60 protein-coding genes, 1 pseudogene and 1 other annotated feature (2 of these 62 cut by a window edge) are annotated in these 57,671 nt (G+C 32.5%); of the genes and pseudogenes, 53 read left to right on the top strand and 8 right to left on the bottom strand.

All coding sequences use genetic code 11. The annotated features are described in order from the left end of the window. From JK636_RS05190 to JK636_RS05100, 19 genes are all read left to right on the top strand, one after another. Positions 1-200: the 3' portion of a (2Fe-2S)-binding protein gene (locus JK636_RS05190; protein WP_202747763.1), read on the top strand. 13 nt of this gene lie to the left of the window's left edge; only the last 200 of its 213 coding nucleotides appear in the window; the start codon falls outside the window, past its left edge; the stop codon is at positions 198-200. 63 nt (positions 201-263) lie between these two features. Then, positions 264-854: a hypothetical protein gene (locus JK636_RS05185; RefSeq protein ID WP_202747762.1), complete on the top strand. Its 591-nt coding sequence runs from the start codon at positions 264-266 to the stop codon at positions 852-854. 130 nt (positions 855-984) lie between these two features. Next, positions 985-1,578: a Holliday junction branch migration protein RuvA gene (ruvA, locus tag JK636_RS05180; protein WP_202747761.1), complete on the top strand. Its 594-nt coding sequence runs from the start codon at positions 985-987 to the stop codon at positions 1,576-1,578. A 10-nt stretch (positions 1,579-1,588) separates the two neighbouring features. Next, complete coding sequence (gene ruvB / locus JK636_RS05175) at positions 1,589-2,629, top strand: Holliday junction branch migration DNA helicase RuvB (RefSeq protein ID WP_202747760.1); 1,041 nt, start codon at positions 1,589-1,591, stop codon at positions 2,627-2,629. A gap of 58 nt (positions 2,630-2,687) precedes the next feature. Then, positions 2,688-3,713: a tRNA preQ1(34) S-adenosylmethionine ribosyltransferase-isomerase QueA gene (gene queA, locus JK636_RS05170; RefSeq protein ID WP_202747759.1), complete on the top strand. Its 1,026-nt coding sequence runs from the start codon at positions 2,688-2,690 to the stop codon at positions 3,711-3,713. Between the two features lie 23 nt (positions 3,714-3,736). After that, positions 3,737-4,864 (top strand): tRNA guanosine(34) transglycosylase Tgt, encoded by a 1,128-nt coding sequence (gene tgt / locus JK636_RS05165; RefSeq protein ID WP_202747758.1) that lies wholly within the window; start codon positions 3,737-3,739, stop codon positions 4,862-4,864. Between the two features lie 50 nt (positions 4,865-4,914). Beyond that, positions 4,915-5,217 carry a preprotein translocase subunit YajC gene (gene yajC, locus JK636_RS05160; RefSeq protein ID WP_202747757.1) on the top strand — a complete coding sequence of 101 codons (303 nt, stop codon included), beginning with the start codon at positions 4,915-4,917 and terminating at the stop codon, positions 5,215-5,217. 90 nt (positions 5,218-5,307) lie between these two features. After that, positions 5,308-5,676: a TIGR04086 family membrane protein gene (locus JK636_RS05155; protein ID WP_207751696.1), complete on the top strand. Its 369-nt coding sequence runs from the start codon at positions 5,308-5,310 to the stop codon at positions 5,674-5,676. A 68-nt stretch (positions 5,677-5,744) separates the two neighbouring features. Beyond that, positions 5,745-5,882 carry a six-cysteine ranthipeptide SCIFF gene (gene scfA / locus JK636_RS05150; protein WP_021657213.1) on the top strand — a complete coding sequence of 46 codons (138 nt, stop codon included), beginning with the start codon at positions 5,745-5,747 and terminating at the stop codon, positions 5,880-5,882. Between the two features lie 92 nt (positions 5,883-5,974). Then, positions 5,975-7,336 (top strand): thioether cross-link-forming SCIFF peptide maturase, encoded by a 1,362-nt coding sequence (scfB, locus tag JK636_RS05145; RefSeq protein ID WP_202747756.1) that lies wholly within the window; start codon positions 5,975-5,977, stop codon positions 7,334-7,336. A gap of 80 nt (positions 7,337-7,416) precedes the next feature. Beyond that, positions 7,417-8,682, top strand: coding sequence for a protein translocase subunit SecD (gene secD / locus JK636_RS05140; RefSeq protein WP_202747755.1), 1,266 nt, complete (start codon positions 7,417-7,419; stop codon positions 8,680-8,682). Between the two features lie 5 nt (positions 8,683-8,687). Next, the gene (secF, locus tag JK636_RS05135; RefSeq protein ID WP_202747754.1) at positions 8,688-9,575 is read left to right on the top strand and encodes a protein translocase subunit SecF; all 888 of its coding nucleotides are present in this window, start codon (positions 8,688-8,690) and stop codon (positions 9,573-9,575) included. A gap of 226 nt (positions 9,576-9,801) precedes the next feature. Next, a complete protein-coding gene (locus JK636_RS05130) occupies positions 9,802-10,320 on the top strand; it encodes an adenine phosphoribosyltransferase (protein WP_202747753.1) in 519 nt (172 codons plus the stop codon). A 139-nt stretch (positions 10,321-10,459) separates the two neighbouring features. Beyond that, complete coding sequence (locus tag JK636_RS05125; RefSeq protein ID WP_202747752.1) at positions 10,460-12,643, top strand: RelA/SpoT family protein; 2,184 nt, start codon at positions 10,460-10,462, stop codon at positions 12,641-12,643. Positions 12,644-12,658: 15 nt separating this feature from the next. Next, the gene (gene dtd, locus JK636_RS05120) at positions 12,659-13,108 is read left to right on the top strand and encodes a D-aminoacyl-tRNA deacylase (protein ID WP_202747751.1); all 450 of its coding nucleotides are present in this window, start codon (positions 12,659-12,661) and stop codon (positions 13,106-13,108) included. A gap of 14 nt (positions 13,109-13,122) precedes the next feature. Then, positions 13,123-13,737: an MBL fold metallo-hydrolase gene (locus tag JK636_RS05115; protein ID WP_202747750.1), complete on the top strand. Its 615-nt coding sequence runs from the start codon at positions 13,123-13,125 to the stop codon at positions 13,735-13,737. Positions 13,738-13,767: 30 nt separating this feature from the next. Then, entirely contained in the window at positions 13,768-15,198 is a 1,431-nt protein-coding gene (locus JK636_RS05110) for a coproporphyrinogen III oxidase (protein ID WP_202748741.1), read from the top strand. Between the two features lie 70 nt (positions 15,199-15,268). Continuing rightward, complete coding sequence (aspS, locus tag JK636_RS05105) at positions 15,269-17,053, top strand: aspartate--tRNA ligase (protein ID WP_202747749.1); 1,785 nt, start codon at positions 15,269-15,271, stop codon at positions 17,051-17,053. 72 nt (positions 17,054-17,125) lie between these two features. Then, a complete protein-coding gene (locus JK636_RS05100; protein ID WP_202747748.1) occupies positions 17,126-17,386 on the top strand; it encodes a metal-sensitive transcriptional regulator in 261 nt (86 codons plus the stop codon). Between the two features lie 5 nt (positions 17,387-17,391). Here the strand turns inward: JK636_RS05100 and JK636_RS05095 are convergent, their stop codons facing one another. Beyond that, on the bottom strand, positions 17,392-17,841 hold the full coding sequence (locus JK636_RS05095) for a threonine/serine exporter family protein (RefSeq protein WP_202747747.1): 450 nt from the start codon (positions 17,839-17,841) through the stop codon (positions 17,392-17,394). Beyond that, positions 17,838-18,611, bottom strand: a complete 774-nt coding sequence (locus JK636_RS05090; RefSeq protein ID WP_202747746.1) for a threonine/serine exporter family protein — start codon at positions 18,609-18,611, stop codon at positions 17,838-17,840. The genes JK636_RS05095 and JK636_RS05090 overlap by 4 nt, the downstream gene beginning before the upstream one ends. A gap of 326 nt (positions 18,612-18,937) precedes the next feature. Here JK636_RS05090 and JK636_RS05085 point away from each other — a divergent pair, with 326 nt between their 5' ends. From JK636_RS05085 to orr, 9 genes are all read left to right on the top strand, one after another. Next, the gene (locus JK636_RS05085; RefSeq protein WP_202747745.1) at positions 18,938-20,170 is read left to right on the top strand and encodes a serine hydroxymethyltransferase; all 1,233 of its coding nucleotides are present in this window, start codon (positions 18,938-18,940) and stop codon (positions 20,168-20,170) included. A 22-nt stretch (positions 20,171-20,192) separates the two neighbouring features. Beyond that, complete coding sequence (locus JK636_RS05080; RefSeq protein WP_202747744.1) at positions 20,193-21,569, top strand: sigma-54 interaction domain-containing protein; 1,377 nt, start codon at positions 20,193-20,195, stop codon at positions 21,567-21,569. A 319-nt stretch (positions 21,570-21,888) separates the two neighbouring features. Continuing rightward, positions 21,889-22,950, top strand: a complete 1,062-nt coding sequence (ord, locus tag JK636_RS05075) for a 2,4-diaminopentanoate dehydrogenase (protein ID WP_202747743.1) — start codon at positions 21,889-21,891, stop codon at positions 22,948-22,950. After that, positions 22,947-23,249: a 2-amino-4-oxopentanoate thiolase subunit OrtA gene (gene ortA, locus JK636_RS05070; protein ID WP_202747742.1), complete on the top strand. Its 303-nt coding sequence runs from the start codon at positions 22,947-22,949 to the stop codon at positions 23,247-23,249. Before ord ends, ortA begins: the two co-directional genes overlap by 4 nt. Next, positions 23,242-24,654 (top strand): 2-amino-4-oxopentanoate thiolase subunit OrtB, encoded by a 1,413-nt coding sequence (gene ortB, locus JK636_RS05065; RefSeq protein ID WP_243428122.1) that lies wholly within the window; start codon positions 23,242-23,244, stop codon positions 24,652-24,654. The genes ortA and ortB overlap by 8 nt, the downstream gene beginning before the upstream one ends. Before the next feature lie 23 nt (positions 24,655-24,677). Beyond that, on the top strand, positions 24,678-25,052 hold the full coding sequence (locus JK636_RS05060) for an ornithine aminomutase subunit alpha (protein ID WP_202747741.1): 375 nt from the start codon (positions 24,678-24,680) through the stop codon (positions 25,050-25,052). Further along, entirely contained in the window at positions 25,039-27,210 is a 2,172-nt protein-coding gene (oraE, locus tag JK636_RS05055) for a D-ornithine 4,5-aminomutase subunit OraE (protein WP_202747740.1), read from the top strand. The genes JK636_RS05060 and oraE overlap by 14 nt, the downstream gene beginning before the upstream one ends. A gap of 149 nt (positions 27,211-27,359) precedes the next feature. Beyond that, entirely contained in the window at positions 27,360-28,694 is a 1,335-nt protein-coding gene (locus tag JK636_RS05050; protein ID WP_202747739.1) for a GlmL-related ornithine degradation protein, read from the top strand. A 30-nt stretch (positions 28,695-28,724) separates the two neighbouring features. Beyond that, a complete protein-coding gene (gene orr / locus JK636_RS05045; protein ID WP_202747738.1) occupies positions 28,725-29,795 on the top strand; it encodes an ornithine racemase Orr in 1,071 nt (356 codons plus the stop codon). A 23-nt stretch (positions 29,796-29,818) separates the two neighbouring features. Here the strand turns inward: orr and JK636_RS05040 are convergent, their stop codons facing one another. Then, a complete protein-coding gene (locus JK636_RS05040) occupies positions 29,819-30,304 on the bottom strand; it encodes a hydrogenase maturation protease (protein ID WP_202747737.1) in 486 nt (161 codons plus the stop codon). A gap of 165 nt (positions 30,305-30,469) precedes the next feature. On the opposite strand from JK636_RS05040, the gene JK636_RS05035 reads away from it, so the two are divergent. From JK636_RS05035 to JK636_RS04950, 18 genes and pseudogenes are all read left to right on the top strand, one after another. Continuing rightward, positions 30,470-30,886 carry an RrF2 family transcriptional regulator gene (locus tag JK636_RS05035; RefSeq protein ID WP_202747736.1) on the top strand — a complete coding sequence of 139 codons (417 nt, stop codon included), beginning with the start codon at positions 30,470-30,472 and terminating at the stop codon, positions 30,884-30,886. Between the two features lie 24 nt (positions 30,887-30,910). Next, on the top strand, positions 30,911-32,095 hold the full coding sequence (nifS, locus tag JK636_RS05030; RefSeq protein WP_202747735.1) for a cysteine desulfurase NifS: 1,185 nt from the start codon (positions 30,911-30,913) through the stop codon (positions 32,093-32,095). A 1-nt stretch (position 32,096) separates the two neighbouring features. Further along, complete coding sequence (nifU, locus tag JK636_RS05025; RefSeq protein ID WP_202747734.1) at positions 32,097-32,522, top strand: Fe-S cluster assembly scaffold protein NifU; 426 nt, start codon at positions 32,097-32,099, stop codon at positions 32,520-32,522. A gap of 98 nt (positions 32,523-32,620) precedes the next feature. Continuing rightward, positions 32,621-33,130, top strand: a complete 510-nt coding sequence (locus tag JK636_RS05020; protein WP_202747733.1) for a PRC-barrel domain-containing protein — start codon at positions 32,621-32,623, stop codon at positions 33,128-33,130. After that, positions 33,114-34,127: an AI-2E family transporter gene (locus JK636_RS05015; RefSeq protein ID WP_202747732.1), complete on the top strand. Its 1,014-nt coding sequence runs from the start codon at positions 33,114-33,116 to the stop codon at positions 34,125-34,127. The genes JK636_RS05020 and JK636_RS05015 overlap by 17 nt, the downstream gene beginning before the upstream one ends. A gap of 59 nt (positions 34,128-34,186) precedes the next feature. Further along, positions 34,187-34,368: a binding site (T-box leader), on the top strand. Between the two features lie 61 nt (positions 34,369-34,429). After that, entirely contained in the window at positions 34,430-37,069 is a 2,640-nt protein-coding gene (gene alaS, locus JK636_RS05010) for an alanine--tRNA ligase (protein WP_202747731.1), read from the top strand. An 87-nt stretch (positions 37,070-37,156) separates the two neighbouring features. Then, positions 37,157-37,414, top strand: a complete 258-nt coding sequence (locus JK636_RS05005) for an IreB family regulatory phosphoprotein (protein WP_202747730.1) — start codon at positions 37,157-37,159, stop codon at positions 37,412-37,414. A gap of 57 nt (positions 37,415-37,471) precedes the next feature. After that, positions 37,472-37,885 (top strand): Holliday junction resolvase RuvX, encoded by a 414-nt coding sequence (gene ruvX / locus JK636_RS05000; protein WP_202747729.1) that lies wholly within the window; start codon positions 37,472-37,474, stop codon positions 37,883-37,885. A 60-nt stretch (positions 37,886-37,945) separates the two neighbouring features. Beyond that, positions 37,946-38,212, top strand: coding sequence for a DUF1292 domain-containing protein (locus tag JK636_RS04995; RefSeq protein ID WP_202747728.1), 267 nt, complete (start codon positions 37,946-37,948; stop codon positions 38,210-38,212). A gap of 15 nt (positions 38,213-38,227) precedes the next feature. Then, positions 38,228-38,680 (top strand): Fur family transcriptional regulator, encoded by a 453-nt coding sequence (locus JK636_RS04990; protein WP_202747727.1) that lies wholly within the window; start codon positions 38,228-38,230, stop codon positions 38,678-38,680. A 32-nt stretch (positions 38,681-38,712) separates the two neighbouring features. Then, a complete protein-coding gene (locus tag JK636_RS04985; RefSeq protein ID WP_202747726.1) occupies positions 38,713-40,380 on the top strand; it encodes a ribonuclease J in 1,668 nt (555 codons plus the stop codon). Positions 40,381-40,551: 171 nt separating this feature from the next. Then, positions 40,552-42,375: a translational GTPase TypA gene (gene typA / locus JK636_RS04980; RefSeq protein WP_202747725.1), complete on the top strand. Its 1,824-nt coding sequence runs from the start codon at positions 40,552-40,554 to the stop codon at positions 42,373-42,375. Positions 42,376-42,406: 31 nt separating this feature from the next. After that, positions 42,407-43,450, top strand: a complete 1,044-nt coding sequence (mltG, locus tag JK636_RS04975) for an endolytic transglycosylase MltG (RefSeq protein ID WP_202747724.1) — start codon at positions 42,407-42,409, stop codon at positions 43,448-43,450. A 14-nt stretch (positions 43,451-43,464) separates the two neighbouring features. Beyond that, positions 43,465-44,118 carry an O-methyltransferase gene (locus tag JK636_RS04970; protein WP_202747723.1) on the top strand — a complete coding sequence of 218 codons (654 nt, stop codon included), beginning with the start codon at positions 43,465-43,467 and terminating at the stop codon, positions 44,116-44,118. Between the two features lie 78 nt (positions 44,119-44,196). Beyond that, complete coding sequence (locus tag JK636_RS04965) at positions 44,197-45,423, top strand: peptidase U32 family protein (protein ID WP_202747722.1); 1,227 nt, start codon at positions 44,197-44,199, stop codon at positions 45,421-45,423. After that, entirely contained in the window at positions 45,423-46,043 is a 621-nt protein-coding gene (udk, locus tag JK636_RS04960) for a uridine kinase (RefSeq protein ID WP_202747721.1), read from the top strand. Before JK636_RS04965 ends, udk begins: the two co-directional genes overlap by 1 nt. Before the next feature lie 59 nt (positions 46,044-46,102). After that, positions 46,103-47,749, top strand: coding sequence for a penicillin-binding transpeptidase domain-containing protein (locus tag JK636_RS04955; protein WP_202747720.1), 1,647 nt, complete (start codon positions 46,103-46,105; stop codon positions 47,747-47,749). A gap of 113 nt (positions 47,750-47,862) precedes the next feature. After that, positions 47,863-48,258, top strand: a pseudogene (locus tag JK636_RS04950) (sigma-70 family RNA polymerase sigma factor); the annotation flags it as partial. A 296-nt stretch (positions 48,259-48,554) separates the two neighbouring features. Here the strand turns inward: JK636_RS04950 and JK636_RS04945 are convergent. From JK636_RS04945 to JK636_RS04930, 4 genes are all read right to left on the bottom strand, one after another. Further along, on the bottom strand, positions 48,555-48,974 hold the full coding sequence (locus JK636_RS04945) for a hypothetical protein (RefSeq protein WP_202747719.1): 420 nt from the start codon (positions 48,972-48,974) through the stop codon (positions 48,555-48,557). A gap of 532 nt (positions 48,975-49,506) precedes the next feature. Next, on the bottom strand, positions 49,507-50,661 hold the full coding sequence (locus tag JK636_RS04940; RefSeq protein WP_202747718.1) for an IS91 family transposase: 1,155 nt from the start codon (positions 50,659-50,661) through the stop codon (positions 49,507-49,509). A 5-nt stretch (positions 50,662-50,666) separates the two neighbouring features. Beyond that, on the bottom strand, positions 50,667-51,512 hold the full coding sequence (xerA, locus tag JK636_RS04935; RefSeq protein ID WP_202747717.1) for a site-specific tyrosine recombinase/integron integrase: 846 nt from the start codon (positions 51,510-51,512) through the stop codon (positions 50,667-50,669). A gap of 735 nt (positions 51,513-52,247) precedes the next feature. Continuing rightward, on the bottom strand, positions 52,248-52,700 hold the full coding sequence (locus JK636_RS04930) for a hypothetical protein (RefSeq protein WP_338025729.1): 453 nt from the start codon (positions 52,698-52,700) through the stop codon (positions 52,248-52,250). A 101-nt stretch (positions 52,701-52,801) separates the two neighbouring features. Between JK636_RS04930 and JK636_RS04925 the strand changes: the two genes are divergently transcribed. After that, positions 52,802-53,008 carry a hypothetical protein gene (locus JK636_RS04925; protein WP_243428190.1) on the top strand — a complete coding sequence of 69 codons (207 nt, stop codon included), beginning with the start codon at positions 52,802-52,804 and terminating at the stop codon, positions 53,006-53,008. A gap of 24 nt (positions 53,009-53,032) precedes the next feature. Here the strand turns inward: JK636_RS04925 and JK636_RS04920 are convergent, their stop codons facing one another. Beyond that, positions 53,033-53,353 (bottom strand): hypothetical protein, encoded by a 321-nt coding sequence (locus JK636_RS04920; protein ID WP_202747715.1) that lies wholly within the window; start codon positions 53,351-53,353, stop codon positions 53,033-53,035. Positions 53,354-53,543: 190 nt separating this feature from the next. On the opposite strand from JK636_RS04920, the gene JK636_RS04915 reads away from it, so the two are divergent. The 6 genes in view from JK636_RS04915 to JK636_RS23995 are tightly spaced (at most 45 nt apart) and all read left to right on the top strand, a layout consistent with a single transcriptional unit that may run on beyond the window. Further along, the gene (locus tag JK636_RS04915; RefSeq protein WP_202747714.1) at positions 53,544-54,371 is read left to right on the top strand and encodes an ABC transporter permease; all 828 of its coding nucleotides are present in this window, start codon (positions 53,544-53,546) and stop codon (positions 54,369-54,371) included. A 1-nt stretch (position 54,372) separates the two neighbouring features. Beyond that, the gene (locus JK636_RS04910; RefSeq protein WP_202747713.1) at positions 54,373-55,155 is read left to right on the top strand and encodes an ABC transporter permease; all 783 of its coding nucleotides are present in this window, start codon (positions 54,373-54,375) and stop codon (positions 55,153-55,155) included. A gap of 45 nt (positions 55,156-55,200) precedes the next feature. Continuing rightward, positions 55,201-56,265 carry an ABC transporter ATP-binding protein gene (locus tag JK636_RS04905; protein WP_202747712.1) on the top strand — a complete coding sequence of 355 codons (1,065 nt, stop codon included), beginning with the start codon at positions 55,201-55,203 and terminating at the stop codon, positions 56,263-56,265. A 2-nt stretch (positions 56,266-56,267) separates the two neighbouring features. Then, positions 56,268-57,326 carry an ABC transporter substrate-binding protein gene (locus JK636_RS04900; protein WP_202747711.1) on the top strand — a complete coding sequence of 353 codons (1,059 nt, stop codon included), beginning with the start codon at positions 56,268-56,270 and terminating at the stop codon, positions 57,324-57,326. A 22-nt stretch (positions 57,327-57,348) separates the two neighbouring features. Continuing rightward, positions 57,349-57,510 (top strand): hypothetical protein, encoded by a 162-nt coding sequence (locus JK636_RS23555; RefSeq protein WP_243428121.1) that lies wholly within the window; start codon positions 57,349-57,351, stop codon positions 57,508-57,510. A 6-nt stretch (positions 57,511-57,516) separates the two neighbouring features. Then, positions 57,517-57,671 carry the 5' end (the start) of an adenine deaminase C-terminal domain-containing protein gene (locus JK636_RS23995; protein ID WP_338025752.1) on the top strand. It continues 1,384 nt past the right edge of the window, so only the first 155 of its 1,539 coding nucleotides appear in the window; the start codon lies at positions 57,517-57,519; its stop codon lies off the right edge, out of view.

Below are 57,671 nucleotides of genomic sequence, written 5' to 3'. Positions count from 1 at the left end.
TAAATGAAGAGATAATAGATAAATTAACCAAAGTTTGTTTATGCAAAGCTATTTCAAGAGCAACTATGAAAAGGGCTATTAAAAATGGCGCTAAAACAGTAAAAGAGGTGCAGGCAGCGACTGGTGCAGGCTCAGGAGCCTGCTGCGGAAGAAGATGTACCCCTAAAATAGAAAAGCTTATTGAAGACTTTGCTGAATAAAATTTGTATATGTTTGTATAATTAATCAATATTTGGACATAATACCACGTAGGGAGTGATATTATGTTACAAAGAAAGAATATATTAATTGCATCAGGAATTATAGCATTTTTATCTATAGCTTTTATAGTAAGCTTTACCTGGGGTGTTAAAAGATTTACTAATGCTCAGGAAAAGTATATTAAGGATAGTAATTTATCAGAAAATAGTAGTGATAAATATACATCCTCAAATGTTAACTCTGAAGATGCAATAAAGTCAAATACAAAGGTTACGCTTAAAATAGAGTATACTAAAAGTGGAAGTATAGTTACTAAAGATGTAAATGCATCAGAATATATAGGTAAAACTAAAAGTGATTTAGAAAAAGATGGTTATACGGTTGAGGCAATGACTTCATCTTCTGTAACTCTATATAAAAAGATTGAAAGCTACGCCCCAAATAAATATGTGTTAGGAGTTCAGGGTGAATGCTTTGTAATTTACAGAACAGATGCTAATGGCAATCTATACATAGAAGATGAAAATAGAGATATATCAAATGTAAAAGTACCAACACAAGGAGAGTATAATCTTTTAGTAAAAGGGTCAAAGTATTTCGAATTTAATACAAGAGAAGAAGCAGAAGAAAAGCTTGGGGAATATAGTTCATAGTCCCAAGCTTTTTTATTGAATTAAATCTGATAAAATGATAAAGTAATATATGAATCAAAAGACAAACATAATAATTGCAAATTGTATTTGATACTATTGAACTACTTATAGGCTGAAGGGTGTGAGTAATTTGTACGAATATATAAATGGAATTTTTGCTGGGGTTAATAAAGATTATATTATAATTGAGAATAATGATATAGGTTATAAGGTTTATACTTCAGGAAATACTCTCGCAAACATGCCGGGAGTTAACGAAAAAGTAAAATTATTTTTACAGCAAATTGTGAGAGAAGATTTTATAGGAATTTATGGATTTTTGACAAGAGAAGAACTTAATATGTTTAATTTACTTTTAGGTATAACTGGCGTGGGTGCAAAAGCCTCACTATCATTGTTATCAATAAGTAATGTAAATAATTTAAAATATGCTATTTTAACGGGTGATGAAAAAACCTTAACGAGAGCTCCAGGAATAGGGAAAAAAACAGCTCAAAGAATTATATTGGAACTTAGAGATAAATTTAAAAATGATGAGTTTATTAAAGATGCAGGTGTCAATATATCCACTTCATCATTTAATAAAAATTTATCAGAAGCTCTAGAAGCTTTAATTGCATTAGGGTATTCAGAAAAAGAAGCTGAAAAGGCACTTGAAAAAGTTAATAAGCAGGAGCCAATTGAGACTATTATTAAAGATAGCTTAAAGTTTTTAATGAGCTAAAGGAGTACATATGGAAGATAGGATGTTAACTGCTTTAAATAAGGAAGAAGATAATGATATAGAATATAGCTTGAGACCGAAGAATTTGAGGGAGTATATTGGGCAGAATAAAGTTAAGGAAAAGCTTCATATATTTATAGAAGCTGCTAAAAAACGAAATGAAGCACTGGATCATGTACTGCTTTATGGGCCCCCAGGCCTTGGCAAAACCACTCTTGCAAATATAATTGCAAAGGAAATGAAAGGAAGTCTAAAAATCACTTCAGGTCCTGCAATAGAGAGAGCAGGTGATTTGGCTGCAATTCTAACTGGTCTTAGTGATTTTGATGTTTTGTTTATTGATGAAATACATAGATTAAATAGGAATGTAGAAGAAATACTCTATCCAGCTATGGAGGATTACGCATTAGATATTGTAATAGGAAAAGGTGCATCAGCTAAATCTATTAGAATAGATCTTCCTAAATTTACTTTAATAGGTGCTACAACGAGAGTTGGACTGTTAACTGCACCTCTTAGAGACAGATTTGGAGTGCTTTGTTCTATGGAGTTTTATGAGGACAAGGAGCTTAAAGAAATAATAACTAGATCTGCACAAATATTATCCGTACCAATATCAGAGGATGCATCTTTTGAAGTAGCTAGACGATCAAGAGGAACTCCGAGAATAGCAAACAGGCTATTGAAGCGAGTTAGAGATTATTCTGACGTTAAAGGAAATGGTACAATAGATTTTGATATTGCAAAAGCTGCCTTAGAGCTATTAGATGTTGATAGTGAAGGTTTTGATAGGATAGATAATAGAATTTTAGAAGCTATAGTAGATAATTTTAATGGAGGACCAGTAGGCCTTGAGACTCTGTCGTATTTTATAGGAGAAGAACTAGATACTATAGAAGATGTTTATGAGCCATATCTACTGCAGAAGGGGTTTATTATTAGAACTCCAAGGGGTAGAATGGCAACTGATAAAGCATATAAGCACTTAAAACGCAGTAAAGACACAAAGGATATAAATCAATTTTCATTTTTCAATAATAATAAAGTTTAAAGAATAGCAACAATTTTTGTATATATGCTTAATAACTACTAAAGAAGAGGGTGAAGATATGGAAGTTAAAGACTTTTACTTTGATTTGCCTGAGGAATTAATTGCTCAGCATCCGCTTAAAAATCGTGATGAATCAAAATTAATGGTTGTTGATAAAAATACTGGTAAAATAGAAAGTAAAATATTTAAAGATATTATAGACTATTTACATCCAGGAGATTGCTTGGTTTTGAACAATACTAGGGTTATGCCGGCAAGGCTTATAGGTAGTAAAGAGGGATCAGGTGGTAAGATGGAGTTTCTCCTTCTTAAGAGAATTGACAAGGATAGATGGGAAACACTTGTAAAGCCCGGAAAAAGAGCTCAAATTGGTTCGAGATTTACTTTTGGTAATGGAGAACTGAAAGCTGAAGTTATATCTTTAGGCGAGGAAGGAAATAGAGTTGTCAAGTTTGAATATGATGGAATTTTTGAAGAGGTATTAGATAGACTTGGACAAATGCCTTTGCCTCCTTATATAAAAGAAACCTTAGAAGATAAAGAGAGATATCAGACCGTTTATTCAAAAGAAGTCGGCTCTGCAGCTGCTCCTACTGCAGGTCTGCATTTTACAGAAGAACTTTTAAAAAATATTAAAGAAAAAGGTGTTAATATAGCTTTTGTTACTTTGCATGTTGGGCTTGGTACATTTAGACCTGTAAAAGCAGAAACGGTTGAGGAACATACAATGCATTCGGAGTATTATGTAATGTCAAAAGAAACAGCTGATACAATAAATAGTGCGAAAGCTAATGGAAAAAGAGTTATAGCGGTGGGTACTACCTCAAATAGGACTCTTGAGACTATAGCAGATGAAAGTGGAAGAGTAAAAGAACAATCGGGTTGGACAGATATATTTATATTTCCTGGCTATAAATTCAAAATTGTTGATGCTCTTATAACTAATTTTCATCTTCCTGAATCAACTTTAATTATGCTTGTAAGTGCTTTTTCTAGTAGAGATATTATAATGAATGCTTATAATACTGCAGTAAAAGATAATTATCGTTTTTTTAGTTTTGGAGATGCTATGTTTATAAAATAGTTTTAAATAAAGGATGTGGCAATTTGTATAAGTTACTTAAGAAAAGTGGAAAAGTAAGAAGAGGACAATTCAAAACTCCTCATGGAGTTATAGAGACACCGGTTTTTATGAATGTCGGTACACTGGCAGCTATAAAAGGTGCAGTATCTTCTGTCGATTTAAAAGAAATAGGATGTCAGGTAGAATTATCAAATACATATCATTTACATCTTAGGCCTGGAGACAAAGTGATAAGGGAACTAGGCGGGCTTCATAAGTTTATGAATTGGGATAGACCTATACTTACTGATTCAGGTGGATTTCAGGTGTTTTCATTATCAGGTATTAGAAAGATTAAAGAAGAAGGAGTATACTTTAATTCACATATAGATGGAAGAAAGATATTTATGGGACCAGAGGAAAGCATGCAGATTCAAAGCAATCTAGCATCTACTATTGCTATGGCCTTTGATGAGTGTATCCCTAATCCTTCACCAAAAGAATATGTAGTTCAGTCTGTTGAGCGAACAACAAGATGGCTTAAAAGATGTAAAGATGAGATGGATAGGCTGAATTCGCTAGAAGGTACTATAAATCCTAAGCAAATGTTGTTCGGAATAAATCAAGGCGGGGTTTATGAAGATATAAGAATTGAGCATGCAAAGACTATATCAAAGATGAACCTTGACGGATATGCCATAGGAGGTTTAGCTGTTGGGGAAACTCATGAGGAAATGTACAGAATTATAGATGCGGTTGTTCCATATCTTCCTGAGGATAAGCCTATTTATCTTATGGGTGTGGGAACTCCTGCAAACATACTTGAGGCTGTTTCAAGAGGAGTAGACTTTTTTGACTGTGTTTTACCAGCCAGAAATGGAAGACACGGACATGTGTTTACTAAGAATGGTAAGATTAATATAATGAATGCACAATTTGAGTTGGATTCTAAGCCTATAGATGAGGGATGTCAATGTCCTACCTGTCAAAACTATACAAGAGCTTATATTAGACATCTTTTTAAGGCTAAGGAAATGCTTGCAATGAGGTTGTGCGTACTTCATAATTTGTATTTTTATAATAAGCTTATGAAAGACATAAGAACAGCAATAGATGGAGATTACTTCGAAGAATTTAAGAACGAAAAATTACACGATTGGAATGAAAAATAATATACTAAGTGGTATAATTATTATACTTTAAACAGAAAGGAGGAATAAGCATGAATTTAGTAGGTTTATTACCATTTGTATTAATGATAGCTCTTTTTTATCTTTTTATATTTTTACCAGAAAGTAAAAGAAAAAAGAAATACTCTTCTATGCTTAATAGCTTAAAAGTTAATGATGAAATTATGACTAGAGGAGGAATAATGGGAAAAATCATAAATATTCAGGATACATATGTAGTATTTGAAACAGGTCCAGATAGAGCGAGGATTAAGTTGGATAAAAACGGTATATCCAATATACTTAACAGCAGTGCAAATGATATAAAAGAAGCTAAAGAAATAAAAGATAAATAATAAAATTATCATAAAACATCTATTTTCTACATAAATAAGTAGTAGAAAGTAGATGTTTTTATTTAAATAATTTTATGGGGGTGCCAAGCATTGGAGGGAATCGGAAAAAAATATGTATACATAGGAAAAGGGGTACTAAGAGGATGTGTCTTAACAATAATAATAGCCTTTATCTTAGCTCTTATACAAACTTTTAGCAGCATAGGAGAAAGCGCGCTTTCAGTATGTATATTAATAACATCAATGATAAGCATAATATATGGATGCGTTTATGCTACAAAAAAGATTAATAGCAAAGGCTGGCTCGTAGGGCTTTTAGTATCAGTACTTTATATGATTATAGTGTACATAGCAGCGGTTATAGGCGGAAAAGATGTACTAGCTATAAAAGATCTTTGGAGAGTACTCTTAGCACTAATTACAGGAACGCTGTCAGGAATGTTAGGAATTAATCTATAAAATACTTTATTTTAGGGGTAACATATGCTATAATTTTGTTGGAATGTTTTAGGAATGGAGGAATAAGGATGAAACATATTACAACAATAAACAAAACAAATATTAAAGATAGCTTGAAGAAACCAGGATGTAAGGAATGCGCTAATTCTTGCCAATCAGCATGCAAAACTTCCTGCACAGTAGCTAATCTAGCTTGTGAAAATTAATATAAAACATAAGCAGTAACATTAAGTTACTGCTTTAACTTTATAATGAGAACATTACATTTATTTTACAATGATGGGGAGGAAACGTTAAATTGGCATTAGTACACAAATTTAGACAAGGTGATAGTTACTATGTTATTGATGTAAATACAGGAGTAATACATGAAATAGATGAACTAGTTTTTGACATTTTGGATGATGACAGCTTAAAAGCTAAGGGAGAACTTATTGAAAGTCTTAAACACAAATATTCTGTAGAGGATATAAATGAGGCTTATGATGAAATTGTAGAGTTAATTAATCAAGAAATGCTATACAGCAAAGATTTGTATGAAGATATAGCTTTAAATGATAATTCAAAATCCTTTATAAAAGCTTTATGCTTAAATGTTGCTCATGACTGTAATTTGAAGTGCAAATACTGCTTTGCTGATGAAGGAGAATATAAGGGCTGCAGAAAGCTCATAACATTAGAGGTTGGTAAAAAAGCTATTGATTTTGTTATAGAAAAGTCAGGACCTAGAAAAAATATAGAAATAGATCTTTTTGGAGGAGAACCTTTAATTGTATTTGACACAATTAAAGAGATAATTGCTTATGCCAGACAGCAAGAAAAAATATACAATAAGGTAATAAGATTTACTATGACTACAAATGCTACCCTGCTAAACGATGAAATTATGGAATTTATTGATAAGGAAATGGGTAACATAGTATTAAGTATTGATGGAAGAAAAGAAGTAAATGATAAGGTTCGTGTAAGAGCAGATGGAAGTGGAAGCTATGACAAAATTCTTCCTAAGATAAAACAGATGGTAGATAAAAGGGATAAATCCAAACAGTATTATGTAAGAGGTACATTTACAAGAGAAAATACAGATTTTTATGAAGATGTAAAGCATTTTGCTGACTTAGGTTTTAAGGAAGTTTCTGTTGAGCCGGTAGTTCTGCCGCAAGAACATGAACTATCACTAAGAAAAGAAGACCTACCAACAATATTTGAACAGTATGACAAGCTATATGAATTTCTTTTGAAGAAAAATGCGGAGGATAATGAGTTTAGATTTTATCATTTTAATATAGATTTAAAGGGAGGACCTTGCGTATATAAAAGAATTTCAGGCTGCGGTGCTGGACATGAATATGTAGCAATAACACCAAATGGAGATGTATATCCATGTCATCAATTTGTTGGTAACGAAGCTTTTAAAATGGGAACAATATTTGAAAACTCACTTGATATGAATATTTCTGATAACTTTAAGAAAGCTCATATATATAACAAACCAAAATGCAAGGATTGCTGGGCAAGATTCTACTGCAGTGGTGGATGCCAAGCTAATAATTATAATTTCAATGGCGATATACACGTACCATATGATTTAGGGTGTGACATGCAAAAGAAGAGAATTGAATGTGCAATTGCATTAAAATCAAAAATAATGGAAAAATAAGAACATAATTACCTAAAGTTGACTATTTTTTGTAAAGGTTATATAATTAACACTATGAAAATATACGAAGGGGGATAATGATGAAAACTAAAGGAAAAAGTAAAAGTGCGATTTTTTTCGTAGCTGCTTTATTAGTAATTTTCTTTCTAGCTTATAGCGGAGCCAAAGGTATTGTAATTGGCGATTATAGGTTTAAGCCATTTTCTGAAACTATCAATAGAGGATTAGATCTTCAGGGCGGAATTTCTGTGCTTATGGAAAGTGATCAAACTGTTAAAAAAGAAGATTTAGATAGAACTATTGAACTGCTATCATTAAGAGTTAATAAATTAGGTGTAAGTGAAACTTCTATTTCACAAGAGGGAAGTAAAAGAATAAGAATTGATATACCAGGGAAATTTGACACTAAAGAAGTTATTGATACAGTAGGTAAGACAGGAAACTTAAAATTCGTAGGTCCGGATAAAAGTGAAATTTTAACTGGTAAAGACGATGTTAAAGATGCTACAGCTTATATAGATCAGCAGGGAAAACCAACTGTTGGATTGGAGCTTAATGCTTCAGGTACTAAAAAATTTGCTGATGCAACTCAAAAGTTTATTGGTCAGCCAATAGCAATATATATGGACGAGGATATAATAAGCAATCCTACAGTTCAGGCAGTAATAACTGATGGTAAAGCTGTTATCACAGGAAGCAAAGATTTGCAGGAAGCAAAGAAGACTGCAGGAATTATAAAATCAGGAGCTCTTCCGGTAACTTTAAAGACTGCATCAGTTAACGTTGTAGGGCCAACTCTAGGAGCAAATGCCCTTCCTCAAAGTATTTTAGCAGGAGAAGTAGGTATAGGAATAGTATTTATATTCATGCTTTTATACTACAGAGTGCCAGGATTAATTGCAAATATAGCATTAGTGCTCTATATAGTGCTTCTTCTTGGATTATTCTCAGCAATAGGCGCAACTTTAACTTTATCAGGTATTGCTGGATTCCTTCTTACTGTTGGTATGGCGGTAGATGCAAACGTACTTATAATTGAAAGAACAAAAGAAGAATTAAAATCTGGTAAGACTCCAAAGTCTGCAATTGAAGCTGGTTTTCATAGAGCCATGTCCTCAATATTGGATTCAAATATAACTACAATCATTTCTGGTGTGGTTTTATACGGACTAGGTTCAGGCTCTGTTAAAGGATTTGCTTTAACTCTTATTATCGGTGTACTTTTAAGTATGTTCACCGCTATTACCGTAACAAGATATTTAACGAGACTCGCAGTAAATATGGGCTTGTTAAATAAGAAATGGACTATAGGAACATTTGGAGTTCACGATATTAGAAGGGGGTAAAGCAAATGCTTAAAATTATAGAAAAAACTTGGCTTTGGTTTGGCTTGTCAATAGCTGTAATACTAGCTGGAGTTGTAGGCCTTGCAGTTAATGGTCTTGATTATGGAATTGATTTTAAAGGCGGAACCATTGTAAGAATTGATATGAAAAAAGATTTCAATAAATCTGATGTTGATGCAATAATTAAAAAATATGATACTGATGCGTTAACTAATAAATCAGTACCTCAAGGCAAGACAGCTCCAGAGCTTGAAATAAAGAGTAATACTTTAACTGGTGAAAATATTGCCAATTTATTTAAAGAAATAAAAGATAAATATGAACTTAAAGACAGTGATTTAATAAATCAAGATACGGTAGGTGCTTCTATAGGAAATGAATTGAAACAAAAGGCGATGCTTGCTTTAGCTCTTGCCACAATTGCAATGCTTATATATATAGGAATTAGATTTGAATTTAACTTTGGTGCAGCCGCAATTATAGCTTTGCTGCATGACGTTCTTATAACCTTAGGAGTTTATGCTTTATTTAAAGTTCCGGTAGATTCAGCATTTATAGCAGCAATGCTTACTGTAATTGGATATTCTATCAATGATACAATAGTTGTTTTTGATAGAATTAGAGAAAATCAAAAATACATGAGAAGAAACAATATAACTGAGCTTGCAAATGCAAGTATAACGCAAACTATGACAAGATCAGTTAATACTGTTTTAACTGTTATGATTACAATTACTGCAGTTTATATATTTGTTCCTTCAGTTAGAAATTTTGCATTCCCACTTATAATTGGAATTGCTTCAGGGTGTTATTCTTCAATATTCATAGCAAGTCCAATATGGGTTATGCTAAAAAAGAGAACTAAAAGAGTAAGAGCTGGAAGTGCTGCTTAAATTTTTTAAAGCTCCGGATTATTATTTCCGGAGCTTTATTTTTTAAAAAGATTAAAATTAAACTTGAATATTTGTAAAGAATTAATGTATAATGTTAAGGTGCTGTTGGAATAATAATTCTTATTGGATGGCATTATTTCAGCTTAGTAGAAGTAAAATAGTAAGTATATTTTTATTAATTGTTCGTATATTTAAATGTACATAGATTTTTAAGGGGGAAATATAAGTGAATTTGAAGGACAAAATTAGAGTAATTGAAAATTTTCCAAAGGAAGGAATAAGTTTTAAGGACGTTACAACACTTCTTCAGGATAAAGAAGCTTTAAAATATACAGTTGATGCTATAGCTAACAGCTTAAAAGATAAAAACATAGATATAGTTATAGGTCCAGAAGCTAGAGGCTTTTTATTTGGTGCTCCTGTAGCTTATGCTTTGGGCGCTGGCTTTGTACCAGTTAGAAAAAAAGGTAAACTTCCTTATGATACAATTGGTGTAAGTTATGACCTTGAGTATGGAAGCGATGAATTAGAAATTCATAAAGATGCTATTAAACCAGGCCAAAGAGTTGCTATTGTTGATGATTTATTAGCTACTGGCGGAACTATAGGTTCTGTAGCTAAGTTAGTTGAACAAGTAGGTGGAGAATTAGTTTCAATTGATTTTGTAATTGAACTTACTGGACTTAATGGTAGAGATAAATTAAAGGGTTACAACATAAAATCTTTAGTTCAATATGAATTCTAATGATTTGAGTATCAAGTATTTTATCATATGTTTTTGATAATAATTTTAAATTGCAAAATTCTACACAATATTATATAATAAGAATATTAAGAACGGCTGGTTTAATTAACCAGCCTTTGATTTTAGGAGTGTAGCCAAAATGCTAAGTAGGTTAATGGATAAAATAGATAAGAATTGTAATAATGTGAATAAAGAATTTATCACAAAAGCTTATAATTTAGCCTTTGACGCCCATAAAGATCAAAGACGTGAATCAGGTGAGCCCTATATAATACATCCTTTAGAAGTTGCAAGCATTTTGGCAGAAATGGGTTTGGACACAAATACAATAGCAGCTGGTCTGCTGCATGATGTTATTGAAGATACGCCTTATAATTATGAAGACTTAGCAAGGGAATTTAATTTAGAAGTTGCTGATTTAGTGGATGGAGTTACTAAATTAGATAAGATAAAATTCAAGACTAAGGAAGAACAGCAGGCTGATAATGTCAGAAAAATGCTTTTGGCAATGGCAAAGGATGTACGAGTTATTTTAATAAAGCTTGCAGACAGGCTTCATAATATGAGGACACTTAAGTACAGGCCTGTTGAAAAGCAAAAGCAAACTGCCAAAGAAACCTTTGACATTTATGCTCCATTAGCTCATAGGCTGGGAATATCAAAGATAAAATGGGAATTGGAAGATTTGGCTTTTAGGTATACTAATCCGAATGAATACTATGACTTAGTACAAAAAATTTCTGAAAAAAGAGTTGAAAGAGAAGCCTATATAGCTGAAACAACCAATGATTTAAAGGATAATTTACTAAAAGCTTCTATAGTGTCTGATATTGAAGGAAGACCTAAACATTTCTACAGTATATATAGAAAAATGGTTAGTAAAAATAAAACTTTGGATCAGATCTTTGATCTTACTGCCTTTAGAATTTTAGTAGGCAGTGTTAAAGATTGTTATGCTGCATTAGGTATTGTTCATACTATGTATAAGCCGATACCTGGAAGATTTAAAGATTATATTGCTATGCCAAAGCCAAATATGTACCAGTCACTACATTCTACTGTTATAGGAAAGCAAGGCAAACCCTTTGAAATACAGATTAGAACTTTTGAAATGCATAAAACTGCTGAGTATGGAATAGCGGCTCATTGGAAGTATAAAGAATCTGTTAGCAGTTCAAATACTGGATTGGACTCAAAGCTATCTTGGCTTAGAGATATGCTTGAGTGGCAGAGAGATACTTCAGATGCGGAAGAATTTATGGAGAGTTTTAAAATCGATTTGTTCTCAGATGAGGTTTTTGTTTTTTCTCCTAAAGGTGCTGTAATTAATTTGCCCAGTGAATCTACACCTATAGACTTTGCATACAGAATACATACAGATGTAGGAAACAGGTGTATTGGAGCTAAGGTGAACGGACGTATGGTACCTCTTGATTACAAATTAAAAACAGGAGAAATAGTAGAGGTATTAACTTCTACTATAGCTAAAGGACCAAGTATAGATTGGCTTAATATAACAAAAAGTAATCAGGCTAAAAGCAAAATAAGAGCATGGTTTAAGAGAGCAAAAAGAGATGAAAATATTGTAAAAGGCAGAGACATTCTCGAAAAAGAAACTAAAAGACAAGGTTGTAATTTTGGAGAGATTGCAAAAGGTGATGGAGTAGACCTATTAATAAAAAGATATAATTTAAATAATCTGGAAGATATTTTTGTAGCTGTTGCTGTGGGAGATATTATGGCTTCTACAGTTGTTTCAAAACTAAAAGATGCTTATTTAAAAAACAATAAGCAGGAATTGCAGAATAATAAAATTGTAGATGAACAGATAAATAAGAGTACTTCTAAAAGCTCAAATACAGGTAAATTGTCCAGTCACAGTGTTGTTGTAAAAGGAATAAGCAATATTTTAGTAAGATTTGCAAAGTGCTGTAATCCAGTACCTGGAGATGATATTATTGGATATGTAACAAAAGGCAGAGGTGTTTCAATCCATAGAAAAGACTGTAAAAATGTATCTTTATTATTTAATGATGATGATCATAAAATTGTAGAGGTAAATTGGGGTCAGGCTAAGGGTGCAGATTATATAACTGAAATACAGATTAAGGCTGATGATAGAGAAGGACTTCTTTCCGAAGTAATGGAATTAGTTATTGAAACAAAAACTTATTTGTGTGCTGTAAATGCGAAAGCTATCAGCAATAATATGGCGGTTATTAACATAAAACTAAAAATATCAGATATTGACCATTTAAAAGATTTAATGAAAAAAATAAAAAAGTTACCTGGAGTAATTGAAATTTATAGAACCAAATCATAATGGGAGTGGTATTAAGTGAGAGCTGTAGTGCAGAGGGTAAAATCTTCGAAAGTAATAGTTGAAAATAATATTACAGGCAGTATACAGCAAGGGCTTAATGTGCTGCTTGGGATTGAGAAAAATGACACAATTGAAGATATTGACTATTTGAAAGATAAAATTCTTAATTTAAGAATTTTTGAGGATGAAAACGGTAAAATGAATAAATCTCTTTTAGAAGTAAATGGGGAACTTCTCGTGGTTTCCCAATTTACTTTGTATGGTGATTGCAGAAAAGGACGCAGACCTAATTTTATGGAGGCTCTTTCTGGAAAAGAAGCAGAGGTTTTGTATAATGAATTTGTTAATAAGTGCCTCCAAATTTTAGGCAAAGTTGAAACAGGAATTTTTGGCGCTGATATGAAGGTATTTATCGAAAATGACGGACCTGTTACACTTTTATTAGATAGTAAAAAAATCTTCTAGTAGGAGGGATTATTATGATTATTAAAAGAATTCCAGCTGGAGTTTATGCTGCCAATTGTTATATATTAATTGATGAAAGTACAAAAGAATGTGCAGTAATTGATCCGGGCGGAGATGCTGAAGATTTAATCAGTTTTATTGATAGTATGGATGCTAAAGTGAAATTCATTTTATTGACGCATGGTCATGCAGATCATACTGGTGCTGTTGGTGAATTAATAGAAAAATATAGAGTTTCAGCTTATATTCATAGCATGGATAAAAAATTTATAGAAGATGGAGAATTCATGTTTGGACCTTTAAAATATAAAGGTGCAGTTGTAGAGCTTAATTCAGATATGGATAAAGACAAAGTTTTTAAGTTAGGGGATCGTCAAATTAGTTGTATAGAAACACCGGGACATACACTTGGCGGTGTATGTTTTTTGATAGAAAACAATTTGTTTACTGGTGATACTTTATTCTTGCGTTCTATAGGAAGAACGGACTTAAGAGGAGGAAATTTCGATACATTGATAGACAGTATAAAAAATAAGCTTCTGCTATTAGACGATAACATAATTGTGTATCCAGGACATGGACCTCAAACGAGTATAAGATACGAAAGAGAGAATAACCCTTTTATATAAATAATAAAGGTATTAGTTAATAAGGGTGTGATTATAATAAAAGTTTATTTAAACAAACAAGAATATAGATATGATGTATTTCAAATTATTAATCTATTTTACAATTTAGAAGAAATTATTTTTACAGATAATAATGCAGATATGGATATTCTTATCAATGACAATAATATTGTAATAAAGTATATGGATAAGAGCTACGAATTCATTAAGGAAGAAAACTTTAAATTAAAGGAAGCTGTAAAGCTTGCAGTTTATAATTTTCTAAGCAGCTTAACTGGCATTGAATTTCCATGGGGAACTTTAATCGGAATAAGACCTAGCAAGATAGCTTTAAATCTTATCAATAAGGGAAAGACTGATAGTGAAATAATAGATTACTATAGTAGACAGTTTAAAGCAAATACTTCTAAAGCACAGTTATGTATTGATATTGCTAAGTTAGAAAAAGAATTTGTTAATCTTGATACTAATACAGTAAGTATATACATAGGTATGCCATTTTGTCCTACAAGATGTCTTTACTGTTCCTTTGCATCAAATCCTATAGGAAGCTGCGCTGACATAGTTGAACCATACTTAGCTGCTCTTTCAAAGGAGATAGAGAGTGCTGCCAAGTTTATTGAAGATAAAGGGCTAAATATAGAATGTGTATACTTCGGTGGAGGAACGCCCACTGCCGTAAACGACCAGCAATTTGAGACAATAATGAATATAATTTATAAAAATTTAATTTCGGGAAGAAATATTAAAGAGTTTACAGTAGAGTGCGGTAGACCAGACAGTATCACTGAAAATAAACTTCGTACCATGAAAAAAAATAAGGTTCATAGAATAAGTATCAATCCACAAACTATGAATGATGAAACCTTAAAAAAGATAGGAAGACATCATACTTCTGCAGATGTAGTTAATAAGTTCAATATGGCTCGTAGTTTAGGCTTTGATAATATAAATATGGATATTATCGTTGGATTAGAAGGTGAAAAGTTGAGTCATATAGACAACACTTGTAATGCATTATACGAATTAAATCCAGACAGCATTACAGTTCACGGGCTTTCTATAAAAAGAGCTTCTAAGCTTCATGAAAACATATTGCGGAATAGAGCTTTAGAACAGATAAATCAATCAGAAATAAATAAAATGTATGATAGAACTGCTGAGTTAGCTCACAGTCTGAAAATGAAGCCTTATTATATGTACAGACAGAAAAATATGTTTGGAAATATGGAGAATGTGGGATATGCAAAATCTTCAAAAGAAGGTATATATAACATTGAAATGATTGAAGAGCAGCAAACTATTATAGCTCTTGGTGCAGATGCTGTATCAAAAGTCGTATTTCCAAAGGAAAATAGAATAGAAAGAGATGGAAATGTTAAGGATGTAAGAGAATACATAAATAGAATAGATGAAATGATAAGCAAAAAAAATAACTTATTAAGTGAGTTGTATAAATAAACAAGTTATTTAATATCAACATACATAAAAAATTATATATGCTAAAAAAGCAACACAAGGAGGAGTTAAAATGGGTGAAGCACTTTTAGGTCTTAAAAGAACCATAATGTGTGGCGAACTTAGAGAGTCAAATATTGATAATAATGTTACAGTAATGGGATGGGTGCAGAGAAAGAGAAACCTTGGAGGATTAATTTTTGTTGATTTAAGAGACAGAACTGGAATTTTGCAGGTAGTCTTTGGAGAAGAAATCGATAAAGAAGCATTTTTAAAGGCAGACACAATAAGATCAGAGTATTGTATAGCAGTAACTGGTAAGATTGTAAGAAGAGAATCACCAAATAATAATATTCCAACTGGTTTAGTTGAATTGAAAGGTAACAATGTTAAAATATTATCTGAATCTGAAACTACACCAATTTACATAAAGGAAAATTTAGATGCTTCAGAAAATATAAGAATGAAATATAGGTACTTAGATTTAAGAAGACCAGATATGCAGAAAATATTTATGATAAGGCATAAAACTGCAAAAGTAATAAGGGATTATTTTGATGAAAATAGTTTCTTAGAATTAGAGACACCTATACTTACAAAAAGTACACCTGAAGGAGCTAGAGATTATCTTGTTCCAAGCAGAAATTATCCAGGAATGTTTTACGCGCTTCCACAATCCCCACAATTATTTAAGCAGCTTTTAATGGTATCAGGTTTTGATAGATATTTCCAAATAGTAAAGTGTTTTAGAGATGAGGATTTAAGAGCAAACAGACAACCGGAGTTTACACAAGTGGATATTGAAATGAGCTTTGTTGAGCAGGATGATGTTATTTCAATAAACGAAGGATTGATAAAAAAAGTATTTAAGGATGTTTTAGACGTAGATGTAGAAACTCCTATTAAGAGAATGCCTTATAAAGAAGCTATGGAAAAATACGGGTCAGATAAACCTGATTTAAGATTTGGTATGGAAATTACAAATATTACTGATGTTGTTTTAAACAGTGAATTTAAAGTGTTTAAAGATGCAGTTGAAAATGGTGGAAGCATTAGAGCAATAAAAGTTGATAATTGTGCAAATATGGGAAGAAAAGACTTAGATAGGCTTGGCGAATTTGTAAAAACATATAAAGCTAAAGGTTTAGCATGGATTGCTTATAAAGAAGACGGTATAAAGTCACCTATATCTAAATTTTTGAAAGAAGAAGAAATGCAGCAGATCATATCTAGGATGGATGCTAAGGTTGGAGATTTAATTTTAATTCTTTCAGATTCAAATAAAGTTGTTTTGCAGGCTTTAGGAGCATTAAGACTTGAACTTGCAAAGAAACTTGAGATTTTAAAGGATAATAACGAGTTTAATTTTGTATGGGTTACTGAGTTCCCATTAGTATCATATAATGAGGAAGAAAATAGATATCAAGCAGAACACCATCCATTTACAGCACCTATGGATGAAGACATAGAATATTTAGATACTGATCCTTCAAGAGTTAGAGCAAAAGCTTATGATATAGTACTAAATGGTGAAGAACTAGGAGGAGGAAGTATAAGAATACATGACTCTTCATTACAGGAAAAGATGTTTAATGTACTCGGCTTTACAAAAGAAAAGGCTTGGGAGAGATTTGGATTTTTACTTGAAGCCTTTAAGTTTGGACCACCACCTCACGGCGGTTTAGCTTTTGGATTTGATAGATTAATAATGTTCTTAACTGGAACTGACAATATAAAAGATGTAATAGCATTTCCTAAAAATCAAAATGCTTTTGACCCTATGACAGAAGCACCAAATATAGTTGATATTAATCAGCTAAAAGAACTTGGTTTGAAAGTTGATGTAAAAGATATTTAATTATATTTAAAAATCTGTGCTCGATAAGGGCACAGATATATTTTTATTTTATCCTATAAAGGAGTATAAAAAATGAATTCTAAGAAAGATATTCAAAACCGATTGAAAAGGATCGAAGGACAAGTAAAAGGTGTGCAAAAAATGATTGAGTCAGATTCAAATTGCAAAGAAGTTCTAATTCAAATTGCTGCAATAAGATCTGCCTTAAATAAGGTTGGAGGAATTGTTCTAGAAAACTACGCAAAAAATTGTATTACTGATGAAGAAAGTAACTGCTTCCCTAAAGATAAAGTTGATGAAATAATGGATGCTTTACTCATGTTTATAAAATAAAATCTCTAGCGGCTGCTAGAGATTCTTTTTTTACTATTAAATACTAGTATTAATTTAGTAATGGAAGAGGCTAATAATATTCCGGCGGCAATGGCACCAGCACTAGATAAAGCATCAAGACCAGTACTTAAAAACTTATTTATATTCCCTTGAATGGATTCAAGCATAGTGTAGTACATTGCTCCCCCTGGGACAAGCGGTATAATTGAACAAATTGAAAATATTGTAACTGGCGCTTTTAGGATGCGTGCAAAAACTTCTGAGTATAAACCTGCAGCTACCGAAGCTGTAAATAAAGCTATTAAATTGGAACTCGAAATTTCAAGAGAAAAAAGATAAAGAAACCAAGTTATAAAACCTCCAATAGAAGCAAAGATAAGATTTTTACCTTTTATGTTAAATATTACACCAAAACCTAAGGTGGCAAATAAAGCGTAAATAGATTTTATTATCATCTTATTATACCTCCAAAATAGTTTACCCAAAGTTTTAATATGATACCTGATCCAACAGCTATAGCAACAGCAATTAAAAATGCTTCTAAAGCTCTTGATATTCCAGATACAAGATCACCTGCAATGGTATCTCGAATTGCGTTAGTTATAGCTAAACCAGGTACTAAAAGCATTATAGAACCTATAATAATTTTATCTACGTTGTTTGCAAGATTTAACTCTACTGCAATTAAGGCAATCAAGGCCGCTATAGCCCCACCTAAAACATTAATAAAAAACTCGTTGATATTAATTCTGCTAAGTTTTATGGATATATATTTTATAATCATTCCGATAAAGAAGGATATAATAAAATCATAAATGTTACCTCCAAAAAGTAGAGTGAAAAAACCTGCAGAAATTGAAGAAAAAAATAATGTGGTTTTTAAGCCATACCTGGAAAGATTATTGATTTTATTAAGCTCATCCTTTACAATATCAATTGATAAATTTTTTTGTTTTATACTTCGCGATAAGTCATTAACATAAGAAATTTTTTCTAAGTTGACAGTTCTGGATTTAATTCTTTTTATTAAGGAAATTGTATTGCCTGTAGTATCTACTGCTGAAATCATAATTCCAGTTGGAGTAACGTAACTTTCAGCATCCTTAAGTCCATATGCATCACAAATTCTTATTATTGTTTCTTCTACTCTATAGGTCTCACCACCATTTTCAAGAATTATCTTACCTGCATAGGCAGCTAGATGTATTACTTTATTGTTATGCATAATTATCACATCCTAATAAGATTTTATAATAAACAATGCAAAGTTCTAATAAATTAACAATGTCCCAAAAATCCTTGAAGATTGGATATTTTATGACCTCGTTAATGTAAGAACTTTATAGCATTATATAAGTTCAAATATAACAATATTTTATTATAGCATATAAATATAGGTAGTGAACATATCTGAATATTTTGTAAATAAGCACTTCTAAATGCAATATTGCTTGATAAATGTGGTAAGGAGACTTATAATCTTATATAGTTACATATTTATATAGAAATCTAGTTTTATATTCATAATATTTATAAAGGGGTGTTACACTAATGGAGTTTAATGACATTAAAAATACTGATTCTGAAATTTTTTCAATAATGCAAAGAGAGAATCAAAGGCAAGAAAATAATATCGAGCTTATAGCATCAGAGAACTTTGTAAGCAAGTCAGTTATGGAAGCTATGGGTTCACAGCTTACAAATAAGTATGCCGAAGGATATCCGGGAAAAAGATATTATGGCGGATGTGAGATTGTTGACGAGATTGAAAATTTAGCAAGGGAAAGAATGAAAAAGCTGTTTAATGCAGAACATGCTAATGTTCAGCCGCATGCAGGATCGCAAGCGAATATGGCAGTTTATTTTGCTTTTTTAAAACCTGGTGATACAATTTTAGGAATGAATTTAAGCCATGGAGGTCATCTTACACATGGGAGCCCTGTTAATTTTTCAGGTAAACTCTTTAACTTTGTTTCTTATGGAGTAAATAAAAACACAGAACAAATAGACTATGAAGAGGTTAGGAAGCTAGCCAACTTACATAAACCTAAAATGATAGTTGCAGGTGCAAGTGCATACCCAAGAATAATTGACTTTAAGAAGTTTAGAGAAATTGCCGATGAAGTTAATGCGCTGCTTATGGTAGATATGGCTCATATTGCTGGATTGGTAGCTGCTGGTGTACATCCTTCACCTGTGCCTTATGCTGATTTTGTGACAACTACTACACATAAGACTTTAAGAGGTCCAAGAGGAGGAGCAATACTCTGTAAGGAAAAGTATGCCAAAGAAATTGATAAGTCCATATTTCCTGGTATGCAGGGCGGACCTTTAATGCATGTAATTGCTGCAAAAGCAGTGTGTTTTAAAGAGGCTGAAGAGGAAGGATTTAATAAATATATAGAACAGGTTGTTAAAAATGCTGCAGTACTTGGTGATGAGTTAGTTCGCTACGGTTTTAGGCTTGTTTCAGGAGGAACAGATAACCATTTACTCTTAGTGGATTTAACCAATAAAGGCATAACAGGCAAAGATGCTGAAAAATTATTAGATGAGTCAAGAATAACCGTTAATAAGAATACTATTCCATTTGAGACTCTAAGTCCTTTTGTAACAAGTGGTATTAGAATCGGAACAGCTGCAGTTACTACCAGGGGATTTAAAGAGCAAGAGATGAAGGAAATTGCTTATTTAATAAACAAAGTAATTGAAAGCAGAGGCTCTGAGAAGAATGAAGTTACTCAGAAGGTTCATGAAATTTGCAGTAAATTTCCTATATATTAACTTTTAAATTAGGAGTAAATATATGAGCAAAGTTGAGAACATCTTATTAAGTTTACTGGAAAACTTAGATGTTGGAGTACAAATAGTAGATAATAGAGGAAGAACTATTTACTATAATGATGCTATGAGTAAAGTTGAAGGCTTAAGATCTGAAGAAGTAATAGGGAAAAAAGTAGTTGAATACTTAAAAGGCGTAGAAGAGGAATCTTCTACGCTTATGAATGCTTTAAAGAATAAAGAAAAATATGTTGATGTTATTCAGCATTACAGCAGTCATTATGGAAAGGAAGTAACTACTATTAATACAACTATACCCGTTTTATATAACAGTGATATAGTCGCGGCTATAGAAATTTCTAAGGATATGACACAGCTTAAGGAGTTAAGCGAAAAAATATGCAGATTAGAGAAAAAAAATATAAACAGTAAAAACAGCTATACTTTCAAAGATATAATTGGAAAAAGTTTAGCTCTTAAAGATTCTGTGAACAAGGCAATGAGAGCAAGTTTATCAAATTCTTCAGTTCTTGTTTATGGCGAAACTGGCTGCGGAAAAGAATTATTTGCACAAAGTATACATTATAATGGAATAAGGAAGGACATGCCGTTTGTAGCTGTAAACTGTGCAGCTATACCAAGCAGCCTTTTAGAGGCAATGTTATTTGGCACAGTTACGGGCAGTTTCACAGGAGCAGAAAATAAGAGAGGACTTTTTGAAGAGGCTAATGGTGGAACCATACTGCTTGATGAAATAAATTCTATGGATACAACTCTTCAGTCCAAGCTGCTTCGGGTTCTTCAGGAATGTTATATTAGACCTTTAGGAAGCAATAAAACTATAGACACAAATGTTAGAATTATTGCAACATTAAATGAAGAACCAGAAAAACTAATTAAGGAAGGAAAGCTTAGAAAGGATTTTTATTACCGAATTAGTGTGATTAGAATAGATGTGCCACCCTTGAGGAAAAGAAAAGAAGATATTGATGTTCTGGTAAAGCATTTTATCAACCATTATAATAAAATGCTGGGTAAGTATGTAAGTGATATAGATGAGGAAGTTCGCAGCATGTTTATGAATTATGAATGGCCAGGCAATATTAGAGAACTTAAAAATACTATTGAATATGCTATGAATATGATAGACAATAATTTATACATATCAAAGGAATATGTTGAGAATAGAATTTTTAAAATTGAATCTGCTGCATTGGAAGTAACGAATGATGCTTTTGATCTTCGTGGATTATCTTTAGAGGAATACAAAGATAATATTGAAAAGAAAATTATTTTAAATGCTTTAAAAAGATATAATTGCAATATATCAAAGGCCGCTGCATATTTAAAAATATCTAGACAGAATTTGCAGTATAAGATAAAAAAATATGAACTGCTTTAAAATCGGCATATTGGTGCAAAAAAGTTTGCACTAATAATTTGATAGTCATATAAGCGATGCTTGATATAAGAGCTATAATTTGGTTTGTGCAAAAAAGTTTGCACCTTATTTTTATAACTAAAACAGTTATCAAAATATTATGACATCTGTTAAATTATGTATAAATATTAAACCTAGGCGAAAGTTATTCATTTTGCCTAGGTTTTTTACTTATATTGGTTAAAATATAAAATTAAATACTTGTTGGGAAATATTACTATTGGCATGATTGTTGCTAAAGTATAAGTGTAAATATATTTAAAATTAGGGGGAGTTACAAATGGATAAAGTAAAAGTAATTATGTGCGGCCTTGGAGCTATGGGGAGCGGAATGGCTAAAATGATACTTGATAAGAAAGGAATTGAAATTGTGGCTGCAGTTGACAGCAGCGAAAACAAGATAGGAAAAGATTTGGGAGAAGTTTTAGGTATAAATAGTAATTTGAAGATTATTGTATCTGGTAATTTTGAAGAAACAATAAATAAAACAAAAGCTGATATTGTAATACTTGCAATTGATTCATTTGTTAAAAATGTTTATCCATATATAAAACATATAGTGCAAAACAAAATTAACTGCATAACCATAGCTGAAGAAATGGCTTATCCGTATACAGCTGATAAAGATTTAGCAGAAGAGATGAATAAGCTTGCAAAAGAGAATAATGTAACAATTTTAGGTACAGGAGTAAATCCAGGCTTTGTTTTAGATACTCTTATAATTACATTATCAGCAGCATGCAGAAAAGTGCAATCAATAACAGCTTCAAGAGTAAATGATCTTTCTCCATTTGGGACAACAGTAATGAAAACACAGGGAGTTGGAACAACAGTTGAAGACTTTGAAAAAGGAATTAAAGATGGAACTATAGTTGGTCACATTGGTTTTAAACAGTCAATACCAATGATCGCGAAAGCTTTAGGTATTGAGATAGATGAAATTATTGAAACTAGAGAACCTATTGTATCAAACACATACAGAGAGACTCCTTATGTAAAAGTTGAACCTGGTATGGTAGCAGGTTGTGCTCATATAGGCTATGGAATGAGAAATGGAAAGCCAGTAATAACCCTCGAGCATCCTCAGCAAATTCATCCTGAAAGCGAAGGAGTAGACACAGGGGATTATATATTTATAAAAGGAGATCCTGACATGCATCTATCAATTAAGCCTGAAACACCTGGAGGTATTGGTACAATGGCTGTTGCAGTAAATATGATACCTCAAGTAATTGCAAGCTCAGCAGGATTAAAAACAATGGTAGATTTACCTATTCCACATGCTATAGAAAACGGTTTTAATGATGCAGTAAAGTATTATAAGGAAGGCGATAATGAATGATTGAAAAGAATAGCTACGTAGAAATTGTTCAGGAAATTTTATCTTCAAAGGATAGAGCTTCTAATATACCTGATGATACTAAGGAGACTTCTTTAAAGCTATGGGCTAAAGGATGGCTCATAGAAGACTCTGAAATTGGAGAACTAGCAAAAATAAAAACAATTACGGGAAGAGTATTAGAAGGAGTATTAACTGAAGTAAACCCTTCATATGAGCATGGTTTTGGAGATTTTATTCCTGAAGTTAGCAATATAGGTCTTCAGGCAAAATCAATACTTTGGGGGGATAACATTGAATAAATATGAAGCTCTTCTAAGCAGGAAAAATGAAATAATGCTTAAATCAGTAGGAATAGATTATAAAAAATATGAAACGGGAAAACTCTCTTTTGATTATGAAGCAATGATGAGAGATACAGGATATTCTATTGCTGATGTTATGAAAATACAAAAAGAAACTAATGTTGGAAATACACCTCTCATTGAATTGAAAAATCTAACAGCACTTGCTCGAAAGGTATCAAAGACCGGAAAAGCAGCGCGTATTTTTATAAAAGATGAGAGCTGTAATCCATCCGGAAGTTTTAAAGATAGAAGAGCATCAGTATCTATATACGATGCTAAAGTAAGAGGTTATAAAGGGGTTGCATCTGCAACTTCTGGAAATTATGGTGCTGCTGTTGCCTCACAGGCAGCTATGAGGGGATTAAAATGCATTATTGTTCAGGAATGTTATGATTCTAAAAAAATAGGCCAGCCAGAAATTTTAGAGAAAACAAGAAAATGTGAATGCCTTGGAGCTGAAGTGTTAAGGCTTTCAGTAGGCCCTGAGTTATTCTACACCTATTTAAAAATTTTAGATGAAACTGGATACTATAATGCATCGCTTTATTCAGTCTATGGAGTTGCTGGTGTAGAAACCTTAGGATATGAAATTGCCACAGACTGCAGAGAAAGGTTTTCAAAAGACCCAGATGTAGTGGTTGTTACTCATGCAGGAGGCGGAAATGTAACTGGAACAGCTAGGGGACTTTTAAAAGCTGGAGCATTAGATACGAAAATAGTTGGGGCGTCAGTTGATTTGACTGGACTTCATATGGCTTCAGATAGTGATTTTAACAAAAAATCCTTCACTACCGGTCACACTGGCTTTGGTATACCATTTATGACCTGGCCTGACAGGTCGGACGTTCCAAGAAGTGCAGCAAGACCATTAAGATATCTTGACAGATATGTAACGGTTCCGCAAGGACAAGTCTTTTATGTAACTGAACTTCTTGCACAATTAGAAGGTCTGGAAAGAGGCCCGGCAGGAAATACTTCATTGTCAGCGGCATTCGTTATTGCCCAGGAAATGGAAAATAATCAAATAATTGTTGTTCAGGAAACTGAATATACTGGCGCAGGTAAGCATATACTTCCGCAATTAAGCTTTGCAAGAAAGAATGGAATTGAAATAAGTATTGGAAATCCACAGGATGAACTTCCGGGAAAAAACATAGTATTGCCTAGTCATCCATCAAAGCTATATGCAAAAGAACTTGATTTAAACCATTATAGAAAATCATATATAGCAAACTCTGTTAAAAATAGAGATGTTAGGGGTATAAGCGAGTTAGACTTTAAATTTTTATGTGATGAAACTAAGTTAAGCCAAAAGGAAGTTCTTGAGATTATATCAGATATGGATATTTATGTTGAGTAGGTTCTGGATGAAGGGAGAAATTTATGAAAAGACAAGATGATTTTCAAATGAGAAGAGAACATTTAAAGAATTTGAGTGATGAAGAACTATACGATAGATTTTGGAGTCTGACCGAAGAAATAGTAAAACCTTTAGTTGATTTAGCATATACCCACACTTCACCTTCAGTTGAAAGATCAGTACTTCTTAGAATGGGATTTTCAAGTATTGAAGCAGGAAATATAGTTAAAGAGGGAATTAAGTGGGGCCTTATGGGTAAAGGAATGGGAAATGTTGTACTAACTTACTCAAAGATAAAGAATATTTCTTATCTACAATCAGGAAATGAACTGAGCATGGGAAAAGGCTGGAATGAAGTTCATGAATTTTTAAGAGGTGATAGCAATGCTGGAAACTAATAAGAAGATTGATATTGAAGAAATATTAAAGGATTTAGAAAATTATAAGCCTAAAAGAAGAGGATGGCATTGGAGAGAAGAATTTAATGGTAAAGTTGGGGAATTTGATTACAAGGAAATATCAAAGCCCTTAAAAAATAGTGTTCCACTTCCAGCAGCTAGAAGCTTTAATAAGATTGATCCTCAACCTAAACCCGTAATCACCACAGAAATAGCTTCAGGAAGATTTGAAGACGATATAAGAAGAATGAGAATGGCTGCATGGCATGGTGCTGATCACATAATGGTAATACGTACAGCCGGCCAAAGTCATTTTGACGGTCTTATAGAAGGAACGCCTGAAGGCATTGGAGGAATAGCAGTTACAAGAAAACAAGTAAGAGCAACAAGAAAAGCCCTTGATATGATTGAAGAGGAAGTTGGGAGAGAAATTAATTTTCACTCCTATGTGTCTGGTGTGGCAGGCCCTGATATTGCTGTTATGTTTGCTGAGGAAGGTGTAAACGGAGCTCATCAGGATCCTCAATATAATGTTCTTTATAGAAATATTAATATGGTGCGCTCATTTGTAGATGCTGCAGTTGCAAAGAGAATAATGGCCTCAGCAGACATGCTTCAAATTGATGGAGCGCATAATGCCAATGCAACAGCAATGAAAGGTTATAAGGTTATGCCTGAGCTTATGGTTCAGCATGCTATAAACAGTAAATTTTCAGAGCTTGTTGGTATGAAAAAAGAGAATATAGCTTTATCAACTGTGCCGCCAACCTCATCTCCAGCACCATGCATCAAAATAGATTTGCCTTATGCTGTGGCACTTAGAGAATTATTTAAGGATTATAAAATGAGAGCACAGATGAATACAAAGTATATTGAATCCTGTACTAGAGAAGCTACCGTAGGACATACTTTAAATCTTATGATTTCAAAGCTTACTTCAGCAGATATACAAAGTACTATTACGCCAGATGAAGGAAGAAATGTTCCTTGGCACTATAATAACATGCATGCTGTTAATACAGCAAAACAGGCATTAATAGGCATGGATGGACTTATGGATATGATAGAGCTAAAGAAAGAAGGGTATCTGCCTGAAAAAGTGAGAGAACTCAAAGAAAAGGCTATACTATTCCTAGAAGAAATTATAGAGATAGGAGGATATTTTAAAGCAGTACAGGAGGGCTTCTTTGTTGACTCTGGTGAATATCCGGAAAGAAACGGAGATGGTATTGCAAGAAAAATTAATGGAGGAATAGCAGCAGAATCTATTTACGAAAGAGAAGAAGACTATTTTGCTCCAGTATGTGCTCATTTTGGATACAATAATGTGCCTAAAGAATATAAACATCCTTGTGATGCAATTGATGGATGTACACTTTGTGATACAAGAAAGATACAGTTTATAGATGAGCTTGATGAAAATGATAACGTTTATAACAGACTTGAGACTGTTAAAGATGATGGTAAGATTGTTCCGGAAGTTGAATGGAAAAAAGATGGATATGTATCAGTAACCCTTTTTATACCCGAAAATGAATCAATTAGTGAAGCAGCAGCCATAGAAATGGGTAAAAACATGAACTTAAGAGATGTGGAAGTAATCCATAAACAGGTTATGCAGCATGCTGAAGGAACGCTTGTTGAAATTAAGGGCAGAGTAAACTTCTCGATAGATAAAAGCAAGCTTGTTATAGCTGAGCCAAAACCAGTAATGAGCGATGATATGATAAAAGACTTTATTAAAAAGCATCCAGTTAAAATTGTAGCAGGTACTGTTGGGGAAGATGAACATTCTGTAGGACTGAGGGAAATAATCGACATAAAACACGGAGGTATAGAAAAGTATGGAATAGAATGTGAATACTTAGGTACTTCTTGCCCAATCGAAAAGCTTATTGATGCTGCAATAGAAACAAAAGCACAAGTGATAATGGCGAGTACTATAATTACACATAATGATATTCATATTAAAAATATGAGAAAACTTCATGACCTTTGTGTTGAGAAAGGTGTAAGAGATAGACTCATACTTATATGCGGAGGTACTCAGGTTACAGATGAAATAGCTAAAGTAAACGGTATGGATGCAGGTTTTGGAAGAGGGACTCACGGCAATAATGTAGCCACCTTTATAGTTGAAACTCTTTCAAAGGCTTAGTTATATATAAAGGGGCTGGCTCAAAACAGCTTAAACCTATCGCGTGGTATTTGAATTCTAGGAAGCTTTCACGTATTCAAATACCACGCTAAGTTTAGCTATTTTGAGATATCCCTTTTTATAAACAAATTAATTTAAGGAGATTTCTTATGAAAGTAGACTATATTATATCTGAAATTGGTAGTACAACTACAGTAGTAACAGCTTTTAAGTTAAAAGAAAAAGAAATTGATATTGTAGCACAAGGCAAAAATTACACTACTGTCAATGAAGGTGACGTAACTATTGGGCTTAATAAGGCAATAGAGGATATAGAAATACAGCTTGGTGAAAAAATTACCTGGGATAGAATGTTATCAACAAGCAGTGCCGCCGGAGGTCTTAAAATAACTGTACATGGATTGGTAGAAGATATGACAGTAAAGGCTGCTAAAGAGGCGGCATTAGGAGCAGGCGGAAATATCAAACTTATTACTGCTGGAAAACTTAGAAATACAGATATAAAAAGAATAAAAGAAATAAATCCTAATTTAATAATAATTGCAGGCGGCACCGATTATGGAGAAAGGGAAACAGCTTTATATAATGCAGAACTTTTAAGTAAAGAGAATTTAAATAAGCCTTTCATATATTGCGGAAATATAACGAACCAATATGAAATAAAGGAACTTTTTCAAGGTCAGGAACTCTATATAGTAGATAATGTTTACCCCAGAATAGATGAATTAAATGTAGAACCTACAAGAAAAGTTATTCAAATGGCCTTTGAAAATAATATTACAAAGGCTTCGGGAATGAACAAGATTAAAAGCATGGTTAACGGCAGTATAATGCCTACTCCCGGAGCTGTTATGGAAAGTGCTAAATTGTTATATGAAATTATGGGCGATGTTGTAGTTTTTGACGTTGGAGGAGCAACCACAGATGTTCATTCGGTTACAGAGGGAAGTATAGATATACTTGATATATTAGTAAGTCCTGAACCAATTGCTAAAAGAACAGTTGAGGGAGATCTTGGTGTTTACGTAAACAGCGAAAACGTAATAAGTCTTTTAGAACCAAGAGATTTAGAGAATAAATCAAAAGAAAGTATTAGAGAGAATATAAGACCAATACCAAAAACAAATGAAGAAATTGAATGCAGCAGGATACTTACAAAAAAGGCTGTTGAAGTTGCATTAAACAGACATGTAGGTTATTTGAAAAGAACCTATGGATCATCTAAAAATTTTATAGCCTATGGAAAGGATCTGTCTAAAGTTAAATACATTATAGGTACAGGAGGAGCTTTAACAAGGCTTCCAAAAGGCGAAACAATATTGCATGAAATAAGATATTCAAAAGAAGATTTAACTATGCTTCCAAGATCAGAAGCTAGAGTGCTTCTTGATAATAACTATATTATGGCCTGTGCCGGGGTGTTAAGCAAAGAAAATAAAGAAGCTGCGGCACTGCTTCTTAAACAAAGCCTGGGTATCGTTTAGATTATATGGGCTTATTGGATGGTGGGTAAAATGAAAAAAATCTTTCCATGTGTAGAAATAAATATAAAAAAAATAACTCATAATACAAGAGTTATAAATGAGATATGTAAAAGTAAAAATATTCATGTTGTCGGAGTCAGTAAAGTATATTGTGCAAAGCTGCCCATAGCTCAGGCAATGCTAAATGGCGGAATAGAAATTATGGGTGATTCGAGAATAGAAAATCTAAAGAAAATGGAACATTTAAAATGCAGAAAGATGCTTCTTAGGATCCCAATGGAAAGTCATGCTTCAGAAGTTGTTAGATATGCTGATATAAGCTTGAATTCTGAAATAAACACAATAAAAGTACTTTCAAGGGCTGCAAAAAGAGTAAACAAAATTCATAATGTTATTTTAATGATAGACTTAGGCGATTTAAGAGAAGGTGTTCTTGAAAGTGAAACTTTAGAAAATGTAAAAGAAATAATTAAGCTGCCCAATATAAAATTATGTGGAATTGGAACAAATCTAACCTGCTATGGAGGGGTAATACCTGATAGTGACAATCTGGGAAGATTAGTCAAGCTAAAGGAAGCGATTGAAAATAGTAATAATTTATCACTTCCTATAGTTTCAGGAGGAAATTCAAGCAGTTTATATGCAGTGTTAAATGATACTATTCCAAGTGGTATTAATCAACTAAGAATCGGTGAAGCAATAGTACTTGGGAGAGAAACTGCTTATGGAAATAAAATTCCAAACTGTTATTCGGATAGTTTTATATTAAAGGGTGAAATAATAGAAATAAAGGATAAACCTTCTGTGCCAAAAGGAAAAATTGGTATGGATGCTTTCGGCAAGACACCTAGCTTTATAGACAAAGGTATTATTAAAAGAGCAATAATAGCACTTGGAAGGCAAGATATAGCTCCTGAAGGATTAAATCCAGTAGATAATTGCATTGAAATACTTGGTGGAAGCAGTGATCATCTAATTCTTGATATAAGTAGATGCAGCAATAAATATAAAATAGGAGATGTTGTTGATTTCAATATGGACTATGGATGTCTTTTAAGAACCATGACCTCTCCTTATGTAAAGAAATATTATTTGGATTAAAGCAACTGCATTTGGCAGTTGCTTTATATATTAAAAGTTGTATCTAAATCTTTATTAATACAGTAATTACTAAGGTGCTTAATTATTCTTTTTATGTTATGACAAATATCATCAAAGTGCTCCTCAAGAGATAGGCTTAAACTAAGACTGAAATCTATTCTTTCTACTTCTATACCAATAAGAAATGCACAGATATTTTCTCTGTTATACTTAATAAATCGCAAGAGGCTTAAATCATGCTGAGTAATAAGATTATTTGTAAAAGAATTATATTTTGAAATAGGAACTGTAGTTATAGAACCCGGCTTCCTGCCGCTCAAGGCAGCATCTAGTATAAATAAAATATCATTATCCTTTATTTTGCTAATGCAATAATCAATATCTGTTTCGCCTAAAATTATTTCAATTTCTTTAAAATCTGTGTCGCTTAGCAAATACTCCGCTACTTTTATAGCTATTCCTTCGTCTCCCATCAGTCTGTTTCCTACCGCTATTAATTTTATGCTCAAAAATTTGCACCTCCAAAATGTCTTGTTGTTAAATTATATGTTTGTAATTGCATAGTTTATAATAAAGTTGAAGATTTTTACTTTTGTAATTGTTGACAGTATTACTCGGATTTGCTATTATGATTTTGAATATATGTAAACACTCGAACCTAAAGGAGTGATTTAATGAAATTGTCTACAAAAGGTAGGTATGGAGTAAAAGCAATGGTAGATTTGGCCATTCATTATGGTGGAGATCCTATATCTATCAAGAGTATATCAGAAAGACAAAATATATCGGAATATTACTTGGAACAATTATTTTCACCTCTTAGAAGAGCTGAATTAATTAGAAGTGTAAGAGGTGCTCAGGGAGGATATGTATTAAGCAGGTCTCCTAAGGATATTACAATAGCAGAAATAATGGAAGTTTTAGAGGGTCCAATCGAGATATCTAACTGTTTAGATGAAAAAAGCTGTAATAATGTTGACTGTTGTGCAACAAGGCTTTTATGGGCAAAAATAAAAAACAGCATCGACAGCGTTACTAAATCAACTACACTGCAAGATATACTTGATGATTATAAAAACATGAAAAGCTGAGACTAAAGAAGGAGTGAAGCATTAATGAGTAAACCTATTTATATGGATTATGCTGCAACAACATTTGTTAAGCCTGCTGTTCTAGAAGAAATGATCCCATATTTTACTGAATATTTCGGAAATCCATCCTCAATTTATTCTTTATCAAGAGAAACTAAAAAAGCTATAGATAAGGCTAGAGACAGGGTTGCTAAAGGGATAAATGCAGATAGTAATGAAATATTTTTTACTGGTGGTGGTTCAGAAGCAGATAACTGGGCATTAAAAGGAGTGGCTTTTGCAAACTACAACAAGGGTAATCATATTATTACAACACAAATAGAGCACCACGCTATACTGCATGCTTGCGAGTATTTAGAGAAACATGGTTTTCAAGTTACTTATCTTCCTGTAGATGAGTACGGACTCGTTAGTTTAGATGAATTGGAAAAAGCAATAACGGATAATACTATTTTAGTATCTATTATGTTTGCTAACAATGAAATAGGAACAATTCAGTCTATTAGTGAAATAGGCAAGCTTTGCAAAAGCAAGAAAGTTTTATTTCATACAGATGCAGTTCAGGCACTTGGCAATGTTCCTATAGATGTTAAGGAAATGAATATTGATTTACTTTCAATGGCTGCTCATAAGATATATGGACCAAAAGGCACAGGAGCGCTATACATCCGAAAAGGTGTTAAAATTGATAATTTGGTGCATGGCGGTGCACAAGAGAGAGCTAGAAGAGCTGGAACAGAAAATGTAGCAGGAATAGTTGGATTTGGAAAAGCTGTTGAACTTGCAGTATCAAATATGGAAGAACATACTAATCATCTTAAGACTCTTAGAGACAAACTAATAAACGGACTTCTAAAGATTCCATATTCAAGATTAAATGGTCCATCTGGAACAAACAGGTTAGCTGGCAATTCTAATATTTGTTTCAGATTTATTGAAGGTGAAGCTATACTTCTTCTTTTAGACAGTATGGGGATATGTGCATCAAGCGGAAGCGCATGCACTTCAGGTTCCTTGGATCCTTCTCATGTATTATTAGCAATAGGACTTCCTCATGAAATTGCTCATGGATCCCTAAGATTAAGTTTAGGTGATAATACTACTGAAGAAGAAGTTGATTATGTAATTGAATCTGTTGGGAAGGTTGTTCAAAGACTTAGAGATATGTCTCCTCTATGGGATGACTTTTTAAAGGAAGGGGAAAAATAGAATGTACAGCGAAAAAGTTATGGATCATTTTATGAATCCAAGAAATGTGGGAGAAATTATTAACGCCGATGGAGTTGGTGAAGTTGGTAATGCAAAATGCGGCGATATAATGAAAGTTTATCTTAAGATAGAAAATAATATTGTAGCAGATGCTAAATTTAAAACTTTTGGTTGTGGTTCTGCTATAGCTTCATCCAGCATGGCTACAGAACTTATTAAAGGTAAAACAGTAGAAGAAGCGTGGGACCTTACAAATAAAGCGGTTGCTGAAGCTTTAGATGGTCTTCCTCCTGTAAAAATGCATTGTTCTGTACTAGCAGAGGAAGCTATACATAAGGCAATAAATAACTATAGAATAACTCAAGGTTTAGAAGCCTGGGATTACAAGGAACATGATGATATCCACGATCAAGTTCATGGAGAGTAAAATAAAAATATAGCCCATTAGGGTTATATTTTTATTTTTTGGGAAAAATATTAGATGTATTCAAAATTGGAAAGTATTTTTAATATAAGAGGTTTAAAATGTTTAGAACAAAAGATTTTATTCTCATGGATGTATGCAATAATAATGGCAAGAAGATAGGATTTATTAAGGATATATTAATAGATTTCCATAGAGGAGAGGTAAAAGGTTTTGCTATTTCATCTTATAAAGTATTTCAAGGAACAATATGTGTATTAAAAGAAAATATCGTTTCCTTTAATAAAACAATGGTAATTAGCAAGTACAATAGTAACAAATACTTCAAATTCTCCGACATGAGAAATATGGATATTATTAATAAGTCAGGAGATATAGTAGGAATGATGGAAGATATATTGTTTCATGAATTTACTTTTAAGATTTATGGAGTCATTGTTTCTACAGGCTTTGTTAAAAATCTTATTTCAGGTAAAAAAGTATTTCTTATAAAGAACATGATACTGGGAGAGGAAAGTATACTATATTATAAAGATAGTAATAAGATAGATTTAATAAGTATACCGCATAAATTATTTACGGAAGTAGGGCAACATGAAAAAAGTATATAAATATTCAATTCTATTTTTTATAATACTTGCAGTTATAATTGTATCAACTAGAATTCCTGTAGTAAAAGAAGTTTATTCTTTAATACTAATCTCTTTTATTATTTCTTATTCCTTAAGGCCGATACATAAAGCTATGGTTGAAAGAGGTATAAATAACAGTGCTTCAGCGATTATTATTATATTGCTTTTAGCTTTAATTGCTGTGGGAGGAATTGTTGTTATTATACCATCAATATTTAGAGAAAGTCTGAATGTGAATACAACTCTTATTAAAATACAAGCATTTATTGAAAATTTTTATGAAAGGCTTAAACCAGTTAGCAGCAATAAAACTATTTACGCCATTTTGGATATAGTTTATTCAAACATAAATAAAGTTCTTATAGATATATTTAATAAGATGTTCAAAGGTGTCATGAACATAGGCGGAAACTTGCTTTCTATTGCAGTAGTGCCTATCGTTGTATATTATTTTCTATCAGATGGAGATACAATTGGAAATCGCGTGCTGGTCCTTTTTCCTACAAAAGCAAGAGGAATGATAAAAAAAATATGGCGTGATATAGATAAAATACTCGGAAGATATATACTTAGTCAATTTTTATTATGCGCAATTATTGGTATATTTACTTTTATAATACTCCTCGTTCTTAAGGTTGATTATCCTATTATATTATCTTTATTAAATGCTCTATTTAATATAATACCTTACTTTGGCCCATTGTTTGGTGCAATTCCAGCTATTCTAGTTGCTTTTTTAAGTTCTACAAAAACTGCAATTTGGACTGCAGTATGGTTATATTTAATACAACAAATTGAAGGCAATATAATATCGCCTAAGATAACAGGAGACAGCGTGAGTATGCATCCAGTTATAGTAATTATACTCTTAATTATTGGGGGGAAAATTGGAGGTTTTATAGGTATGGTTTTAGCAATACCGGTTGGTGTTATAATTAAAGTTGTGTACGAAGATTTAAATTACTATATGTTTTAAAGGCATTGACAGGTATTGACAAGATATAATCTTTTAAATTATAATCTTTATAAATAAATATTAGGGTTATGAAGGGAAGGAGTAAATTTATTCATACATTAAGAGAGGAAGTGGCAGGTGAAAACTTCTTGATGAATATATTGAAGCAGTCCCTGAGCCGTAATTTCAAAGTGACATAGCTAATATATATTTTTTTAGTTATGTAATTAGGGTGGTACCGCGGAAAACTTTCGTCCCTTTCATGGGAATTGAAAGTTTTTATTTTTTTATACAAAGTATTAATTTATTAGGAGGAATAAAATATGAATAAGATGGGTTTAAATGAGATAAGAGAAGCTTATTTAAAATATTTTGAGGGTAAAGATCATTTAAGACTTAAAAGCTTTCCACTTGTACCTCAGAGTGATAAAAGCTTACTGCTCATAAATGCTGGAATGGCTCCGCTAAAGCCATATTTTACAGGTCTTCAAGTTCCACCAAGCAATAGAATAACTTCATGTCAAAAGTGTATTAGAACTGGAGATATTGAAAATGTTGGAAAAACATCAAGGCATGGTACTTTCTTTGAGATGCTTGGAAACTTTTCTTTTGGAGATTATTTTAAAAATGAAATTATACCATGGGCATGGGAATTTGTAACTGTAATTTTAGGAGTACCTAAGGATAAGCTTTATGCAACTATATATACTGAAGACGATGAAGCTTATGAAATTTGGAGAAATAAAACTGATATAGAACCAGATAGGATCTTTAGACTAGGAAAGGAAGATAACTTCTGGGAAATAGGAACCGGACCTTGCGGACCTTCGTCGGAAATTCATTTTGACAGGGGAAGTGGCAAGGTTACTACTACTGAAGAATTTATAGCTGCTCAGGAAGAAGATAGAATAGTAGAATTTTGGAATTTAGTATTTACTCAATTTGATAAGGATGAACAAGGAATTTATAATAGACTTCCAAATCCTAATATTGATACTGGAATGGGACTAGAAAGAATTGCAACTATAATGCAGGGAGTAAACAGCATATTTGAAGTTGATACTATGAAAAATATACTTGATGAAGTATGCAGAATTTCAAATACAAAATATGGATCAGATTCTAAAAAGGATATTTCACTTAGAATAATAACTGATCATATAAGAAGCACAACCTTTATGATTAGTGACGGAGTACTTCCTTCAAATGAAGGCAGGGGATATGTACTTAGAAGAGTGCTAAGAAGAGCAGCTCGACATGGAAGGCTTTTAGGAATAACTAATACATTTTTATACAATTTATGTGATGTAGTTATAGAAAACTCTAAAAATGCATATCCAGAGCTTGAGGAGAAAAAAGAGTATATTAAAAAGGTAATCAAACTAGAGGAAGAACGTTTTGAAGAGACTATAGACAGCGGTATAGAAATTCTTATGGAATTCATAAATGAGCTTCAAAATAAAGGAATAAAGACTCTTTCAGGAACAAATGCTTTTAAGCTTTATGATACTTATGGATTTCCTTTAGAACTTACCTTAGAAATATTAGAAGAAAAAGGGATGTCCGTTGATATAGAGGAGTTTAATAGTGAAATGCAAAGTCAACGTGAAAGAGCAAGAGCTGCAAGAGAAGAATCAAATTATATGGGAAATGAAGACGGCGTACTTAATAAGATACCAGCAGAAATAAATACAACTTTCTTAGGATATGACAGCCTAAAGTGCGAATCAACTGTTGAACTTATAATTAAAGATAACAAATTTGTTGATTCTTTAGGTGAGGGAGAAACTGGAATTATATTAACTAAGGAAACTCCATTCTATGCTGAGATGGGAGGACAGGTCGGAGATAAAGGAATTATAGCTTCTGATAGTTTTAAAGGTGAAGTTTTTGACTGCAAGAAAAATATTTCAGGTAAAATACTTCATTTTATAATGGTTACAGAAGGTCAAATAAAGCAGAAAGATATGGTAACATTGGGTGTTAGTGAAGACAGAAGAAATAATATAAGAAAAAATCATACAGCAACTCACATGTTACATTCAGCTTTAAAGCTAGTGCTTGGAGAACATGTTAATCAAGCAGGATCATATGTTGATGAAGCTAGGCTCAGATTTGACTTTACTCATTTTACTTCAATAAGCACAGATGAGCTTAAGAAGATAGAAAAAATAGTTAATGAAAATGTTATGAGAGTGTTTAATGTAAAAACTGATGTTATGACTATAGATGAAGCAAAGCAAAGCGGTGCAGTTGCTCTATTTGATGACAAGTACAAAGACGAGGTAAGGGTTGTATCCGTTGGCGATTTCAGCAAGGAGCTATGCGGAGGAACTCATGTAAAGAATTCCGGAGAGATTGGTGTTTTCAAAATTGTATCTGAATCAGGAGTTGCTGCAGGTGTAAGAAGAATAGAAGCTGTAACTGGTTTTAATGCAATGAATCTTATAGAAGAAAAGGATAATGCATTAAAAGATGCGGCATTAACATTAAAATGTTCGGAAAAAGATATAGTTAATAGACTTCATACTCAAATTGCTGAATTAAAAGAAAAAGAAAAGGAAATAATAGACTTAAAAAGAAAACTTTCAGGATCTCTTGAAGATGATATTTTAAATAGTGTTGTTGATATTAAAGGTGTGGCTTTAGTTTCAGCTGCGCTTAACGATATTGACGGAGATTCTTTAAGGGATCTAGCTGATAAAGTTAGAAGCAAACTTGCAGACGGTGTTGTAGTTTTAGGAAGCAAAACCGGCGATAAAGTGCAATTTGTAGCTATGGCTACCAAGACTGCTGTAAGCAGAGGAGTTCACTGTGGAAAGATTGTTAAAGAAGTAGCAGCAATAGCTGGAGGCGGTGGCGGCGGAAGACCGGACATGGCTCAAGCAGGCGGAAAACTTCCTGAAAAATTAAACGAAGCTATTGATAAAGTAAAGGTTATTTTGGATAGTTTGGTTAAATAGTGTACTTTTCAAATAAAATGTTTTATAATGTAATCAGTGCTAACCTATTATCATTCTTAAATGATAAAAAAAGGGGTGAAAAAAATAATGGGGTATAATAATGAAAATACCATCCAATTTGATTTTGCTAAAGATAAGAAAGATTTAACAAAAGAGATTTTAAACGAGGTATATAACGCCTTGATTAAGAAAGGATATAATCCCGTAAATCAATTAGTGGGTTATTTGATTTCTGGTGATCCTACCTATATTACTAACTACAATGGAGCAAGAGCATTAGTTAGAAAGTTGGAAAGAGATGAGATTCTTGAGGAAGTTTTAAAGGCTTATCTAGGAATAAAATAAAAATGCCCATCTAGGGCATTTTTATTTTAACTTTACACATAATAGAGGAGATTACAAATGAGAATTTTGGGATTAGATATAGGTAGTAAAACAATTGGTATAGCTTTAAGTGATCCATTAGGCTATACTGCACAAGGTATAAAAACCATAATAAGAAAGAGTAAAAAAGCTGATCTCGAAGAGCTTAAGAACCTATGTCTTCAATATCAGGTGGACACTATAGTTGCTGGACTACCCAAAAATATGAACGGAACCATAGGACCTCAAGGTGAAAAAGTTATGATTCTTTGTGAACTAATAAAAGATGAAACAAATTTACCTTTAATACTGTGGGATGAAAGGCTTACGACTGTAGCTGCAAACAGGGCAATGCTTGAGGCCGATTTATCAAGAGCTAAAAGGAAAAAGATAGTAGATAAAATGGCTGCTACTTATATACTGCAGGGTTATCTTGATAGCTTGTCTAAATAATATTGACTTGTGTTTACATATAATGTAAAATAACAAATAAATACAAAGGAGATATGCAATATGGAAAATGATGTTAGTACAATAGTTTTAACTGATGAAAATGGTGAAGAAAAGGAATTTGATGTTATAACAAAATTAGATATTGAAGACAAAGAATATGTTATTGTTATACCATCTGATGAGGAAGAAGTAGATGCTATTGCTTTAAGAATAGATAAAGATGATAATGGTGAAGATGTTTTAGTAACTATAGATGATGAAGACGAATTCGCTATGGTTTCTGAAGCTTATGAACTTATATTCTCAGAGGAAGATTCAAACCAATAGAAGTGAGGTTTTATGATGTCAAAGCTAACTCCGAGTGAAATCGAAAAGTTAAAGAAAAATTTAAAAGAAAAAGGATATAAATTAACCCCTCAAAGAAGGGCTATAGTTGATATAATTATTAGAAATGAAGGGGATCACCTAACTACTGAGGAGTTATATGATTTAGTTAAGGTAGAATGCCCTGAGATTGGTCTTGCTACGGTTTATAGGACTGTTCAACTATTAGAAGAGCTTGGAGTGGTTAGTAAACTAGACTTAAACGATGGTTGTTATAGATATGAGCTAGTTCACGAAAATGAAAATCATCAACATCATCACTTGGTATGCAGCGAATGTGGAAAAGTTATAGAAGTACAGGGAGATTTATTAGAAGTTCTCGAACAAGAAATTGAATCAAAATATAATTTTAAAATTAAAAATCACAGTGTAAAATTCTACGGAATATGTTCAGAATGTAAAAAAAATTAAATTAAATAAAGCCTTTTAAAAGGAGGGTAGCAATGAAAAAAGAAAAAGACAAAATACGTATTATTCCACTAGGCGGGCTAAATGAAATAGGAAAAAATCTTACAGCTATAGAATATAAAAATGATATAATCGTTATAGATTGCGGATTAAGGTTTCCTGATGAAGAAATGTTTGGTATTGACTTAGTCATTCCAGATATAAGCTACTTAGTAAAAAATTCAGATAAGGTTAGAGGAATATTTTTAACCCATGGGCATGAGGATCATATAGGGGCACTGCCATATGTACTTAAACAGCTAAATGTACCTGTATATGGAACAAAGCTTACACTTGGAATTGTTGAAACTAAATTAAAAGAGCATAATCTTTTAAGTTCGGTTGAGCTAATTCGAATAAATCCTAAAGATGTAGTAAAACTAGATACTATTTCCGTAGAATTTATAAAAACAAATCACAGCATTGCTGATTCGGTAGCAATAGCTATTCACACACCATTAGGTATTGTTTTACATACTGGTGACTTTAAAATTGATTACACACCTATAGATGGCGTTGTAGCAGACTTACCAAGGTTTGCAGAACTAGGCAGAAAAGGTGTAATTGCTATGATGGCTGACAGCACAAATGTGGAAAGACCTGGATATACTATGTCAGAAAGCACTGTAGGTGAAACTTTTGAAAGTATTTTTATGCAGACAAAAGGCAGGATTATTGTAGCAACCTTTGCTTCTAACATTCATAGAATACAGCAAATAATTACTGCAGCAAATAAATATGGCAGAAAAGTTGCTGTCTCAGGAAGAAGCATGGAAAACATAGTTGCTGTAGCAGCTGAACTTGGATACATAGAAGCTGAAAAAGATATATTTATAGGTATAGATAATATAAATAAGTATAACAATAATCAAATAGTCATTATAACAACTGGCAGTCAGGGCGAACCGATGTCTGCATTGTCTAGAATGGCTGCTTCTGAGCATAAAAAAGTTAATATTGTACCTGGCGACACAGTTATTATATCTGCTACACCAATACCTGGAAATGAGAAATTTGTTTCAAGGGTTATCAATCAATTGTTTAAAAAAGGGGCAGAAGTTATATATGAGGCTTTAGCTGATGTCCATGTTTCAGGTCATGCTTGCCAGGAAGAGCTGAAATTAATGCATACTTTAGTCAAACCTAAATTTTTCATCCCAGTTCATGGAGAATATAGACATCTAAAGCAGCATGCAGAGCTGGCAATGAAATTAGGACTTCCTGAAAATAATGTACTTATTGGTGATAATGGTGATATTATAGAAATAACAAGGGATTCTATTAAAAAGAATGGAACAGTAATATCGGGACAAGTATTTGTTGATGGATTAGGCGTAGGTGATGTTGGAAATATAGTACTACGTGATAGAAAGCATTTATCTCAAGATGGAATACTAACTGTTGTAGTAACAATTGAAAAAGAAACAGGAAGTGTTATTGCTGGACCTGATATAATATCTCGTGGATTTGTATATGTAAGAGAGTCAGAGGATTTGATGGAAGAAGCAAGAATCATTGTAAGGGATGCTCTAAGAGTATGTGAAGAGAAACACATTACAGAATGGGCTACTATAAAATCAAATATAAAGGATGCCTTAAGGTTGTTCCTTTATGAAAAGACTAAGAGAAAGCCTATGATTTTGCCTATAATAATGGAAATTTAAAATAGATTTTTTTTGTTAAGTTGACTTTTTATGAGCATAATATTAGAATAAGTATGATATAAAATAAAATTGGATACTTTAATGTATCCAATTTTTATTTGAGATATTAAAATTATAGTTTAAAATTTGGTAATATACTTGATTTTATTCGAAAAATACGGAGGAATATACATGGAAATGTTTACTAGAAATGACATAAGAAATATCGCAATAATTGCACACGTTGACCACGGTAAAACTACCTTAGTCGATGCTATGCTTAGACAAAGCAATGTGTTTAGAGCAAATGAAAAAGTTCAGGAAAGAGTTATGGACTCTAATGATTTAGAGAAGGAAAGAGGAATAACAATACTATCAAAAAATACTTCTGTGCTTCATAATGGAGTAAAGATAAATATAGTTGATACTCCTGGACATGCAGATTTTGGTGGAGAAGTAGAACGAGTTCTTAAGATGGTTGATAGTGTTCTTTTAGTTGTAGATGCATTTGAAGGTGCAATGCCTCAAACTAAATTTGTATTAAAAAAGGCATTAGAGCTTAAATTAAAGCCTATTGTTGTAATTAATAAAATAGATAGACCTGATTCCAGACCTCACGAAGTTATTGACGAAGTTTTCGATTTATTTGTGGAGTTAGGAGCAGACGATGATCAATTAGATTTCCCTATTGTTTATTGTTCAGCAAGAGATGGTATAGCTAAGAAAGAAATAGCGGATGAAAGCACATCTATGGAACCATTATTTGAAGCAATCATTAAAAAAGTTAAGGCTCCTGTAGGATATATTGATAAACCTCTTCAAATGCTTGTAACAACTCTAGACTCAAGTGAGTATGTAGGAAAAATAGCAATAGGTAAAATTGAAAGAGGAACTTTAAAAAGGAATCAACCAGTTGCTTTGATAAGACGTAATGGTACAATCAGCAACGTAAGAGTATCAAGCTTATATGTTATTCAAGGTTTAAAGAGAGAAGAAGTAGAAGAAGCAAAACTTGGAGATATAGTTGTAGTTGCTGGAATTCCAGATATTAATATAGGGGAAACAATAGCAGACTCATCAGCACCTGAAGCATTACCATTTGTTGAAATAGATGAACCTACATTGACTATGAACTTTATGGTAAATGATTCTCCTTTTGCAGGCAGGGAAGGGGAGTACGTTACCTCAAGACATCTAAGAGATAGGCTTTATAAGGAAATTGAAACTAATGTAAGCTTAAAAGTTGAAGAAACTGAGGCTGCTGATAGCTTTAAGGTTAGCGGAAGAGGTGAGCTTCACTTATCCATACTTATTGAAACTATGAGAAGAGAAGGGTATGAGTTTCAAGTATCAAAGCCTACAGTTATTTTTAGAGAAGAAAATGGTGTTACTTTAGAACCAGTTGAGAGACTTACTATTGATGTTCCAGAAGAATTTATGGGAGTAGTAATGGAGAAGCTAGGACCTAGAAAAGCAGAAATGATTAATATGACATCTGCTATTAATGGATATACTAGATTAGAATTTTTAATACCTTCCAGAGGTATTATAGGTTTCAGAAGTGAATTCATGACTGATACTAAGGGAAATGGTATATTAAATCATGTATTAGATGGATATGACAAATTCAAAGGAGAAATTCCAGAAAGAAGCAGAGGTTCCATAGTAGTATTTGAAACAGGAGAAGCAGTTACTTATGGACTATACAATGCACAGGAGAGAGGCTCATTATTTATTGGACCTGGTACTGAGGCTTACGAAGGAATGATAGCTGGAGAATGTTCAAGAGCGGATGATATTGAAGTTAATGTTTGTAAGAAAAAGCATCTTTCAAATACAAGATCCTCTGGTTCCGATGATGCTTTAAAGCTTACACCAATAAAGAATATGTCACTTGAGCAATGCTTAGAATTTATAGCATCTGATGAATTAGTAGAAGTTACTCCAAAGACTATAAGAATGAGAAAGAAAATATTAAGTACTGATCTTAGAAAGAAAGCAAATAATAGAAGATAATTTCATATTTTTTATATTATGGGGTGGGGCCGTGAAAAAGAAGTTAATATTACTAACTATTACATTAGTTATATTTTGTATAATAGGATTTAAAATTTATAGTGATGCAGTAAGCGTAATAAAGCATCCATTAATTTCTAGTGAGGCAAATATAGAAGTTAAGGTTAATAATGGAGATTCTCTGAATAATATAATTAATAATCTTAATAGCGACAACAAAATCGGAAATACGTTTTTAGTAAAATGGTATATAAAAAAGCATAATTTAAATACTAATATCAAACCTGGAATTTACAAAATTTCTAAAGATGTATCTATAGAAGATTTTGTCAGCAACTTAAATAATGGGAAGTACAATGAAAATTCTGTTAAAGTTACAATTCCAGAAGGCTATGATATTAATAAAATTGCAGCTTTATTACAGGAAAAAGAAATAATAAGTAAAGAAGATTTTTTAAGTGCTATAAATGTATATAACTTGCCAAGTTATATAAAGAAGGATTCAAAAAGGAAGTATAATTTGGAAGGTTATTTATTTCCTGATACCTATGAACTTACTAAGGGTATGAAGGCAAAAGATATAATTGATGTAATGGTTAAAAACTTTGAAACGGTCGTTAATACTATTAAGACTAAGAATAATATTACCTTGACAGATGATAAACTGGATGAAAAAATTATAATGGCTTCCATAGTGGAACATGAGGCTGAGGCATCAAGTGAACGTCCAATTGTAGCATCAGTGTTTTATAATAGAATAAATATAAATATGAAGCTTCAATCTTGTGCTACAGTTGAATATGTGCTTGGTGTGCACAAAACTGTATATAGTGACAAAGATATAAGTGTACAATCTTTATATAATACCTATAATGTATCCGGACTTCCTATTGGTCCTATATGTAATCCTGGAAAAGAATCAATATTAGCAGCATTAGCGCCGGCAAAATCTAATTATTTGTATTTTGTTTCTAGGTTTGATGGTACTAAAGCACATTTCTTTTCAGATAATTATAATCAATTTTTGAAGGATAAAAAGGTTTCGGAATCAAACTATGCTAAAATGAGTAAGTAAACGGAGGCAGCTTAATGAGTGGAGTTACTTATGATTATATGGAACAGTATATTAGAGGACTAATTTCACCAAATGAAGGTATACTAAAAGAGTTAGAAGAATATGCAGCTGCTAACTCTGTTCCTATCATACAGAAGGAAGTAGGAAAATTTTTAGAATTAATGATAAATATAAAAAAGCCTGGTAATATACTAGAATTGGGTACTGCTATAGGATATTCAGCTATACTTATGCATCTTTCATCAAATTGCAAATGCAATATAACTACTATTGAAAGAGATAAGAATATGATAGAAATAGCGAAAGACAATATAAATAAGTATGGATTTAGTGAAAAAATAAATATACTTGAAGGAGATTGTTTAGAAGTTTTAGAAAAGCTTGAAGGACAATTTGATTTTATATTTATGGATGCCGGAAAAGGACACTATAATCACTTTTTACCATACTGTTTAAAACTATTAAGTAAAGATGGCATTATCGTTGCAGATAATGTCCTTTTTAAAGGTATGGTTGCATCAAGAGATTTATTGATTAGAAGAAAAATAACAATTGTTAAGAGAATGAAAACATATTTAGAAATGATCTCGACAAATGATGAACTTATAACATCAGTTATCCCTATGGGTGACGGAATTGCTGTAACAACGAGGAGGCTAAAGTCCTAAATGGACTTTAGCGGGTAACTTATGAGTGAAGTGAATGTTTTAAGTTACCCAGTGCTTCGAATGAAAGGAGAAATAATAATGAATAAACCTGAACTTTTAGCTCCAGCAGGTAACTTGGAAAAACTTAAAACAGCTATTAATTTTGGGGCTGATGCAGTTTATTTAGGTGGAAGCAAGCTTAATCTAAGAGCTTTTGCAGATAACTTTGGAAATGATGAGCTAAAGGAAGGTATAGAATTTGCTCATAATCGAGGAAAAAAGGTTTATGTAACATTAAATGTTTTTCCTCATAATGAAGATTTAGAGGGTTTGGAAGAATATTTAACGGAATTATATAATTTAAAGGTAGATGCAGTGATAGTTTCAGATCCTGGAATAATAATGACTGCTAGAGAAGTAGTACCTAATTTAGAATTACATTTAAGTACTCAGGCAAACAATGTAAACTATAAATCTGCAATATTCTGGCATAAGCAGGGAATAAAGAGAATTGTTCTAGCAAGAGAGCTTTCTTTAGAACAGATTAAAGAAATAAGAAGCAAATTGCCAGAAAGCTGTGAATTAGAAGCTTTTGTTCACGGTTCAATGTGCATGTCCTACTCTGGGAGATGTCTTCTATCCAACTATATGACAGGAAGAGATGCAAACAGAGGAGAATGTGCTCAGCCTTGCAGATATAAGTATTATCTGATGGAAGAAAAAAGACCTGGAGAATATTTTCAAGTTATAGAGGATGATAAAGGAACATATATAATGAATTCCAAGGATTTATGTATGATAGAGCATATACCTGAACTTGTTCATTCAGGCATAACTTCATTTAAAATTGAAGGAAGAATGAAAAGCTCTTTTTATGTAGCTTCTGTAGTAAAAGCTTATCGTCAAGCAATTGATGCGTATTTTGAGAACATGGATGGATATAAGTTTAATGAAAAGTGGATAGAAAACTTAGGAATGTCCAGTCATAGAGAATTTCACACAGGATTTTATTTTGGCGAGAAAAATAAACAGGTTTATGGCAGCTCTTCTTATATAAGAACTCATGATATTGTTGGTGTAGTAAAAAGTTATGATAAAGAAAATGGAATTGCAACTGTAGAGCAAAGAAATAAGATATTTGAAAATGATACAGTTGAAATATTAAGGCCAATAGGAGATAATTTCCAAGTTGCTATAGAAGATCTAACAAATATGGATGGGGATAAAATTGAATCAACCCCAATAGCGCAAATGATATATAAATTTAAAACAGATATAGTTTTACAAGAAGATGATTTGATCATTAAAGCTAAGGAGGATAAGTAATGGAGCGTCCAATCTTAATAGGTATAACTGGTGGTACAGGGTCTGGCAAAAGTACAATAGCAAGAGAAATCTATAAAAAATTTGGTGAACAATGTATAGCCATGATTGAACAGGATTCCTATTACAAAGATCAAAGCAATCTTTCCTACGAGGATAGAATCAAGACCAATTATGATCATCCTGATGCTTTTGACACTCATCTTTTAGTTCAGCATTTAAATGATTTATTATCAGGACAAGCAGTTGAAAAACCAATTTATGATTTTGAGATTCATAATAGAAAAAAGGAAACCAATAGAGTTGAGCCTAGGGATATTATTATTTTAGAAGGAATACTTATTCTTCAGGAACCAGAGATTAGAAATTTACTGGATATTAAAATATATGTTGATACGGATGCTGATGTAAGAATAATAAGAAGGCTTATAAGAGATATAAATGAAAGAGGAAGAACAGTAGATTCAGTTATTAATCAGTATCTCAATGTAGTTAGGCCTATGCATATGCAGTTTATAGAAACCACGAAAAGATATGCTGATATAATTATTCCAGAAGGCGGTCATAACAAAGTAGCCATCGATATTATAGTTGCAAATATAAAACAATTTTTACAAAAATAGCATTGTTAGAATAAAACACCTCACTTTGGTCTACAATTTAGACAGGGTGAGGTGTTTTTATGGACAAAAGAAGTAAAAATAAAAGAATTATAATTATGCTTATTATATTTTTTATATTGTTTGGTGCTGCATGGTGGAGAATCAAAGTGCGCATGATAGACGAGTCAGGAAAACTTAGTGTATGGATGAACTCTCAATATACTGATAAAGTTAAAGCATCAGAACTAAACTATATGCTCTTTGATAAAAATGGAAAACAGCTTTTAGATTATAAAAATAATTATTATGCTGTTATTGATCCAATAGCATTTAGAAGAAATGATATGAATGCAAAGTCAGATGATCTATTTGCATTAATTTTTATATTAAAAAATTATGATGATAAATATGACCTATCTACAATAGGAATTCAAAATTCATCTGAGAGAAAGATACTTAAAATAGATGAATCCACATACAAAAAGTTAAAAAATATTAAGAATATAAAGGGGTTTTACGTTTATTCATCTTCAACTGTTAATAGAAATGAAGCCTGGAAAATTGAGAATATGCTCACTTCTATGAGAAAGACAGACGATAGTGCAAACAAAAATGATAATTCTATTGAAATGCAAATCTATAATAAAACAAAGCAAAATGAGTATCCTACATTAACATTTAATAAGGATATAGAAGGAAGTGTTACTTCAACTGAATTTATAGAGCCTAAAAATAATTATAATGTAAGGCTTACTTTAGATAGAAACTTACAGGATAAGGTCAAGGAAGTCCTGACAAGTGATAAATATAAAAACTACAAGCAAATAGGAGCTGTTGTAATGGACAGCAGTTCTGGAAAAATTCTATCTATGACTCAAAAGGATGATTCACTTCCAAACGTAAATCTAGGGTCAGCAACAGTATCAGGCTTTGACCCTGGTTCGATTTTCAAAGTAATAGTGGAAGAAGCTGGATTAGAAAAGAAAATATTATCCTTAAATGAAATATATTCATGCAAACAAGATATATATACGGGTGCTTATGATAAGTGTAAGAATAAGGACCACGGAAAATTAACCGCTGAAGGTGCCTTAGTAGCATCCTGCAATAATATATTTGCCCAAATAGGCGATAAGGTTGGAGTAGATAATTTTATAAGTCTTGCAAAATCCCAAGGCTTGTTTAATACAGTTTTAAACTTTGACAGTGAAGTTAAGGGCACATATGTTGAACCACAAAAAACGGAAGGTGCAGGGCAGCTGGCTATAGGTCAAAGCATGGGAATAACACCTATTCAGGCTATATCCATTGCTAATACTGTAGCTAATGGGGGAAAATATGTAAAGCCATACTTGATTGATGCTTATGTTGATAACAGCAACAATGTTATAGAACAATTAACAACAGAGCAGCATCAGGTTGTCTCTAAATCATCAGCAAATATACTTAAAAATCAAATGATTAAAGTAGTAAGGAATGGAACAGGTAAAACGGCTCAAATCGACAATATAGAAGTTGGTGGAAAGACCGGTACATCTACAAGAATTAATGGGAGTGTCACAACTTCAGACGGATGGTTTGTAGGATTCTTCAAACTTAAGAGCAAATATTATTCTATGGTAGTATATGTTCAGGATATAGATGTTAATGGTGAAGAAGCTGCCACAACTGCTGCTCCTATATTTAAAGATATTGTTAAATCAATGAACTCTTATATAACTAAATAAAAAATTATATGTACATGCACTTTTTTACTTTTCGAGCCATATTATATTAATAAGCACTATTAGGAGGAACAACAGTGTACTTCGTAAATTGTTTATTAGATTTGGTTGGTAGTATGACTTTTTTGGTGGCTTATGTAACTAACGGAAATTCATTTCCTCAACCTCTGGACGAAAAAGAAGAAGAGGCTTATTTAGAGCAATTAAAAAAAGGTGATTTATTAGCCAAAAGTATTTTAGTAGAAAGAAACTTAAGACTTGTTGCACATATTGTTAAAAAATATTCTTATCCTGGCAAGGAAGTTGATGATTTAATATCTATAGGTACTGTAGGTTTAATAAAAGCTATTGATTCTTTTGATACTTCTAAGGGCACTAGACTTGCAACCTATGCAGCTAGATGTATAGAAAACGAAATACTTATGCTTATAAGAAATAATAAGAAGACAAAAGGGGAAGTGTACTTACAAGAACCTATTGGAGTAGATAAGGAAGGCAATGAATTGCGCTTAGGATGTTGTATGTAATTTATTACGCTGTTAAGTAATGGATAGTGCACATTTGTAATTTGTTGTGATGGAATGATTATTTGTTTAGCTGACAGAAAAATAGAAATTTAACTTTTAGACTCTGTTTAAGAATAATGTTGAAATTAAAGGCAACCCATCAAGGTTGCCTATATTGCGTCATATAAGAAAATTGTTCATCAATTATTATATCAGTATCAAAAGCCATTATTTTTTTCTTCAATAAAAAAGAGTAGGTCTCATGATATTTATGAAATCCACTCTCTATAAATTAATTATCTTTAATATCCACCGTAAAAATGCATTCTACGTCTTCTTCTGCGTCTTCTTCTATGAAGATCCCTTAGGAAAAGTATTGAAATTAGATCCCTTGGAAAACGTCTTCTGCGAGGACGCTGCCTTGATTTTTCTTCACCTTCATCCTCGTTTTCATACTCATCAAAATTCATATCACTTCCCAGCCTGTCATATATGTCGTCAGTAATTCTTCCTACTTCTTCTCTTGTAGGAGCGTACATTGGTCCATACTTCATTTCCATTTGATCGCCGTGATACATTACCAAAGGCATTACCCTATGATATAGACTTGGATATAACATGGCTAAATCTTGTTCATCATCCTCCTCTATCATTGGATCATACATGTTTCCCATTGGTCCTTGATACCACATCATGTTAAGCGGCATTTGTCTGTAAGCCATTTTTCCTCCTAATTTGAATTAAAATTGTTCTACAGTTTATATTATGCTGACTTTTATAATAGGTGATTAAAAGGCAAATTTTAGTTATGCGCGTCTAGGAGCTAAACCAATAGGTAGTTTCAAATATTCCTTAACTGCCATACTCACTTTCATTCCTTATAGCTAAGTGTCCAAAGGAAAAGGTTAAAAAAGCCTCTAGCCTAGAAGATGGCCAAAGGCTTGCTGCATCCTTTGAGTTGGCTTGATTGCGATGTTGAGAGTTAAAATTGGCTCATAAGTTAAGTGCTAACTATAAGTTAAATTATAGCAAGTCTTAATTTACGAGCCTCAATATCGCAATCAATTACTAGAACGAAGTCGCTAAAAGCCCCGTATGGGGGTTAATAGTTTCACCTTTTATATTTATACTGAAATTTTACACCTTTAAACCAAAATAATCCAATACTTTCTTTGAATTTATATGATTTTCCGTGCGTTAGCACGTAGCTTCCCCCTCCCCATTAATTAAGATAGTATTCACTTTTATTAACTCCTACGGTGGTAAATATCCTAAAGGCTTTACCTTATCTTTTTTTATTAAATTTCCCTTCTCACAAACTTTACACATTCCAATTTTAATTCCTGTTAATTTAAAGAATAGCTCTGCTGACGACAGACTATCGTCTTTTTTAGGTTTAACCCTAAATATTTCAAGGCATCGCTTAAACTTTAACTGTTTATTCCTATTACCTAAGATTCCATAATGCCTAATCTTCACAAATCTATCAGGTAAAATATGCATTGTAAATCGCCTAATAAACTCCTGTGGGTTCAAAGTCATTACTTTCTCTTTATTGTTATCTTTATAATCTCTCCATTTAAATACTACATTGTCATTATCAACTTTAATTATTCTGTTATCAGATATTGCAACCCTATGAGTGTACCTACTAAGGTATTGAAGCACGTGCTCCGCACCACCAAAAGGTGGCTTACTGTAAACAATCCATTCTTTTTTATACAAAGAATCTTTAAACTGATTAAACACATCTCTTGAACCTAACTCACTAATATTGGATGGAAACTTTAGCTTATTCTTTAAATAAAGTTCATTCACATAGTATAAAAACTTTCCCCTAAACTTTCTTGAAAGCACTTTAACTGGAATGAAAAACTTCTTTTTAGAATTTATCCATTTACTCCTGCCTAAACTTAATCCTCCACCTGGAATAATACAATGGATATGAGGATGATTCATCAAGTTTTGTCCCCAAGTATGCAGTAATGCTGTAAATCCTATATCTGCTCTAAGATATTTTTTATCTCTGCTTAACTCTAATAATGTTTCAGAAACAGATTTGAAAAGTACAGAATATAATTCTTTCTGATTAAATAATATTAGTGAATTTAATTCTTCTGGCACAGTAAAAACTACATGAAAATAATGTGTTGGAAGAAGAGATTTACGTCTTTCATAAATCCATAGCTCTTTAGCATAAGATAGACATTTGGGGCAATGTCTATTTCTGCATGAGTTATATGAAATTTTTATTTGTCCACAGTTATCGCATTGATATACATGTCCTCCAAGAGCAGAAGTTCTGCAATACTTAATTGCCGATAAAGTTTTATAAATATTTAAAGGCAATTTTTTAGATTTTAAATACTTATCTCCATGAAGAACCATAACTTCCTGTAATGAGCTCATAACTCTTACATTCTGTCTAAAGGACTTGTAATATTCAGTGTTTGATAATCCTTCACATGTAAATATATTGATGTAGTTTTTATGTTAGAGTGACCCATTAAAGCTTGAATGGTAACTAAATCTACTCCATCATTCATTAAATGAGTAGCAAAGGAATGTCTCAACGTATGAGGCGTAGCCTTTTTATTTATACCTGCTTTCTTTACTGCTTTTTCCATAGCTGCTTCAACGCCACGATTAGTTAATTGCTCGCCAGTTTGCCTAGAAATAAATAGATAATCATCTGGAGAATAGTTTTTATATCTAAACTTTTTCCAGTATTCTCTTAATAGCAGTAAATTTTTTTCAGATAATAAAGTATATCGTTCTTTATTTCTTTTACCAACTCTAACTCTAATCTTCATTTCCTTGCTCATAATATCAGATATTCTTAGGTTAACAGCTTCGCTGACTCTTAATCCAGAAGAGTAAATTGTAGATAAAATTACTTTATGTTTCAAATAAGTGATGTTATCTAACAAAACTTTTACCTCTTCCTTCGTCAGATAAGAAGGTAACTTCTTATCGTATCTAATCCTAGGAATTCTTAAATCACTCCAACTGCCTTCAAGAGTTACAACATAGAAAATTTTTAATGCACTATTTATAGCATTTACAGTTCCCCTGCATAATTTCTTCTGATTAATGCAATAATCTAAATAGTTGATAATATCATGTTCACCTAGTAGTTCAGGTGGCTGGTTATAGAATTTAGAAAAGTTTTTTATGGACCACACCATATTTTTAATGGTATTTGGTGTTCGTCCACGAATTTCTAAATCCTTAATCATTTTGTCTATTTTTTGATACATTTTATCACTCCTATAAATGGGGTGTAAAATGTGAGAAGTGAAGCTTCCTTGAGAAAGAAACTTCACTTCTTATTTTTTACATATAAACTTTGATTTAATCACTACACCAGCCATCGCTTTTAGCGATTTAGTTCTATCTTACAATTGCGAATTAATTCCTTTATACAGCATGTGGATAATACTTACTATAAATGGTATATATTATTTTCAACACTATTCTTTAACATAGCCAACTTTTAAAATGTAAATGAAATCCGAGAGCAGTGTCTCGGATTTTTTGATTCTTATACAAATTGTGGAGGATAATATATATGTCTGTAGAATTATAATTAATTATAGGAATTAATAGGAAATTACATATTATGTATATAATGGGAAGTTGAGGATAAAAAGCCTTTATTATTTAAAAATGTCTTAAATGTTTATATTACGACGTAATTTAATATTTGATTTTTATTTAGGATTAAGCACATTTAACCGCACCACAAGTAACAGCGGTTTTTTGTAAGCCAAGTGTTTTCAAGATATGAGAATGTATTAAGAAAGCTTTGTATAATTTATTTAATGTTTTCATTCGATGGTAGTTTTTATTATCAAAGTGGATGGGATAAAAGGACATAGTAAAAGATATAAAAAGTTTATGAATAGGATGGTAAAGGAAGGGTGATTGAAATAAGACAAGTTAAAAATAAAGTGATAAAGAAGCTTTTGAAATAATAACACAACTTTTTTCTATTAAATATATCCAATTCCTACAACTACAGTAGAAAGAATAAATATTTTTACATTACTTTTCTGAGAAAGAGCTTTAACTATAAATGGAACTGTTAGACCACCAATTGCCAAGGCATAATCAAAGTAAATAATACCTTTTGGTTTTATGTTTAATAACACATATGATACTGCTACTTTATAGGTCTCATTTGAATAAGATAGTTCTTCTTTTGATACTATTTCGGGAAGTATAGCTGTTTCAGAACTTACATCAATATCGTTTAGGGACTGCAATAAGAAAGCTAAAATATATACAAGCCAAATTCGTTCATTGTTAGCAAATATGAAAAGAAATGCGAAGATAACACTAATGAGGTTTGTAACTGTAATTATCTTTTTCTTATTATAGGAGTCTGCAATAATGCCAGATAGATACAGCATAGGTATTCTTAAAACTCCTCTGGACAGCCACATTAGAGCAACAGCACCAACTGATTTTGTTATACTGCATAAGTATATTGTTACGCCTATATTGTAAAGATAATCTCCTATTAAAACTTTGGGGAATGGAGCAGATGATTGAGGGGTTAATTTACTCTGTATTTGGACAAGATGAACAAGACCCAAAGTTTAATTTTGCACATACTCAGTTTATGACTTTATTAGAATCTATAACAGAGGATTTAGCTAAGAGCTTTCTTGCTTTAGGAGGTGAAAATAAAGAAATCTCCTTTGGTAGAGTGCAGAAGTTAATTGATAAGGAATTACAGGCAGGTAACTGATAATTAGGGTATACGGGACGGTTATCATTTTTTGATGTTTTCCAAATCGGATAATGAAAAAATGATAAACGCCCCGTTTTCGTTTTGTAATATTTTCCTTTGGGCGGCATCGAAAGACTCTAACTCCAAATCTTTTAGCTTGGAATTCTCATATTCCTCCTTAAACAGCACCCAAATCATATCCTTCTTTCTTGTACCATCATCGTTTTTCTCATTGCTTCTTATTCTCTCAAGCTTCTTGTCTATATCTTCAGGTTCTTTCTTAGTCCAAACCATCCATTTTAGCAAATGGTCCTTGCTCTCATCTATTGGCACTTTCAGTTCATAAACGTTCCCTTGAGACATACTTTAAGTAATCGTTTAGTTTTATAGGTATTCAGAGGTAACCTATTGTAATGCAGTTATAATGATTTGACTCACAAAATTTGGAGTGATAGGATAAATGTGAACAATGAATTATACATGTTAAGTATTGTTCGTATTAAATTATTTGGTAATATTCTATCTTTCACTTCGAAAAGTAAGGAGGCATGCGATGAAAAAACATAGTATACATCTACTGCTCATACCCGGTCTAATTGTGATAACACTATTATTGTTCGTGCCAATATTAAGCAACATACTGCCTACGTTTATTCAAAACGGGGGTATAACGCTAAAAAGATATATGGACTTTTTTACAGATGATTATTTTATGAGCATATTAATGCGTACTGTAAGAATCGGTATTTTAACAACAATAATATGCGTAATTTTAGGAGTTCCCGTATCTTATTACGTTGCTAAAAGCAGTAAAAAAATGAAGGGAATACTTCTTGCTGCAGCTATATTTCCTCAGTTGACAGACTCCGTTGTACGCTCCTTTGCATGGATGACCATCCTGGGGAAAAACGGAGTTATTAATAAGTCACTTGTAGCGCTTCATATCTTTAACGAACCCCAAAAGCTTTTATATACAGAGTTTGCTATTATAGTAGGTTCAGTTTATCTCTTCTTGCCTCTGATGATTATATCGATGGTAGGAGTTATGGACAGTATTGACGATGACCTTATTGAAGCAGCGGAAAGCTTAGGAGCAAACAGATTTTTAGCCTTTCTAAAAGTTATATTCCCATTAAGTGTACCGGGAATGATTGTTGGAAGCGTATTAGTATTCACAGGTACCTTTACCGCCTATACAACACCTCAGCTTCTTGGAGGAAATAAAAATACGGTTTTAGCTACCTTGATGTATCAAAAAGCAATGACTTTAAGCGACTGGACGCAGGCTTCAGTTCTTTCAACAGTAATGATTCTCATAACTCTTGCAGTAATGTTTTTCATAAATAAATTATCCTCAAAATTATATGAAAGAGGTGTATAAGATGAAAGGTAGTAAGCTGTTAACTTTATTTGTGTCCTTAGTATACATATTTTTGATTGCACCGCTTTTAATTATTGTTGTTACCGCTTTTGATTCCAGCAATGTTATGGCTTTCCCACCAAAGGGATTTAGCATGAAATGGTTTATCAATGTTTTTAGTTCGGATACATTTATGACAACTCTCGGAATAAGTGTGAAGGTAGCAGTTTTAGCAACAATAATAGCCTTAATAATCGGAGTGCCTGCAGCCTATGCATTAAGCAGAAAAAGCTATAGAGGAAAGGCTGTAATACAAAATATATTTTTGTCTCCTATAATAGTGCCTGGTGTAGTTTTAGGCTTTGCATTTTTCAGATTTCTGGTTATAAAGCTTCAACTTGAGGTTTTTGCCAGTCTTCTTATTGGACATGTCATAATAGTTATCCCATACATAATTCGTGTGGTTGGATCAAGTCTTGAAAACCTGGACTTTTCAATAGAGGAAGCAGCTGTAAGCCTTGGAGCAACAAAAGTAAAAGCCTTTTTCATGGTTGTGCTGCCTAATATAACTTCGGGAGTTATTGCAGCTTTCATGCTGGCTTTTATCAATTCCTTTAACAATGTACCTGCATCTTTATTTTTAACCGGTCCCGGAGTTAGTACCTTGCCTATAAGTATGATGACTTACGTTGAATACAACTATGACCCTACAATTTCTGCATTATCGGTAATTTTAATGATACTGACTGTATTTATAATGTTCATCGTAGAAAAAACCTTGGGACTAAGTAACTTTAACAATTAAGCAAAATAATCCTAATATTTTCTTAAGAAATACAGGAGGAGCACTATGGCATTAATAAATTTAAAGAATATTAGAGTTTCCTATGATGGGAAAACAGACATACTGAAAAGACTGAACCTGGATATTGAAAAAGGTGAGCTGGTTTCACTTCTTGGTCCCAGCGGCTGCGGCAAAACCACTACCCTTAGAGTTATTGCCGGCTTTATTGACCCAAAGGAAGGAGATTTTATATTTGACAATAAAAATTACACAAAGCTTTCCGTTCATAAAAGAAACTTTGGATTAGTATTTCAAAGCTATGCATTGTTTCCCCATCTGAATGTTTTTGATAATGTAGCCTTTGGTTTAAGACTAAGAAAGCTGAAAAAACAGGATATAAAAAAGGTTGTAGAAGAAGTATTAGAGGTTGTGGATTTAAAAGACTTAAGTTTAAGATATCCAAGAGAATTATCAGGCGGACAGAGACAGAGAGTTGCATTGGCAAGGGCCTTGGTAATTAAGCCTGGACTGCTGCTTTTGGATGAACCTTTAAGCAACCTTGATGCAAAGCTTAGGCTTAAGATGAGAGTTGAAATAAGAAAAATACAGCAAAAGCTTGGTATTACCACAGTCTTTGTAACGCATGACCAGGAAGAATGCTTTTCTATTTCAGACAAGGTTGCAGTAATGAACAAAGGTATAGTAGAACAGTATGATACTCCGGAAAATATATATACTCGTCCAAAAACAGAGTTTGTTGCCAGATTTGTAGGTTTTGAAAACTTTATAGATTTAAAGACCTATAAGAATGGCCTGTTTGAGACAAATGACGGTATTGGGCTTCACATAGAAAATGCTGATAAAACTGCTGATACTGAGGTTAAAGGAACTATACGGCCTGAAGATATCGACATAACTGCAGCAGACAGCAAGGATACTGCAAATATAATAAATGGCATAGTTGAAATAAGAACTTTTCTTGGAAAAGGCTATCAATACAGTGTTGAGACTAAACTAGGCTCAATAACCGTAAACAGCAGCAAGGACCAGCTATACAGCAAGGGTGACAAGGTAAAGTTACACTTACTTTCAAATAAATTAATAATAGTAAAACAATCTAAGGAGGAATAACAATGAAAAAACTATCAATCTTATTAGCCGGTATTATTGCAACTACAGCACTTTCAGGTTGTGCAGCAAAAAAGGATACAATGGCAAGCGCAGAAGCTCCAAAGCAATTAGTAGTTTCAACCTGGGGGCTTAACCAGGACCAATACATGAAAACTGTAATTGAGCCCTTCGAAAAGGCAAACAATGTAAAAGTTGTTGTTGAAACAGGAAATAACGATGAAAGATTAGCCAAGCTTAAGAATAATCCTAACAGCACTGTGGATGTAATGTATTTGGCTGAATCTTATTCACAGCAAGGAATAGAAGATGGATTGTTTGAAAAAATAGATTATAGCAAGGTACCAAATGCAAAGAAGATACTTCCTATAGCTCAGAAATTTGTTGATGCAGGCTATGGCCCTGCTTATACTTTAAACCGTGCAGCTATTGTGTACAACCCTTCAAAAGTAAAAGGAAAGATAACCTCCTGGAAGGATTTATGGAGTGCAGATTTAAAGGGTAAAATAGCAATTCCTGATATCGCTACTACCTTTGGACCTGCTATGGTATTTGCAGGTGGATTACAGGCCGGAGCCGACATTAAGGGCGACAATGGAGCAAGTGCATTCAAGTCCCTTGAAGCTTTAAAACCAAATGTAGTTAAGACCTACACCAAATCTTCCGATTTAGTAAATATGTTCTCAAACGGTGAAATCGTAGCTGCAGTAGCTGCAGACTTTGTAGTTGGTTCCATTAAAAAGGCTATGCCTGATGCCATATTTGTAGATCCTTCAGAAGGATCATACCTAAACTTTAATACAATAAATATTACTAAGAATTCAAAGAACAAAGACTTGGCTTTAAAATTTGTTGATTTTGTATTAAGTGCAGATGTTGAAAGCAAAACTGCAGCTCTAGTTGGTGACTCACCTATAAATGTTGACGTAAAACTGGATGAAAAAACAGCAGCTAACCTAACCTATGGCGACAGCACTAATAAAGCTAATACCTTAGATTACAGCTTTGTAAACAAACAGCTAAAATCATGGATAGATCAGTGGAACAGACTGTTTAACAAATAATCAAGCTGCTAAAGGAGAAAACATGGAAGCAGATTTAGTAATTAAAAATGTGCAGGTGTTCAATGCTTACCTCAAAAAATTTCTATGCAGAGATGTGGCTGTGTTAAACGGAAGGTTTCTTCATCTTTCTGAAGCAGACTGCATGCAGCTGAAAGGCAAGGAAACAGTTGATGGAAAAGGCTGATATCTTATTCCTGGACTTATTGATATTCATATGCACATAGAAAGCTCTATGACTACTCCTCTTGAATTTGCCAAGGCAGTTGCAGCACACGGTGTAACAACTGTCGTGGCGGATCCACATGAAATTGCAAATGTATTTGGACTAGAAGGAATAGAAGCAAT

It is taken from the genome of Clostridium rhizosphaerae (assembly GCF_016765585.1).
Classification (GTDB): domain Bacteria; phylum Bacillota; class Clostridia; order Clostridiales; family Clostridiaceae; genus Clostridium_AT; species Clostridium_AT rhizosphaerae.
This window is presented reverse-complemented; position numbering and strand designations above follow the sequence as displayed.

What these genes read in the sequence shown, in the direction of transcription:
- JK636_RS05185 (WP_202747762.1), top strand. Translation starts at nt 264, where the DNA reads ATGTTACAAAGAAAGAATATATTAATTGCATCAGGAATTATAGCATTT.
- ruvB (WP_202747760.1), top strand. Translation starts at nt 1,589, where the DNA reads ATGGAAGATAGGATGTTAACTGCTTTAAATAAGGAAGAAGATAATGAT.
- queA (WP_202747759.1), top strand. Translation starts at nt 2,688, where the DNA reads ATGGAAGTTAAAGACTTTTACTTTGATTTGCCTGAGGAATTAATTGCT.
- yajC (WP_202747757.1), top strand. Translation starts at nt 4,915, where the DNA reads ATGAATTTAGTAGGTTTATTACCATTTGTATTAATGATAGCTCTTTTT.
- scfA (WP_021657213.1), top strand. Translation starts at nt 5,745, where the DNA reads ATGAAACATATTACAACAATAAACAAAACAAATATTAAAGATAGCTTG.
- secD (WP_202747755.1), top strand. Translation starts at nt 7,417, where the DNA reads ATGAAAACTAAAGGAAAAAGTAAAAGTGCGATTTTTTTCGTAGCTGCT.
- secF (WP_202747754.1), top strand. Translation starts at nt 8,688, where the DNA reads ATGCTTAAAATTATAGAAAAAACTTGGCTTTGGTTTGGCTTGTCAATA.
- JK636_RS05125 (WP_202747752.1), top strand. Translation starts at nt 10,460, where the DNA reads ATGCTAAGTAGGTTAATGGATAAAATAGATAAGAATTGTAATAATGTG.
- JK636_RS05115 (WP_202747750.1), top strand. Translation starts at nt 13,123, where the DNA reads ATGATTATTAAAAGAATTCCAGCTGGAGTTTATGCTGCCAATTGTTAT.
- aspS (WP_202747749.1), top strand. Translation starts at nt 15,269, where the DNA reads ATGGGTGAAGCACTTTTAGGTCTTAAAAGAACCATAATGTGTGGCGAA.
- JK636_RS05100 (WP_202747748.1), top strand. Translation starts at nt 17,126, where the DNA reads ATGAATTCTAAGAAAGATATTCAAAACCGATTGAAAAGGATCGAAGGA.
- JK636_RS05095 (WP_202747747.1), bottom strand. Translation starts at nt 17,841, where the DNA reads ATGATAATAAAATCTATTTACGCTTTATTTGCCACCTTAGGTTTTGGT.
- JK636_RS05090 (WP_202747746.1), bottom strand. Translation starts at nt 18,611, where the DNA reads ATGCATAACAATAAAGTAATACATCTAGCTGCCTATGCAGGTAAGATA.
- JK636_RS05085 (WP_202747745.1), top strand. Translation starts at nt 18,938, where the DNA reads ATGGAGTTTAATGACATTAAAAATACTGATTCTGAAATTTTTTCAATA.
- JK636_RS05080 (WP_202747744.1), top strand. Translation starts at nt 20,193, where the DNA reads ATGAGCAAAGTTGAGAACATCTTATTAAGTTTACTGGAAAACTTAGAT.
- ord (WP_202747743.1), top strand. Translation starts at nt 21,889, where the DNA reads ATGGATAAAGTAAAAGTAATTATGTGCGGCCTTGGAGCTATGGGGAGC.
- ortA (WP_202747742.1), top strand. Translation starts at nt 22,947, where the DNA reads ATGATTGAAAAGAATAGCTACGTAGAAATTGTTCAGGAAATTTTATCT.
- JK636_RS05060 (WP_202747741.1), top strand. Translation starts at nt 24,678, where the DNA reads ATGAAAAGACAAGATGATTTTCAAATGAGAAGAGAACATTTAAAGAAT.
- oraE (WP_202747740.1), top strand. Translation starts at nt 25,039, where the DNA reads ATGCTGGAAACTAATAAGAAGATTGATATTGAAGAAATATTAAAGGAT.
- JK636_RS05050 (WP_202747739.1), top strand. Translation starts at nt 27,360, where the DNA reads ATGAAAGTAGACTATATTATATCTGAAATTGGTAGTACAACTACAGTA.
- orr (WP_202747738.1), top strand. Translation starts at nt 28,725, where the DNA reads ATGAAAAAAATCTTTCCATGTGTAGAAATAAATATAAAAAAAATAACT.
- JK636_RS05035 (WP_202747736.1), top strand. Translation starts at nt 30,470, where the DNA reads ATGAAATTGTCTACAAAAGGTAGGTATGGAGTAAAAGCAATGGTAGAT.
- nifS (WP_202747735.1), top strand. Translation starts at nt 30,911, where the DNA reads ATGAGTAAACCTATTTATATGGATTATGCTGCAACAACATTTGTTAAG.
- nifU (WP_202747734.1), top strand. Translation starts at nt 32,097, where the DNA reads ATGTACAGCGAAAAAGTTATGGATCATTTTATGAATCCAAGAAATGTG.
- JK636_RS05020 (WP_202747733.1), top strand. Translation starts at nt 32,621, where the DNA reads ATGTTTAGAACAAAAGATTTTATTCTCATGGATGTATGCAATAATAAT.
- JK636_RS05015 (WP_202747732.1), top strand. Translation starts at nt 33,114, where the DNA reads ATGAAAAAAGTATATAAATATTCAATTCTATTTTTTATAATACTTGCA.
- alaS (WP_202747731.1), top strand. Translation starts at nt 34,430, where the DNA reads ATGAATAAGATGGGTTTAAATGAGATAAGAGAAGCTTATTTAAAATAT.
- JK636_RS05005 (WP_202747730.1), top strand. Translation starts at nt 37,157, where the DNA reads ATGGGGTATAATAATGAAAATACCATCCAATTTGATTTTGCTAAAGAT.
- ruvX (WP_202747729.1), top strand. Translation starts at nt 37,472, where the DNA reads ATGAGAATTTTGGGATTAGATATAGGTAGTAAAACAATTGGTATAGCT.
- JK636_RS04995 (WP_202747728.1), top strand. Translation starts at nt 37,946, where the DNA reads ATGGAAAATGATGTTAGTACAATAGTTTTAACTGATGAAAATGGTGAA.
- JK636_RS04990 (WP_202747727.1), top strand. Translation starts at nt 38,228, where the DNA reads ATGTCAAAGCTAACTCCGAGTGAAATCGAAAAGTTAAAGAAAAATTTA.
- JK636_RS04985 (WP_202747726.1), top strand. Translation starts at nt 38,713, where the DNA reads ATGAAAAAAGAAAAAGACAAAATACGTATTATTCCACTAGGCGGGCTA.
- typA (WP_202747725.1), top strand. Translation starts at nt 40,552, where the DNA reads ATGGAAATGTTTACTAGAAATGACATAAGAAATATCGCAATAATTGCA.
- JK636_RS04970 (WP_202747723.1), top strand. Translation starts at nt 43,465, where the DNA reads ATGAGTGGAGTTACTTATGATTATATGGAACAGTATATTAGAGGACTA.
- JK636_RS04965 (WP_202747722.1), top strand. Translation starts at nt 44,197, where the DNA reads ATGAATAAACCTGAACTTTTAGCTCCAGCAGGTAACTTGGAAAAACTT.
- udk (WP_202747721.1), top strand. Translation starts at nt 45,423, where the DNA reads ATGGAGCGTCCAATCTTAATAGGTATAACTGGTGGTACAGGGTCTGGC.
- JK636_RS04955 (WP_202747720.1), top strand. Translation starts at nt 46,103, where the DNA reads ATGGACAAAAGAAGTAAAAATAAAAGAATTATAATTATGCTTATTATA.
- JK636_RS04945 (WP_202747719.1), bottom strand. Translation starts at nt 48,974, where the DNA reads ATGGCTTACAGACAAATGCCGCTTAACATGATGTGGTATCAAGGACCA.
- JK636_RS04940 (WP_202747718.1), bottom strand. Translation starts at nt 50,661, where the DNA reads ATGAGCTCATTACAGGAAGTTATGGTTCTTCATGGAGATAAGTATTTA.
- xerA (WP_202747717.1), bottom strand. Translation starts at nt 51,512, where the DNA reads ATGTATCAAAAAATAGACAAAATGATTAAGGATTTAGAAATTCGTGGA.
- JK636_RS04930 (WP_338025729.1), bottom strand. Translation starts at nt 52,700, where the DNA reads ATGTGGCTGTCCAGAGGAGTTTTAAGAATACCTATGCTGTATCTATCT.
- JK636_RS04925 (WP_243428190.1), top strand. Translation starts at nt 52,802, where the DNA reads ATGATTGAGGGGTTAATTTACTCTGTATTTGGACAAGATGAACAAGAC.
- JK636_RS04920 (WP_202747715.1), bottom strand. Translation starts at nt 53,353, where the DNA reads ATGTCTCAAGGGAACGTTTATGAACTGAAAGTGCCAATAGATGAGAGC.
- JK636_RS04915 (WP_202747714.1), top strand. Translation starts at nt 53,544, where the DNA reads ATGAAAAAACATAGTATACATCTACTGCTCATACCCGGTCTAATTGTG.
- JK636_RS04910 (WP_202747713.1), top strand. Translation starts at nt 54,373, where the DNA reads ATGAAAGGTAGTAAGCTGTTAACTTTATTTGTGTCCTTAGTATACATA.
- JK636_RS04905 (WP_202747712.1), top strand. Translation starts at nt 55,201, where the DNA reads ATGGCATTAATAAATTTAAAGAATATTAGAGTTTCCTATGATGGGAAA.
- JK636_RS04900 (WP_202747711.1), top strand. Translation starts at nt 56,268, where the DNA reads ATGAAAAAACTATCAATCTTATTAGCCGGTATTATTGCAACTACAGCA.
- JK636_RS23555 (WP_243428121.1), top strand. Translation starts at nt 57,349, where the DNA reads ATGGAAGCAGATTTAGTAATTAAAAATGTGCAGGTGTTCAATGCTTAC.